We start from the raw sequence: 56,885 nt of genomic DNA on the forward strand, positions 1-56,885 counted from the left end.
GTGCTCGCGCAGGGCGATATCGTCGACGAGTTCGGCGTAGCAGGCGGCGATGTCCAGATCGCTCTTGGCCATCACCTGGGCCAGGTTGGACAGGACGGTGCGGAAGAACGGCCAGCGGCGATACAGCCGCGACAGGGTGGCGAGCCGCTCGGGGTCGCTACCGATCCACTCCTCCAACGCCGATCCGGTGCCATACCAGCCGGGCAGCATCACTCGAGCCTGGCTCCACGACATCACCCACGGGATGGCCCGCAGGTCGGAGACCGAGCTGGTCGGTTTGCGAGAGGCGGGCCTGCTGCCGATATTGAGGTCGCCGACCTCCGCGACCGGCGTGGATTGGCGGAAATACTCGACGAACCCCGGAGTTTCGTGCACCAGGCGCGAGTATGCGGCGCGAGCACGCGCGGCCAGGTCGTCCATGATTTCGTAGGACGGATCGGCGTCCACGCCGAGTCCTTCGACATCGAGCAGGGTCGATTCCAGCGTACCCGCGATCAGCGACTCCAGATTGCGGTGCGCGGCACCAGGTTCCGCGTATTTCGCGGCGATGACTTCACCCTGTTCGGTCAGCCGCAGCGAACCCCGCACCGCACCGGCGGGTTGCGCGAGGATGGCGTCGTAGCTGCGCCCGCCGCCACGACCGACAGTGCCGCCGCGACCGTGGAACAGCCGCAAGCGGATTCCGGTTTTGCGCGCTATCTCCACCAGATCCAATTCCGCTCGGTACAGCGCCCAGTTCGCGGCCAGATACCCGCCGTCCTTGTTCGAATCGGAGTAACCGAGCATCACCTCCTGCCGCATTCCCTTGGCGGCCAACAGCTCTCGATAGAACGGCACCTCCAGCGCGGCGGCTAGTGTCGCGGCACCGGCGCTGAGGTCCTCGATCGTCTCGAATAGCGGCACGATGCCCACCGAGCAGCTCGGCGGCCCGTCCGGCTCCCCCGGATCGAGTAGCCCGCCTTCCTTCAGTAGCAGCGCCGCCTCCAGCATGTCGCTCACCGACGTGCACATGCTGATGACGTAATTCGGCACCGTCTCCACGCCGAAGGTATCCACAACATCCCTTGCAGCACAGACGATTTCGAGTTCCTTGGCGGCCAGCTCACTGATCCGCGCGTGCGGACCGAGCAATGGTCGCCTGGTGCGTAGTTCGGCGGCGAGTAGCTCCACCCGCGCCGTTTCGGACAGGCTCGCATAATCCTGATGTACCCCGGCCCAGGCAAGCAGCTCGGCGACGACCTGTTCGTGCACCTCCGAGTTCTGCCGCATGTCCAGACCCTGCAGATGGAAGCCGAGAGTCTCGATCGCGTGGCGCAGTGCCGCGAGACGATCATCGGCGAGCAGCCCGTCTCCGCTGGCGCGCATGGATGCGTCGATCGCGTCCAGGTCGTCGAGCAGGGCCTGCGGAGAGGAATACGGTTGCGCGGTAGCCTCTTGCGCCACTGCGCGCTCGGGCGACTCGCTCGGCTGCGGGCCGGCGTCACCGGGCACCGTCCCCAGCGCCAGCACCGCTGTCGCCGCGAGCCGAGACCGAATTCCGTGCAACGCACGGCGATACGGCTCATCCGCGTGCGACCCCGCATCGGGGTAGCCGATTTCGGCGAGCGCGGCCACCTCCGGAGTGACCGAAACCAGCCGAGCGGACTGCGCCAGTGATTTCTCCAGCTCCACCAGCTCACGCAGATACCGGCCGAACGCGACCGCCGAAGCCTGCGACGCGGCGGTGCGCACGACATCCGCTGTCACATAGGGATTTCCGTCCCGGTCGCCACCGATCCACGACCCGGGACGCAGGATCGGACGTGGCAGCAACTCGACATCAGGCCAACGCGATCGCAGCGCCGCCCGCACCTGCGCGTTGATCGCCGGGATCACATCGAACAGCGTGATGTCGTAGTAGCGCAGGCCCACCCCGATCTCGTCCTGAATACGCAAGCGCTGCAATCGGATCAGCGCGGTCCGCCACAGCGAGAGCACCTGGCGCCGGATCCGCGACTCGAGTTCGGCGCGTTCGCGCTCGGTGTCGGCGTAGCGCTGCCGCAGCCGCATCAATTCGGTGATCCGGGTCTGACTGTCGAAAACGGTGCGGCGCCGGGTTTCGGTGGGATGCGCGGTGATCACCGGCGACACCAGCGCGTCGGTGAGCAGCTCGGCGACCCGCTCACCGTCGAGCGCGACGGCGTCCAGCTTGCGATAGGTGGCGGCCAGCGACGAATCCTGCGGCGGCTCCCCCGCCGCCTCGTGCACGGCGCGGCGTCGATCACGCTGTATGTCCTCGGCCAGATTGGCCAGCAGCACGAAATAGCTGAACGCGCGAATCAACGGCAACGCGACGGCGATATCGACACCGTCGAGCATCTCCGCGACCGCACTGCGCTCGACCTCCTCGCGGCGCACCCGGAATGCTTCGATGCGTACCCGCTCGATGAGGTCGAATACCTCGGGCCCCTCGTGATCACGGATAGTGTCCCCCAGGACGCCACCGAGAAATCGGATGTCGTCGCGCAGCGGCCGGGTCGCGTCCTGTTCAGTCTCGATCCGCGATTCGCTCATACGCCCGACATTACTGCTGCGGCGGCGCGGGTTCCTGATGACGCTCGGCTCGCGCCGGGGGTCGGACACCTCGACGCCCCCGGTAATCGGGGGCGTCGACGCCTCTTTCAGCCCAGTACCTCCGAGAACCGAAGGTGGTTGCCCCACGGGTCACGGAAGCCACAGTCGCGAACGCCGTACGGCTGGGTGATCGGCTCTTGATCGACCGCGACGCCCGCGTCACGCAGCCGTGTGAAGGTGTCGTCGACGGCATCGGTGGTGAAGATCAGGGTGCTCTGCGCACCGCTGGCCAAGCGCCCTTGGTAGGCGGCCCGCGCCGCATCGACCGGCGCCATCTCGGGAACCTCGAGGATGAACTCGATCCCCGGCTGCGACACCGGCCCAACGGTCAGCCAGCGACCACCGGGGAACGGCATATCCTGGCGCACCTCCAGACCGATCACGTCACGATAGAACGTCAGCGCCTGTTCCTGGTCACCGACCAGCAGCGCCACGTGGGTCAGCGTGAAATCCTTACCATTGCTCATTGGCTGTCTCCTTGTCCTTGAAGTTTCACCAGCAATGACGTTCGATCCGCCTCGAACTAATCGGTCGCCACCCCAATTATCCGGACATCGGTATCCGAGCCGTCATAGTCCCCGGCCAGCCGTATTCGTCGACGTGCCGCTGGTCGAGGACGCGGCGAAGAAGGGTGGAAACGGCTGGCCCGACGTGTTGGCAACTGCCAGACTCGCTCCGTGCGGGCGATCATCGAAGACATGGCCGACCGCCTGGCCGAGGTGCCAGGCGTGATCGGAGTACTGCTCGGCGGCAGCCGGGCACGTGGAGAGCACCGGCCGGAATCGGACTGGGATCTCGGCGTCTACTACCGTGGCGAGCCCGATCTCGCCGCGTTGCGCGCGCTGGCCGGACCTGGAGTGGAGGTGGCCGGGCCGGGCGGCTGGGGGCCTTGGGTGAACGGTGGCGCATGGCTGCGGGTCGACGGTGTCGCGGTGGACTGGATCCTGCGGGATCTGGACCGGGTCGAGACGGTGTGGGTCGACTGCCGCGAGGGCCGGTACGAGGTGGGCGTGCAGGCAGGGCATCCGCTCGGATTCTGGTCGCCCTGCTATGCGGGCGAGGTGGCACTCGGTCAGGTACTGGCTGATCCGACCGGAGAGCTGACGGACCTGCAGCGGCGGACCGCGACATACCCGGAGCTGCTGCGGGAGGCGTTGACGGCAGGGGCCTGGGAGGCGGAGTTCCTGGTCGGCGCCGCGGCGAAAGGTGCGGCACGGGCGGACACACTGTACGTCTCTCTGTGCCTCTCCCAGGCCGTCGGCGTGCTGGTGCAGGCACTGTTCGCCGGGAACCGGCGCTGGTGCCTCAACGAGAAAGGCGCACTGGCTGTCGCCGAGACGCTGCCGGGCGCGCCAACCGGTTTCGGCCCGCGCGTCCGCAGCTTGCTGGGGACGCCGGGCGACACTGCCGAGTTGCTGACAGCAACGGTGGCCCAGGCCCAGGTGCTGGTCGAGGAGACCCTCGCCGCGCTGAAAAGTTCCACCGAGTAACAGCGGCGCTCTGTGCCCAGGACTCTCGTGCGCCGCAGAGGTAGCTCAGGGTTTCGCGAGAGCCTACTGGCGGAGCCTCTAAGTCGGGAACCCGAACAGCTACCAGCTCGGCGTCTGATCAACAGTGCGACAAAGGAGCTACACCTTCAGAGGAACAACGGAGAAGAAGGTGGGAATACAACCGGCAATGCTGTCAATGCTCGGTGAAATGGGCCAGGGCGCCACACGAACTCCTCTGGGGCAACCGCTAGTTTCAGTTCCGGGAGGGTATCCAGGAGTTGATCGATGACGTCCTGCGCGAGCAGGAGCCCGTACGGCCGGGCGTGAGCAGGACAGGCGTGATCGCCAGTGCTGAACGCCAGATTCCATCCGTTGTCCAGGAATTCGCCTGTGTTCATCTCTGGATCCGTATTACAGGCGGCCATACTGATGATGACCGGCTGATCGGCCGGCAACCACACGTCCTCGATCAGAATTGGCTGGCGAGGATACGTAATGCAATAGTTCGCCATCGGCGGGTCAGTTGCCAGCCGCTCCTCGAGTGCGGTCTTGGTTGATAAGTGAACGCTATTGTCATCGCTGGTAAATCGGGGATCGGTCAGCATCAACAGCAGGGTGTTGGCGATGAGATTCAGTGGTGGTTCGACACCGGCCGCGAACAGCAGGACCAACTGATGAACCATCTCCTCGTCGGACAGCCCGGCGGGATGCTGGACCATCCTCGTGGTGACGTCGTCAGCCGGGTGATCGCGCTTCAGAAGGGTAAGGTCGAGCAACGCTTCGCCCATTATCCTGTTTACCGTCTCCGTATCCACGCCGTCGAACATCGCGGCACTGGCCTCCGCGACCCGCGCACCGATATCTGGTGGGCAGCCGAGTGTCTGGCAGAAGACCGAGAAGACCAGCGGGAGGATGTACTGGTTCAGCAGGTCGGCGTTTCCGTCCTCGCAGAACGTGTTGATGATCGGGATGGCGGATGTCTCCACCGTGGATCGCAGGGAGTTCAGGTCTATCCCGGCCAAGGCGTGGTTCAAAACACTGCGGTAGCGAGTGTGCTCCGCACCGCTGGTACGGATTGCGTTGGGTCGGTACTCGATCATCGGCATGATCGGGAGATCGGCAGGTACGGTCTTCTGCCAGGCACTCGGATCGGCTGGAAAGTGGTCGGAGTCGTTGAGAATGCGCACGGCGGTGCGATATTTGATAACCAGGGTTGCAGACACTCCTGGCCACATCTCGACCGGCACCAGCGGTCCGTAGTCTCTACGCATCTGGCGGTAGAACCCGTGGGGATCGGCCGCAAATTCCGCAGTGTAAATCGGGATTCGAGGACCTATGACCTTGGTCGACGACATTGAGTCGGCGGTAGCACCCTGATGCGTGTGCTGCGGATACACGTAATCTCCTTGATATCGGTTGCGGCGGCATAGTACCCAAGGCGAGGGCCGAGCGAAGACCGTCGGGTCGCGATGTTGTTCCCTGCCAACATGATTCTGTCACCGGGTTGGTTTCGGACTCACTTCGCCAGGTGTTGTGTACCGTCTGCTGGCTCGCGCTGCTGCGGCAGGGATGTTGTCAACGGCAGCACTGGTTTACGAGTTCCGCTACGACGCCCCGGATAGGGCGCCCCCGCCGGGGCGCCCTATCCGGACTTACCTCGGCAGGATCAGTGACGGCGTGGGTCGTGGCAGCGGGAGTCCCACGCGGCAGGCAGATCCTCGGACAGCACTGGTGCGGCGAGGATTTCGTCGTCGAAGTCGAAGGCCTCCAGCAGTGCGGGTAGGTTGCCAGCGAGGTTGTCGATGGCGTGGCCGAGCTGCTGCTTCGTCGTCTGGACAGCAGCGATATCGAGTAGGCCATGGGTGAGATACCATGCGGCATGTTGGTCGAGATAGTGCAGAGCGAAAACGTCACGCACAGCAGCGATCTCAGCATGATCGGCATGTTCGTCGAGGAACCGCAATGCCTCTGCGGCGCAATAGGCCTCGGCGAGGCTGAGCACCTCCGGAATGACCGCCAACCGGTCCGCGAGCGCTGGAGTCGCCAGGTGCTGCTGCGCTTCTTGCGCGATCGTCAGAGTGCGAGCGCTGAACAAGCGCGCGCGGTCGCTGGGGTCGGCGGGATCGTGCAGGACGGGTTCCGGTGGCGGCGTGCCGGCGAGTTGTTTGGCCAGTACGCGACCGGCGACGGAACCGAGGACGTCGCAGTCGCCCTCGCCGGTGATGGCAGCGTGACAGACGCCGAGGTAGTCGGCGACCCGGTTGGCGCTGAACATGCCTTGCGCGCCCATCTTGATGCGGCAGTGGGTGACCGTAGCCAATGCATGCGGCTGGATGAAGTGCTTGGCCAACATCACCGTCACGACGGTGACGCGATCAGTGAGATCACTGCCCGCGAGGAAGGTCTTGATCGCGTTGCCATAGACGGTCCGGGCGACGGTGCCGGCCAGGTCGGTGAGCAGGGTGTCGCGCACGTGTGGGATATCGATCATGAATGGTGTGTCGACAGCTGTCATCGGCACTTCCCGCTTGGCGGCGTAGTTCAGGGCGATGTAGAGCGCGGAGCGGGCGCTGGCGTTCAGGCACGATGAGAGCGCCAATCGCCCGACAGTCAGTTGGCTGATCGCCGAGGGGAACGCCCGCTTCTGGCTTTTCTCATCGCGCCAGGTCAGCACACCGTTGTCATCGATGGTGGCCAGGTCATTGCTCAGCCAGGCACTGCGCTCGACCCGAAGATTGTCGAAGCTGATGACCGAGTTGTCCATGATGACCAGCGGCTGATGGTCGAGTTGGGTGATTGTGACACCGGGTGCCGGTTCGCCGTTGGCGTCGCGCAGCCGCGCCGTGAACAGGTGCACGCCCTGATCGACGCCCGCCGCGTCGATGAACCGGGCGCCGATGACGCAGACCCGGGCAACCGGGATGCCGACGCTGGGCATGAATTTCCGGGCCCGCGGGTTCGGGGTGTTGAGCACGAACCCGTCACCGTCCCAGGTCGCGGTGGTCTGCATGAATCCGATGTTGGAGCCGCACCCGTACTCGGTCAGCAGCATGACGCCGACGCTGGAAGCGTCATCCAGGTCCTGGAGGTACGGCGCGGCGGCGGCGGAATCGGTCAGGGTGGCCAGACTGCCCGAGGCCAAGTTGTAGTGGCCGGAGATCAGTGGAATCAGGTCCGTCGCCAGCACTGCGGACCAGTCGAACACCGCGAACAGTTCGGGCAGATCGGTCGCAACAGCGCGAGTACTGCCGATCTCCTTGACCATATACCGCAACTGGTCATACGCGTTCTCCCGCCGCTGCTCCTGGCTCTGCTTCTCCGTGACGGCGAAGTCCGGGTTGCTCAGAACCTGCTGCAACTGCTGGTGGAACGCCAGGTCGCCGTGCCGAAGAAGCTCAGCCAACGATGTGCGTTCCTGATACCCCTGCGTAACCATAACCGCCTCCTACTCATTTCCGATCCCAGCGGTTACTCGTGCACCGTTGGGCATACCCGAGGCCATCGCTGCCGAACTTCGACGCACCGGAGCCGGCGGTTACCGCACGTTCATACGGAAACAGCCGGGACCAGGACAAGGAGTCGGACGATCACCCGTCAAAAGCCCAATGCACCACACACCTTCATGTGAGATTTCGTTCCGCTACCCGGCCAACCGAGTTTCGCGCACCGCGCCGCGGAGTCGGCGCGCGCCGATCCCGGCCCTCGGGGGAATCGCAGAAACACAGAAGAAGGTCCTAAAGCCGCGATCGCCCGACCCGGTCCAGCCGACGGGGCGGGGCGGCCTGTTCGTATCGGCTGGGCAGCAGCGTGTGCATGCGGCCGAGCCGATATTACGGTCGCGTCGACCTGCGACATCGCCGTTGCCGCAGAGTTGCCGTTGACCAACCGAGACACGAAATGCATTGTGCCACAAACAGTCTTGGGGTTCATGGCGAACGCTGGAAGCATTTGCTCCAGGCCGATGACCTGGTGTTCTGCCGAACCTGGCTGACCGGGCCGTACCCGCACCGATCGGGCGGCGGACCTGTCTGCCGCTTCGCCAGGGTTATCGCGGCACCGACACCGAGGCTGCCGCCCGGCGACCAGCCGAGGAGGTGGTGTGGGCCGTGCGGCCGCACCGCGAATCCGCCGTGCTTCGCGTGTTTCGCCCCCACCCATCCTCGCCGGACTACGCACCCGATTCAGTTGCGCCGAACGCTCGGTGACGCCCGGATCGACCGGCGGCCACGTTGCGGGTCAGTACATCAATCGTCAGCGTCGCCGATAATGCCGAGTACCCGATCGGAGGTGTAGAACGGCACGAGCCGTTCGCGAATCATCTTACCCAGCACACCGTTTCGCTTCACACCCTCGATCACCGCCGGTCCGTAGCGCAGGATCTCGGTCGCGATATCGGCACCGGACAGGCCCAGTTCCGGCAGCATCGCCGCCAGGGTGTAGTCACCGTACTTGGTGTAGAACACCTCGACGCACTCCTCGACGAGCAGCCCGAAGTACTCCTTCTCCCTGGTGGTCACCGCGATCTCGTAGCAGATCAGCACCAGTTCGTTGAGATCCTTCTGGGTGAGATACTCACGCAAACCACTGACCGGCTCGTCGGCGTGCAGATCCCAGAACTCCATCGCCGCCGAATGAACGGGCGCATCACGCAGCATCTCGCGGATGGCGTTGTTGGTGCGCTTGAGCGCGAACATAGCGCCCTTGCCCGCCAGATCACCGACGAAGGTGCCATCGGCCGCTTTCTTGGCGCGGTTCGCCGCGGATTGCCCCAGCGACATCAGCGAGGAGACGCCGGGGATCTTCTCGGCCCGCTCCCGATTGGCCTGCATGAAGTCATTGATCAGCCGGTCCACGAACTTCGAGGCTACAGTCGCGACCAACGGGCTCTCAGTGAGCCGATCGAGGATGCGCTCCTGGGCCTGATGCATACCGAAGATCTTCTCCAGCAGCGCCTCGACCGGTTCGCGGTCGACCACCTGACCGAGGGTGTAGTCGTTGTTCGCGGCAATATTGTCGTAGATCGAATCGGCGAAAACCCCGGCCATATCGGCAATCACCGGACTGCCGCCGATCAGATCGAAAATGGTCGCCACCGTTTGCTTCACCTGGTCGAGATCCGCCACATCCCGGAACACGAGCGTGTCGGCGGCGCCGATGACCGCGTCCACGTCTCGGGTGATCACCTCCGCGAAGCGGTCGCCGGTCACCTCCGCGAGCAGGAATTCCACCTGGGCATCGAGTAGCCGTTCGGCGATCTCACGCGGCTCGCTCATGGTTCCACCCATCACATTCGTAGTCCGGTGCGTCCGGCCCCAGATTACGGTCTCGCTATTCGGTAGCGTTGTCGTGCAACGACTTCCGTATCTGATCCAGACGCTCGCGCGCAGCCTTCGCGCGCGCTTCCCATTGTTCGTCGGCGCTATGGCCCGCCGGGGTCTGCCGGTCGAGTTCGCCCATCCCCTGTGCGGTGCCGAAGCGCTGCTCGACCTTATCGCGAACTGACTCGAAAGTAGGGACTCCGCCGGGCGAATAGCCGCCTACCTCGGCGGGTGACACGAACCCCGTGGGCGATACCGGTACCGCCGGTACCGGAGAAATGTCTCCGACCCGCTCGGATGCCGCCAGAACGTCCGGAGACTCGCGCGGTGACGCGAAATCGGCATCAGGAGTCACATCCGCGTCGATGATCGCATCACCGACCGCTACCGGGGCCGCGAGGACCGCATGCACCACTGCGAGCGCGGGGCGTCCTTCGGTCGCGCCGCGCAGCACGGCGACCAACTCGTCATCGGACAACGTCGCAAGCACGGCGACGATCTCGCTGGTATTGCTCATACCGCCAGGTTACGCAGCGGGCCCGCCGAAGAAGGCCGGTCGCGCGACCGGCCGGTGCCGCCGACATTATCGCCCGAGGATGCCCGCCGCCCAGTCACGAATGAGGCCCGTCCATTTCAAGCCCGCCGACGCGATGAGGTCGTTGTGACCCGCACCGGGAAAGACCACAAGTCGCTTCGGTTCCGGCGCCGCGGCATACAGCCTTTCGGCATGCCGCAGCGGTAGCAGTTCGTCCTGATCGCCGTGCATGATCAGCACCGGCGCATTCAGGGTCCGAATGCGGCGCTCACTGGGATACGCGTCAGGAACAAGCGGTCGCGGCAGGAACGGATACACCGATCTGGCCGCATCGCGAATACCGGTGAAAGTGGACATGAGAATCAATCCGGCGGGCGGATGCGCCGTCGCCAATTCCAGCATTACGCCACCACCCAGCGACTTCCCCAGATAGAGCACCCGTTCGGGGTCGACACCGGGCCGCTCCAACAGCGTCCGCCGCGCCGCCCGCGCGTCGAGGTAGGTACCGAGTTCGGTCGGCCGCCCCGTGCTACGCCCGAAACCGCGATAGTCGAAGGCGAGCACATCCAGCCCGATTTCGTTCAGCAGCGCGAACAGCGCCACCCGATCACCGACATTGCCCGAATTGCCGTGCGCGAACAGCACATGCCCGATCGACTGCCGCGCGGGCACCCACCACGCGTGCAGCGTCTCCCCGTCCTCGGTCGCGACCGATAGATCGGTGTAGTCCAGCCCGAGCACCGCTGGCGTCTGCGCGATATGCCGCTGCGGCATATATGTCAGTGCGTGCAGGATCGGGAGCGCCGGGTGTCGCATGCAAGTGTTTCTACACCTCGCACTACCCGCGCAGCACCGCACCCACCGCGTCCGCCGCCGCGGCTACGGCGGCGTCGCGGGCCGCGCTGGCCTCGTCCTCGGTCAGCGTGCGGTCGGTGGCACGGAAACGCAGAGCGTAGGTGAGAGACTTGCGCCCCTCGCCGGCTTGCGCGCCCTCGTAGACATCGAACAGCGCGATATCCTCGAGCAAATCGCCGCCGCCGCTGCGCAGCGCCGATTCGACCGAGGCCGCGGCGATCGCCTTCTGGACGCTCACCGACACATCCTGGAGTACGGCCGGGAACGGGGAGACCGTTGGCACCGGGCGTGATTCGCGCAACGGGATGGCGTCGAGATCGAGTTCGACAGCACAGGTGCGTGGCGGCAGGCCGGAGCGTTCGAGCACGGCCGGATGCAGTTCGCCCGCGTAGCCGATGACCTCTCCGTCGACGAGCAACTCCGCACAGCGCCCCGGGTGCCACGGCAGCTGCGCCGCCGACCGGCGCTCGACGGTCACGCCCGCCGCGTCCGCGATGGCGTCGACCAGGGCGAACGCGTCGGCGGCCTCGGCCTGACGCCCCTGCCCCCACGGCCCGCGTGCCTCGCGGCGGCCGGTGAGGACGGCGGCGACATGCACCGGCTGCGCGGGCAGCGAGTCGAGCAGTTCCGTGATCTCGTCATCGGTCGGGCGACGATCCACCGGCAGCGCCTCGACCGGATGGACGTTCGGGCCGGGCAATACGACCTGTGTGATCCCGTAGATCGCCAGGTCGCGGGCGCCGCGAGAAATGTTACGGGCGGCCACTTCCAGTAGCCCGGGCAGCAGCGTGCTTGCCAGCTCGGGGCGCTCCGCGTCCAGCGGGTTCAGCACCCGGGTGGTGTCGCGGCGCGGGTCATCGGCGTCCAGGCCCCACGTGTCGAACACACCGTTGGGCAGGAAAACCGGCGGCAGCACCTCGACACAACCAGCGAACGCGAGCGCGCGACTCACCGCGCGACGGCGGCGCTGGGTCGCGGTGAGCCCACGCCCGGCCGGAGCCGTCGGAACAACAGACGGGATCTGCTCGAGACCCTCCAGCCGCAAAATCTCTTCGACCAGGTCGGCGGGCTGGAGTAGGTCGGGACGCCAGCTCGGCGGCGTGACGATGAGCTGACCGTGTCCGCTCGCTTCGTTCACGCCGACCTCGACCGTGCAACCGATCTGCGACAGGCGCCGCGCCGAGGTACCGGTCGGATAGATCACCCCGGCGACCCGATCGGCATGACCGATATCGATCCGGATCGGTGCCGCGGCCTGCACCGGCACTCGAATGTCGGTGAGCTCGGATTCCACAGTGCCGCCGGCAATGTCGGCAAGCAGAGTGGCGGCACGGTCGAGCGCGGCGACGTTGATCTCGGGGTCGACGACCCGCTCATAACGCTTGCCCGCCTCGGACACCAGCTTGTGCCGACGCGAGGTGCGGTAAACCCGCAAGGGATTCCAGGTGGCGGCCTCGAGCACGATATCGGTCGACTCGGCGCCGACCTCGGTTGTCGCGCCACCCATTACACCGGCCAGCGAGATGACACCGGACTCGTCGGCGATAACCACGTCCTCACCGTCGAGCACCCGTTCGCTCTCGTCGAGGGTGCGCAGCGTCTCGCCCTTATTGGCACTGCGCACCACGAGGCCGCCATTGAGCTTCGCCGCGTCGAAGGCGTGCAACGGCTGGCCGAGCTCGAGCATCACATAATTGGTGACGTCAACGGCGGGCGAGATCGGACGCACACCCGACAGCAGCAGCCTGCGCTGCAACCACCATGGACTCACCGCTTTCGGGTCGATACCGGTGACCCGGCGCACCGCGAAGCGGGTGCACTGTGAGTCCGGCTCGATCCGGACCGACCAGGAATCCTTGTCCGCGTCGGGCACCGTCCGCACGGCCGGGTCGGCGTATTCGAGATCGAATCCGCAGGCCAGTTCCCGGGCCAAGCCACGCGCGGAGAAGCAGTAGCCACGGTCGGGGGTGATGTTCAGCTCGATGACAGTGTCATCGAGACCGAGCAGTTCATTGGCGTCGGTACCCGGCTCGGCCGTGCCGGGCTCGAGCACCAGGATTCCCGAATGATCCTTGCCGATACCGAGTTCGGCGACCGAGCAGATCATGCCGTTGGAGACGTGGCCGTAAGTCTTCCGTGAGGAGATGGCGAAACCGCCGGGCAGCACACCTCCGGGCAGCACCACCACAACCAGATCGCCGACGGCGAAGTTGGTCGCGCCGCAGACGATCTCCTGCAAGCCAGGGTTGCCGACGTCCACCTTGCAGAACCGGATCGGCTTCTTGAACTCGGTCAGCTCGGTGATCTCGGCAACCCGGCCGACGACCAGGGGTTTGTCGATATCACCCGTCACCCGCTGGAGTTCGTCGACCTCTTCGACTTCCAGCCCGACCCGGACGAACCCCGCGTCGAGCTCCTCCGGCGTCACCGACCACTCGGGGGTGGTCCGGCGAATGATGTCCGTCAGCCAGGACTGCGCTACTCGCACTTGACGTTTCGCTCTCTCGATCGAAGGGAGTTCTTGAACCGGCTCAGGACCGGATACCGAAGGGCAGCGTGAAGCGCACGTCACCCTCGACGATGTCCCGCATATCCGGAATACCGTTGCGGAACTGGAGTGTGCGTTCCAGCCCCATGCCGAACGCGAACCCGCTGTACTCCTCGGGGTCGATACCGCTGGCGATCAGCACCTTCGGATTCACCATGCCGCAGCCACCCCACTCGACCCAGCCCGCGCCGCCCTTCTTGTCCGGGAACCACACATCGACCTCGGCGGAGGGCTCGGTGAACGGGAAGTAGTTGGGTCGCATACGAGTGCGCGTGTCCGGGCCGAACAGCGCCCGGGCGAACGCGTCGAGCGTGCCGCGCAGGTGCGCCATGGTCAGGCCCTTGTCCACGGCGAGCCCCTCCACCTGGGAGAACACCGGCGTATGGGTGGCGTCGAGCTCATCGGTCCTGAAGGTGCGCCCTGGGCACACCACATAGATCGGCGGCTCGCGCTCCAGCAACGAGCGCACCTGCACCGGCGAGGTGTGGGTGCGCAGCACCTGACGGGAACCCTCGGGCGCGATATGGAAGGTGTCCTGCATGGTGCGGGCCGGATGGTCCGGCAGGAAGTTCAGCGCGTCGAAGTTGAAGTGCTCCGTCTCGACCTCGGGCCCTTCGGCGACCTCCCAGCCCATCGCGACGAATACGTCGGCGATTTGCTCGGAGATCACGGTAATTGGATGCCGGGCACCGGCAGGCTGTCGACGCGCTGGGAGCGTGACGTCGATCGCCTCGGCGACCAGTACCGCGGCGTCACGTTCCGCCAACAGCACCGTCCGGCGCGTCTCGAACGCCTCGGATACCCGCGCCCGCGCGATATTGACCCGCTTGCCCGCGTCAGCCTTCTCGGCCTTCGGCAGGCTGCCGAGCGCGCGCTGTGCCAGCGCCAACGGTGCCTTACCGCCGAGATGTTCGGTCTTCGCGACGGCGAGCGCGTCCAGGTCGGCGGCAGCGGCGAACGCCTTCTCGGCGGCTGCCGCCGCGGCGGCCAATGCCTCCTCGGTCAGCGCCGTACTCTGCTCTGCGTCGTTGTCGTCGGCCACGATCGTTCGACTCTCCCCTGGGATCGGTTCGAGGGCACGGCTCGATGCCGACCCACATTGCTGCTGGTCGAATCGTATTCGATCGACCAGATCCGCTTCACGCGGATTACCGCTGAGACACTCCAGCGAGGGTGCGCCGGGTACGAATCGGGCACTTTGCCCAGTTGACCCGGTGGTTCCGACGCAGATCGCCAACCTTGCCCCTCGAACGCCCACGGCACCGGCGTAATCATCGCCGAACGCGGCGTCGACTGACGGACATCGGAGTACGCCGGCCCGCCAACTCAGCAACTCGAACCCCACCTCAGCGGGCGACAACGATCGTCAACGACCTGGTCCGAATCGGATCGAGGATCTTCCCGCCGACCGCAGCGGTTATCCGTCACCTCGGCCGAGCGACACCGGTGGCCGACATGGACGACACCCCACCACGCGCAACGCCCTCCCCGGTCTGAACCAGCGCAGGGCACCACTGCGGCCGAGGGCGGTCAAGCGATGACAATCCGCCTGGGTAGCAACCACGACACCAGAGCCCCGACTGCCACGATGGCCGACCCGACCCACACCGCGGGCACCAGGCCGTCGACGAAACTCTGGGGGCTCGAATATGACCCGTGCGAGGCGAACACCGATGCCAGCACGGCGACACCCATCGCGACACCCACCTCACGGATGGTGCTGCTGGTACCCGATGCAATCGCCCGGTGTTCGGGTGCGGCACTCGCCATGACCACCGTCGCGCCCGGCGCGAAGGTCAGGCCCATGCCGATGCCGCCGAGCAGGAACGGCCCCACGAACGAACCATATCCAACGTCGACCGTGGTGATCGCCGCCATCCAGGCCAGCGCGATGGCCAGCGCCGCCTGTCCAGTCGCCAGCAGCGTGCGGGCGCCGACCTTGTCGACGATCAAACCGGCGAGCGGTGCCACCACCATCGGCGCCATCGTCCAAGGCATGGTGCGGATACCCGATTGCAACGGGCCATACCCCTGCACGACCTGAAAGTACTGCGCCAGCAGGAAGATCGAGCCGAAGACTCCGACGGAGAAGGTGAATACGGTCGTGTTGCTCACTCGGAAGGCACGGGATCGGAACAACCGCAGTGGCAGCATCGGATCTGGAGTCTTCAGCTCCCAGCCGATCAAGCACGCTAGCAACACAGCGCCACCGATCAGCGCGGACAGCACACCGGACGAGGTCCAGCCGTCGTCGGCGCCGTGGACCACACCCCACACAATCGCGAGCACGCCGCCCGCTGACAGCACCAGACCGAGCGGATCCAACCGCCGGTTGCCACCGTAGGACTCGCGCAGTACGCGAGCCGCGAAGGGCAGCACCAAGACACCGATGGGCACGTTCACCCAGAAGATCCACTGCCAGCTCGAGCCCTCGACCACCGCGCCGCCGATCAGCGGGCCGAGTGCCACGCCGAGGCCGGAGATACCGCCCCAGATACCGATCGCCGCGCTGCGCATTTTTTCGGGGACCGCGCCCGACAGCAAAGTCAGCGACAACGGCATCACACCGGCGGCACCGAATCCCTGAACAGCCCGGGCCGCGATCAACATCCACGGCTCGGTGGCCAGCGCGCAGGCCGCCGAAGCCACGGTGAACAGCGCGATACCAGCAAGAAACACTCGGCGGCGACCGAACCGGTCACCCAGCGACGCGACAGTGAGCAGCAGCGACGCGAACGACAGCGTGTAGGCGTTGACGAACCATTGCAGATCCGCCAGCGACGCGCCGAGTTCGGTGCGAATGATCGGCAGCGCGTTCGTCACCACGAGGTTGTCCAAGGTGACCATGAACATCGGTATTCCGACGGCGGCCAAGACGGCGGCCAGCGGACGAGCGCGCCCGGCACTCCCCTGCGCCGCGACGGGGGCCGACGGGTCGGCGTCTTCAAGAATCTCTGCCATGCCCAACCCTTGTTGTAATTGACTGATAACTAACGAAATCGAAGAGTATGCATCCGCTGATAACATGTCAATGGCAGGAGCCGACCGAGCGAAGTGGAGCACGATGGCGAGTTCGACACGAACCCGAATGACCGCCTCCGAACGTGGCGAGCAGGTACTCCAAGCCGCCGTAACCGCCTTCGCCGAATCCGGTTACGCGGCAACGAAAACCGATGAAATCGCGCGCATAGCGGGCGTCTCCCAGCCCTACGTGATCCGTCTCTTCGGCACTAAACAGCGGCTGTTCCTCGCCGCAACGAACCGAGTCTGTGACCGAGTGGAAGAGATATTCCGCGCGGCAGGGAAGAACATCGCACCCGACTCGACTCCCGAAGAGGCGCTGCGCGCGCTCGCGCACGGCTACAGCGTCTTCCTCACCGAACGCGAACTACTCATGGTGCTACTGCACGGCTTCTCGGCGAGCTCCGATCCGATAATCGGCGACGAGGTTCGTCACCGATTCGGCCGCATCTACCGCGTGGTCGAGGAACTCAGCGGCGCCTCGATCGAGGATATTCGGCGCTTTCTCGCCACCGGCATGCTGCTCACCGTGATGACCGCGATGCACGTCGCGGGGCCGGACGCGGTGCCAACCCCATGGGCCGCCGAAATCCTCGGCGATCTGCGAGCCGATGGCGACAGACCGGCCACCTGCTGAACGCAGACCGCCGAAGACAACCGGCCGGCTACTGCGCGTAGCGAATGCGGGAGTTCGCGTACAGGCAGATCGCGGCTGCCGTGGCCAAGTTCAGGCTTTCGGAGCGGCCACGGATCGGGATGCGGATGCGGTGATCGGCGCGGGCGGCCACGGCCGGGCCGAGGCCGTGCGCCTCGTTGCCGAACAGCCAGGCGACCGGGCCGGTGCACAACTCATCGGCGTCGTCCAGGTCGATCTCGCCGTCGGCGGCGGTCGCTAGGATCGTAATACCCGCTGCCGCAATCGAATCCAGCGTTTCGGTGATATCGCGGTGCCGCGCGATCGGCACGTGGAACAGACTGCCCGCGCTGGCACGCACACATTTGCCGTTGTGCGGGTCAACGGTGTCACCGGCCAGCACAACTGCGTCCGCGCCGACGGAATCCGACACACGGATCAGAGTTCCGGCGTTACCCGGTTCGGCGATCTCGACCGCGACGGCCAGCATCCGCGGCTGCGCGGCCAGCACATCGTCGAGGGGCACATCGATGAGGTCGCACACCGCGACCAGTCCCGGCGCGGTCACGGTGTCACCGAGATGCTGGGCCGCGCGATCGCTCACCAGCGTGGTGCGTACCCCCGATGCCGCGATACCGGCGACGAGTTCGTGTGCACGGGCCGCGCCGTCGGCCGAATAGAACAGCTCCCGCACGCGTCCGGTATCGCTCGCCGCCGCAACGGCATTCGCCCCCTCGGCGAGGAACTGCCCGGTCTTGCGGCGCTGTACGGCGCGATGCAACTTGACAGCGGAAACGACCCGCGGATTGCGCTCGGAAAGCGCATCCACGGGTCGTTCCGAAAGATCTGTCACGAAAGCCGGACTCAGGCAGCCGGTGCGTTGACGTCCTGCGGGAGGGCGGCCTTGGCCACCGCGACCAGGCCGGCGAACGCCTCGGCGTCGGAGACAGCAAGCTCGGCGAGGTTCTTGCGGTCCACCTCGACACCGGCAGCCTTCAGGCCCTGGATGAAGCGGTTGTAGGTGATGTCGTTCAGGCGCGCCGCGGCGTTGATGCGGGCGATCCACAGCTTGCGGAAGTCACCCTTGCGCGCCCGGCGGTCCCGGTAGGCGTAGGTGAGCGAGTGGAGCTGCTGCTCCTTGGCCTTGCGGTACAGCCGCGAACGCTGTCCGCGGTAGCCCTTGGATGCCTCGAGAATGGAACGACGCTTCTTCTGAGCGTTGACGGCCCTTTTGACGCGTGCCATGGGTCAGTCCTTGTCGATCTAGGGGGCGCATGCATGGCGCCCAGGATTCGGTCGGTGGTCAGCGTCCGGATTATCCGGTCGCGAATGCTGCGGGCTGGTCTCAGAGACCCAGCAGCCGCTTGACGCGAGGGACATCAACGGACGCGACGGACTCCGTGCCGTCCAGACGACGAGTCCGGCGAGTGGACTTGTGCTCGAAGTTGTGGCGACGGTTCGCCTGCTGACGCAGCAGCTTGCCGCGGCCCGAAACCTTGAATCGCTTCGAGGCGCCGCTGTGGCTCTTCATCTTCGGCATGGATTCCTCTATCTGTCTCGTGCCGGCGATCCTCACGGACCGCCGGTGCTGTCCGTTATTTCTACGAGTCGGCCGGCGCTGCCGGGGCCGCGGCGGGCGCGGGGGCAGCGGGTACGGCCTGCGTGTTGGTGGCAGGTGCAGCGGGGCGCGGGGTGGCAGGCACCTGCGACCGCGACGCCGACTCCTCCTGCGCCTTGACGCGCGTCTTCGCACCCTTGTGAGGCGAGAGGACCATGGTCATATTTCGACCGTCCTGCTTGGCGGAGGTCTCGACGAAACCCAACTCCGCGACGTCGGAGGCCAGCCGCTGCAGCAACCGGAAGCCCAACTCTGGCCTGGACTGCTCGCGACCACGGAACATGATCGTCACCTTGACCTTCGAACCCGCCTCGAGGAAGCGAACAACGTTACGCTTCTTGGTCTCGTAGTCGTGGTCGTCGATCTTGGGGCGGAGCTTCTGCTCCTTGATGACGGTCTGCACCTGGTTCTTCCGGGACTCACGCGCTTTCTGCGCGGTCTCGTACTTGAACTTGCCGTAGTCCATGATCTTGCAGACCGGCGGACGGGCGTCGGGAGCCACCTCGACCAGATCAAGATCGGCCTCGAGGGCGACGCGTAGTGCATCTTCAACACGCACGATCCCAACCTGTTCACCGCCGGGTCCGATGAGTCGAACCTCGGGAACACGGATGCGATCGTTGATGCGGGTCTCAGTGCTGATGGGGCCTCCTAGGTCAAGCGATGTCGTGTGACAACCGCATGCGGTAAGTACAACCCCTTGTTCAACACAAAGGCCCCGGTGCGGTATTTCTCCGCCACGGGGCCCGAGTCGACCGGTCACCGACCATGAGCGTGCTCGTGATCGAACTTGCGCTCGAGCTCTCTCTATCCGAGAGGACTTCCGCACAAGAAACCCGCTTTTTGGATGCGGGTGACCGGACCGTTTGACCTGTACGATTACTCGTCGGCAACGGTGGGAGTCGGGCTCCACTTATCAGCCCCAGGCAGTCCTGGGACGGTCGTCGGCGAAAGTTTAACATTCTTCCTCAGTATCTCCGAATCGACCGGTAAATCGGTTGTCCGAGGGACAGCGCCGACGGCACACTCCCTCGGTGTCAATTCTCACGCGTGATCTCCTGCGCTGGCAGTTCGACCTGACCTGGTCGCTGTCGGAACTTCATTTCACAGCCCTGCGCCCGGAAGACTTTCTGTGGCAGCCCGCAGCACACAGTTGGACGGTCCGTCCACACAGTGACGGCCATTGGCGGCCGGACTGGGCCGACGAGGAGCCCGACCCGATCCCGGTACCGACGATCGGCTGGCTCACCTGGCATATCGGTTGGTGGTGGCGGGCGGCCATCGATCATGTCGAGGGACGCACGCCGCCGGCCCGGACCGATGTGCATTGGCCCGGCGAGGGGGCGGCCGCGCTCGCGTGGTTGTACGAGGCGCGCGCCGACTGGACGCGCACGCTCGACCGGCTCACCGACAACGACCTGGAGAAACCCACGGCCTACCCCTGGCCCGCCGATGCGGGACTGACCGTCGCGCATCTGGCCGCTTGGGTGAACGCGGAGCTGATGAAGAACGCCGCCGAGGTCGGCCAGCTCCGTCTGTTGCGAACAGCCTCGCTAGCCTGATGCCATGACTGAGCAGCCCGACGCCACCGTCCGCGAACTGGCCGACATACCTGCGGTGGAGATAATCAGCCGCGCCGCGATGATGCTGATGAGTGCCGCTGCGGAGAAGCTCGGGCTCGGCGACCCGGACCCCGACACCAGCCCGCATCGCGACCTGGACGAGGCCCGCCGCCTGATCACCGCACTGGCCGGTCTCGTCACCTCCTCCGTGGAGTACTTCGGCCCGCACGCGGGCCCGTACCGCGACGGACTGCAATCCCTCCAGCGCGCGTTCCGCGAGTCCTCGGCCCACCCGGATGAGCCAGGCAAGGGCCCGGGCGAGAAATACACCGGCCCGGTGTACTGATCCGCGGCAGCAAGGGCCGCATCAGCGAACCAGTCCATCGGCCGCCCCACCGCTGAGCCCGGCCCACTGGTAAGCGGGCCGGGCGGCGATGCGCACCTGTCACCTCACCGGAGTGCGGCCGCCTCGCTAACGGCGCGCTTGGCTGCGGCGTTAGCGAGGCGGCGATAACCCCGACTCAGCGCAACGCGGCAGCCTTGCGCGACGCACGTTTGGCCGCGGCGCTCGGGGCCGCGATCTTGGTCGCCGCGGTTTTCGATGCGGCCGCTTTGGCCGGCGCGGCCTTGGCCGCGGTGGTCTTGGCCGCCGCTTTCTTGGCCGCCTTTTTGGCCGGGGTCTTCGGCGCGGCGTCGGTCAGCACATGCCGCAAGAACTGTCCGGTGTAGCTGTCCGGCACGACCGCAATGTCATCCGGGGTGCCTTCGGCGACCACGGTACCGCCGCCGGAACCACCCTCCGGGCCCATGTCGATCACCCAATCGGAGGTCTTGATGACATCCAGATTGTGTTCGATGACGATGACGGTATTGCCCTTGTCGACCAGCCCGTTGATGACGAGCAGCAGTTTGCGGATGTCCTCGAAGTGCAGGCCGGTGGTCGGCTCGTCGAGAATGTAGACGGTGCGACCGGTGGAGCGTTTCTGAAGTTCCGCCGCCAGCTTCACCCGCTGTGCCTCACCACCCGACAGGGTCGGCGCGGACTGACCGAGCCGGACATAGCCGAGGCCGACGTCCACCAGCGTCTTGAGGTAGCGGTGGATCGAGGTGACCGGCTCGAAGAATTCAGCGGCCTCGTCGATGGGCATGTCCAGCACCTCGGCGATGGTCTTGCCCTTGTAGTGCACCTCGAGTGTTTCCCGGTTGTACCGGGCGCCGTGGCAGACCTCGCAGGGCACATACACGTCGGGCAGGAAGTTCATCTCGATCTTCAAAGTGCCGTCGCCGGAGCATGCTTCGCAGCGACCGCCCTTGACGTTGAAGGAGAATCGGCCCGGCTGGTAACCACGCACCTTCGCCTCGGTGGTCGCCGCGAACAGCGTCCTGATCTTGTCGAAGACGCCGGTGTAGGTGGCGGGATTCGAGCGCGGTGTGCGACCGATCGGCGACTGGTCGACCTGCACCAGCTTGTCGAGGTGATCGAGGCCGTTGATCCGGGTATGCCTGCCGGGCACCTGGCGCGCGCCGTTGAGCTTGTTCGCGAGCACGGTCGCCAGAATGTCGTTGACCAGCGTGGATTTGCCCGACCCCGAGACACCGGTCACCGAGGTGAGTACGCCGAGCGGGAAGCTGACGTCGATCCCCCGCAGGTTGTGTTCATGCGCGCCGACCACAGTGAGCTGGCGCTTCTTGCTGACCGGGCGGCGCACCATCGGCACCTCGATCCGCTCGCGGCCCGAAAGATAGGCTCCGGTCAGCGAATTCGGGTCGGTCAACAACTCCTGGTAGGGACCGCTGTGCACGACGCGTCCACCATGCTCACCGGCCAACGGGCCGATATCCACCACCCAGTCCGAGGCGCGGATGGTGTCCTCGTCGTGCTCGACCACGATCAGCGTGTTGCCGAGATTGCGCAGCCGCGTGAGGGTGTCGATGAGTCGGCGATTGTCGCGCTGATGCAAGCCGATCGAGGGTTCATCGAGGACGTAGAGCACGCCGACCAGACCGGACCCGATCTGCGTCGCAAGCCGAATGCGCTGTGCCTCACCGCCGGACAGTGTCGCCGCGGCACGGCTCAGCGACAGATACTGCAATCCGACATCGAGCAGGAAACCGAGTCGTGCCTGTACCTCCTTGAGTACCTGCCCGGCGATCGCGGTCTCGCGCTCGCCGAGCGTCAGCGAATTCAGGAAGGCGGCGCAGTCGGCGATGGACAACTCGCTGACATCCGCGATCGACTTCCGCTCCCCGCCCGCCGCGATGGTGACGGCGAGGATCTCCGGGCGCAGCCGTGCGCCGTTGCAGACCGGGCACGGCACATCGCGCATGTACCCGTCGTAGTGCTCCTTCATCTGCTCGGACTCGGTGTTCTCCATGCGCCGCTGCAGGAACGGCATTACGCCTTCGAAATCGGCGTAATACGATCGCTTACGGCCGTAACGGTTGGTGTAGGAGACGTGCACCTGATCCGAACTGCCCTCGAGCACCGCCTTGCGCGCATTCAGCGGCAGGTCCTGCCACGGCGTATCCATCGAGAATCCGACGGCCTCAGCGAGTCCGGACAGCAACCGGTTGAAGTATTCGGCGGTCTGACCGCGCGACCACGGTGCGATCGCACCTTCGGCCAGGCTCAGCTCCGGATCCGGCACCACCAGATCCGGGTCGACCTCCTTACGGATGCCGAGACCGGTGCAGTCCGGGCAGGCGCCATAGGGCGAGTTGAACGAGAACGAGCGCGGCTCCAGATCCTCGATATCGAGCGGGTGCCCATTCGGGCAGGCCAGGCGCTCGGAGAAGCGGCGCTCGCGGTCATGCGCGTGCTCGTCACGGTCGACGAAATCCAGCACGACGATGCCGTCGGCGAGCCGCAGGGCCGTTTCTACGGAGTCGGTGAGGCGCTGCTTCGAATTGGATTTGACGGCAAGGCGATCCACCACGACCTCGACGTCGTGCTTCTCCTGCTTCTTCAGCTTCGGCGGATCGGTCAACGGGTGGACCACCCCGTCGACTCGGACCCTGGAGTAGCCCTGGGTGTTCAGCTGATCGAACAGGTCGACGAACTCACCCTTGCGGGTACGCACCACTGGCGCGAGCACCTGGAAGCGGATGCCCTCTTCCATGGCCAGCACCTGGTCGACGATCTGTTGCGGCGATTGCTTCTCGATGAGTTCGCCACAGACCGGGCAGTGCGGGGTGCCCGCCCGGGCGTAGAGCAATCGCAGATAGTCGTAGACCTCGGTGATGGTGCCGACGGTGGAACGCGGATTACGGTTGGTCGACTTCTGATCGATCGACACCGCGGGTGAGAGGCCTTCGATGAAGTCGACGTCGGGCTTGTCCATCTGGCCGAGGAACTGACGCGCGTAGGCCGACAGCGACTCCACATACCGGCGCTGGCCCTCGGCGAAGATGGTGTCGAAGGCAAGGCTGGATTTGCCGGAGCCGGACAATCCGGTGAACACGATCAGGCTGTCGCGGGGCAGATCGATGTCGACCCCCTTCAAGTTGTGCTCCCGAGCTCCGCGCACAGTGAGGCGATCGGCCACCAGGTGTCCCTTCTCAATCGTGTTCGAACGTGTACAGACGTACCCCCGTCGCCATGCTAGGCGCGCCCACCGACAAGTTTCGTCCAGCGCGATTCGGGCCGGTTATCGGGGCAGGTCAGCAAGATGATCGAGGCTGGACGGGCGACAGTCCCCGCCGCTCGCGAACGGCGTCGATCACGCATGAGCAGCAGCACATCCAGCTCCCGACACCGTCGACGCTCGGTACTGGCCGCACCTTCCGAAACTACCGCGCACGATGACACACCGGGCCCGATGCATTCAGCATCACAGTGCGACTCCCGCCGATGAATTCACCGATCTGAGGAGTCTTTACCACCCCGGCTCCGCACAGACCGGCTACCGTCACGGCGTGGGGTTGTCGGAAAACCCTGCGGCACACGGGAGGTCGGCGTGATCAAGGTGTTCCTCGTCGACGACCACGAGATCGTCCGACGCGGTCTCATCGACCTACTCGCAGACGATCCCGAGCTCACGGTCGTCGGCGAGGCGGGCAATGTCACGCAGGCGATGATCGGCATCCGCGCGCTGCGCCCCGATGTCGCGGTGCTCGACGTGCGGCTGCCCGACGGCAACGGCATCGACCTGTGCCGCGATCTGCTCACCGATATCGAGGGCCTGCACTGCCTGATCCTCACCGCCTACAGCGACGAAAACACCATGCTGGACGCCGGACTTGCCGGCGCGTCCGGCTACATCGTCAAGAACATCGACGGCACGGAACTGATCGAAGCCATCAGAGCGGTCGGCGGCGGGAATTCACTGCTGGACGCTCGCGCGACCGCCGCACTGCGAGCGCGCCTCAGCAGCTGCACCGGTGGCCCGCTTGCCGTACTCACCGAGCAGGAACGCAGGCTGCTCGCGCTGCTCGGTGAGGGGCTCACCAATCGGCAGATCGCGGCTCGAATGTTCCTTGCGGAGAAGACCGTCAAGAATTACATGTCGCGGCTATTGGCCAAACTAGGGATGCAGCGGCGCACCCAGGCAGCATTGCTGGCCACCAAGCTCCGCGACTAGGTGTAGGGCATGACGTTCGTTACGCCGATCGGAGCACGTGAAGCGGGCGGCTGATCGTCGGCGGCTCCGTGGGGTCGATGACAGTTGTAGTGCGCGTTCCACACTGCAACGGCATCTGATCGTTGCTTTTCTGAGGTCCAGGTGCGGGCGTTGAGGAACTCCTCGGGTGTGCCGTGCTGCTGCTCGAGCTTGCTCGAAGCCGCGGGCGTGGGTGCGCCACCCGCCGCCGTCGGGGATGCGCCGACCTTCTTCACATCGACGTGAACCAGGTGGCCAGGGCGTTTGGCGACTATCGGACGGGGACGGCGGTTGCTGTCGCCGTCGGGGTCGATGAATCTTCGCCGGTTCAGCCCGAGGCTGCGGATGATCCGGGGGACAGTGCGGCGGCTGATCTCAATCCCGGTGTCGTTGAGCTCGAAGGTAATCCGAGACGCCGACCACTTGAAGTGTCGGCGCATCGCTTCGATCCGGATCTATTTAGTAGTTAGTAACTGGTAACTTGTCAAAATGGCTGAACGGATGAGTGGAACCGAACGGCGCGCCCAGGTACTCGCCATTGCCGCGAAGGAGTTCGCGGAACACGGGTTGCACGGAGCGTCGACAGAGGCGATCGCGAGAGAGGCGGGGATCACGCAGGCGTATATCTTCCGGATGTTCGGGACGAAGAAAGCCCTGTTCCTGGAGCTGGTCCAGGCGGCGTTCGAGCGGGTGAGCGACGGGATGCGAGATGCGGGCGAAGGGAAGACCGGCCTGGATGCGCTCTCGGTGATGGGCGCCCAGTACTTCGACCTGCCGGCCGATCGGACCGGGTTGTTGTTGCAGCTTCAGGGCTTCGCCGCGTGTGGCGATCCGGAGGTGAGAGATTCGGTGCGGGCATGTTTCGCACGAATGTGGGGCACAGCCGGGGACGGCACCGGACTCGATCCGGTGACCGTGAAGACCTTCCTCGCATTCGGGATGCTGCTGAACGCCGGCGCCGCGATGGACATCGAGCAGGTCGACGCGGCATGGGCCGATGGTGTCCGTACCCGGATCCAGTCGGGTCTGTTCGCGCACGTCACCACCGAGACAAACCGATGAGCTGCCGCATGGACAGCCGCAGCGACGTCTCCGTCCAGCAGGACGGACGGCTGAGCGTCGCACTGGTATGCACAGCGTTGGCGGGCGCGGTGATCGGCAGTGTCGGAGCGCCCCTCATCACTCCGGTCGCCACGGGAATGCACGTGTCCCTCGATGCTGCGCAGTGGACCTTGACGGTGACGCTGTTCAGCGGCGCGATCGCGGGCCCGGTTCTCGGCAGGCTCGGCAGCGGCCCGCGCCGCCGTGCCACGATCCTGGCCACACTCGCCCTGGTCACGCTGGGTGGACTACTGACGGTACTCCCGCTGCCGTTCGCGGCGTTGTTGATCGGACGCGGATTGCAGGGGCTCGCGGTCGCGGTGTCGGCGCTGTTGATGAGCGTTGCCCGCACACACCTGCCACCCGAGCGCTCGGCGTCGACGATCGCCGCATTATCGGTCGCATCGACTGTAGGCATCGGAGTCGGCTACCCGGCGATCAGTCTTCTCGACCAACTCGCAGGCCTGCGCGCCGCATACGGACTCGGACTCCTCCTATCCGCAGCCGCGCTGACCATCGCCTGGCGGACACTGCCCGTTGACGCGCCCGGGGAGCTGCCCCGGATCGACGTCACCGGCGCGCTGCTCCTCGCTCTCGGCACCCTCGGGCTCCTCCTGGTCATCGCGGAACCCTCGATATGGGCGACCGCGTGGTTGGCCGGCGGCATCCTCGCCGGTTCCGTCGCGGTCCTGGCCATGTGGGCGTTCATCGAACTGCACACCACAGCGCCGCTGGTGAACCTGCGGCTGCTCGGTCAAGGGCCCGTCCTGCGCGCGAACCTGGCGATTCTCGTGGCCGGGACAGGTTTGTACCTGCTGTTCAGCCTGTTCACGCGCTATGCGCAGACCCCCGCTGGCGCCCACTACGGATTCGCGCTTCCCGGTGTCGCTGCCGGCGCAGCGTTGATCCCGTTCTCGCTCCTCGGGTTCGTCGCCGGGAAATCGGTGCCGCGTCTCATCGCGCGCATCACCGAACGTTGGACGTACGCGTTCTCGGTCGTGATCGCCGTCGCCAGCGCACTGCTTTTCGCCGCCGCCAACCAGTCACTCCTCGCCGTCCTCGCCGCGATCGCCCTACTCGGCTTCGCCGTCGGAGGCGTCTTCGCGGTGATGCCCAAGCTCGTCCTCGTCGGTGTGCCCCAGGAAGAAACAGCCAGCGTGCTCTCGATCAACCAGATCGCCCGCAGCATCGGAATGAGCATCGGCAGCGCACTCGCCGGATTCCTACTCGCCGCCACCACACTGGACGGCACCATACTTCCCACCCAAAACGGCTACATCACCGCAACACTGTGGGCACTGCCCCCACTCGCCGCCAGCGCACTCATCATCGCCACAAACCGATCCCCCACGTCGACCAGCTCGAGCGTCAACAACGTCCTGACCCGCAACAACTAGGGCCCATCCCCACACCGCTGCCGCCATGCCGAACGCAGACGCGCCTACTCGCAGCGGGGAGCCGGGACAGACGACGTCCGACTGCGCCGTTATGCGACTGTCGCGCCTGCACCGGACCGCGCGACGCTTCCTCCTACGCCGATCCAGCGGGCACGACGATGGTGAGGTCACCGTCGTAGCGGCGGTAGAGCAACCGGCCGCGCGCGGTATCGGCATCGGTGAAGAACAGGAAGGGCAGTCCGCCGCGGCAAAGCTGCTGTGCCGCCTCATCCTCGGTCGAGACGCGCGCGGGCTCCGAATCCACCTGTAGTGGTAGCGGATTCGTCGTCAACGAGGCATGTGCGATTACTTCCGGCGAGGTGGTGGTGCGCTGCCGGGTCAGGCGCACGCCGAGAGATTGGGCCCAGTGCACGATCGCGTCTTCGCCGGTCTCGGAATCGGTGAACAGATAGGCGTCGTAGTCCATCGCGTCCAACACGGCTGTCGCCTCGGCGGGGGTTCCGGTGAGCAGCGCGCACTGTTTTCTGCGCACGATCGGGCGCGACTCGGTGATGCGAGCCAGTGGCGGGCGGGCCGGATCCGGCCAGGAGCGCGACTGCTTGGTCGCCAGCCTGGCGATCTGCCGGTCCAGCCGCTCGACGGCAAAGGTCACCGCGAACCCTCGCGGCCCGGTCACCTGCACACGCGTCGGCGTGTTATGGAAACGGATATTCGCCTGTACAAGCGTCGGTTCCGCGGCGTCCGCGGGCTGGGTTACCCGCACCCGCGCCGCGGTGTCGACATGATGCCTGCGCAATACCCGCCCGATCGCCCGTACCGCCCTGGTTACATCCGCGGGTGGCACCTGACCGCGGGTGGTCACCGCGAGTTCCGGGTCTGCCGCGGTCGCCCACACCTCGGTCGAACGCAAGACCTCGGTCGAACCCGACAGCTCCGAACCCTGCTCCCTTTCGGACGAATTCATAGGACACTCCTGCTTTCTATTCTCTCGGCGCGCCCACCTCACCACCACGACGCCGCCCTGAACAGGGCCGAAAGTCCCCAATCGGACAACCTGGACCGGCTTGGAGCGCCGGTCACCCGCCAAACGGGTAGTCGTTCGCGCCGGTTCGGCGCGCCCGGCTTACGTCAGACCGGCCCGAGCACCACCATCGAATTGTGCCCACCCATACCCAACGACAACTTCGCCGTCACACCGCCGTCGAACTTCGCCGGACCATCGAGCAATCGGGCGTAGCCGGGCGCCACGGTCGGCGCCGCGGGCACAATGCCCCGCTCGTAGCCGAGCGCGGCCGCCGCCACCTCGACGGCCGCCGACGCACCTTGGCAGTGTCCGACCAGCGGTTTGATCGCGTAGACCTCTGGACGATCACCGAATATCCGGCCCAGTAGGTCTCGTTCGGCCGCGTCGCACTGCTTGGTGCCGGTGCCGTGTGCGTTGAAATAGCGGACCTCATGCGGGGCGACATCGGCGTTGGCCAATGCCCGCCGGGCGCATTCGAAGATCTGGTCGTGGCCGGGCTCGACCGAAATCACGTGGTGCGCGTCATTGGTCATACCACCGCCGAGCACCGCCGCGTACGGACGTTCGACCGAGCGACTCAGGACGAACGCCACCGACGCCTCCCCCATGCTGAAACCACGGCTGCCCTCCTGGAACGGCCGGGATGCCTCCAGCGGATCCGCATCGGCGACCGCAGCACCCAGCTCGACGAAGTGCTCGAGCATGTCGGGTGTGGCCGACATATCGGTGGCGACACAAATCACGTCGTCGGCGACACCGGCGTCCAGCCAAAGCTTGGCGGTGATCAGCGCGACGTTCGCCGAACTACAGGCCGCCGAGACATTCATCGCCGGACCATGAAACCCGTATTCCTGCAACAACACCGAGATCGGCGTGGATGGCAGCAGCCGCAGGTAGTCGCGGGAACGACGATGCCCGTGATCGACGGTGTAGAAATCCCGCCAGTTCACGACATCGCCGAGCACAATCGCGTGCAACAGCCCGACCGTGCGTCCGGGCCGCCAGCCGCGCTCGGTCGCGTCCGCGATCGCCTCGCGCGCGGATTCGTGCATGGCGCGCGCGTAGCGACTAGTGCTGACCGCCGGGTCGCCGCCCTCCGGAATCAGCGAAACCCATGCGTTCTGGTCGCGTCCCGGCCCGTACCCGGACTGCAGGCCCGCCGCCGATTTGCCGCTGAGCAACCCCCGCCACAAATCTTCCCGACCCCAGCCGTACGCAGTTACCGCACCGATTCCGGCGATGGTCATATGATCTTGATACTGCTGTTCGGTACGCTCGTTCGGGCCAGGCATAGCATCGCTCCTTCGCCGATCCCCGGGCTGACCAGCCGGTCGGCACGAGATGATGTTCACGGGAACCGGATTTGTAATGATCATCAGACAAGGCCCGATAGCGTGCCCGAACTGTGATCGAAGCAATAGCGTCGATAGTGTGATCTTGCACACGTCGAGACCAGAATAATCCCATGTTCCAATGACCATGAGCGGGTCGATGATCGGGGGTTCGAGTGCGTGAGGACAAAACCGACGGCGCGGTTGACGCCGATCAACTGGCCCTGCGATATCAATCCCTGCTCGAGCACACACCCGACGGCATCTGTGTGCACGAGCGCGGCACCGTCGTCTATGTGAACGCGGCGATGGTGCGGATACTGGCCGCGAGAGACGCGGACGAGGTCGTCGGGCAGCCGCTGACCCAGTTCGTCCATCCCCGTTCGGTGCTCGGCATGATCGAACGCATCAGCACCCTGGCGCATTCCGGCGATGCCTCCGAGCCCGCCGAGATGACGCTGATGCGGCTGGACGGCGACACCGTCCCCGTCGAGACGGTCTCGGTACTCACCGGCTGGCACAACCATCTCGCCTATCAGGTGATCGTGCACGATCTCACCGCACAGCGCGCAGCGGAGACCGCCGCGCGGCGTGCCGAACAACACTTCACCACCGTTGTCTCGCAGCTCGAGGAAGGCGTCGTGGTGATCGGCCGCGACGGACGCATCGAATCGGCCAATCCGGCCGCACAGCGGATATTCGGCACCGACGATCGGATCGGCGATCTGGTCGGCATGGTGATCGCCGGGCTGCCGCTGGCACTGCTCGACGCCAACGCACAGCCGCTGCCCGCGACCCGGCATCCGGTCGCGCGCACGCTGGCCACCGGCGAAACGATCACCGGCTACATCTTCGGCGTCGATCGGCCGGACGGGCAGCGACGCTGGTTGTCGGGCAGTAGCCGGCTACTCAATCCGGGAGACCCCCACTCCCCTGCCGTGTCCTCCTTCGCTGACATCACCGAATTCCGGGCCAGCAGAAGGCAATTGGAATACCAGGCCACCCACGATTCGCTGACCGGACTGGCCAACCGGTCGCTGATCCTGTCGCAGCTGTCCGGTGCGCTCGCCACCGGTGACGCGTTGCCGGTGTCGTCGGTGATGTTCATCGATCTGGACGGATTCAAGGAAATCAACGACACGCTCGGCCACGCGATCGGCGATACCGTGCTGCAGATCGTCGCGCAGCGGCTGCAACGATCGTTGCGCGGTGATGACCTCGTCGGCAGGCTCGGCGGCGACGAATTCCTGGTGCTGCTGTCCGGTCCGGTCCGGCATGTCGATGTCGAGGCGCTGGTGACGCGGCTACGTGGGGCGATGTCCGAACCGATCATCGCGCGCGGCCATCGCATCGAGGTGAACGCCTCGATCGGGGTCACCGAACTCACGCCAGGCGACAATCGAACCCCGGAAGCGGTACTGCACGACGCCGACCTGGCGATGTACCGCGCCAAACCGGCCAGGCACCGCGAAGGCACCGCCCTCGGCCGCCGTACCGACAACACCCACGCTTCCTGAAGGTCTCCTCGATGATTGCGGCATTTCGTCACGGCCGTCGGCGACACGACACCGGGCGCCGCACCTGCGATTACGGCGAGCACCCCGAACCCGCAGTAGACTCGATAACTCTGTTTTCCGAGCGTTCCCGTGTACTCCGCCCGTCGGACTGCGCGCGCTCATCGCGGTGACAAGGAGTTCAGTTTGCCCGACCGTCTACAGGCCGTCTCGAACGACCTGCAAGCAGTCGCAAGCGGTCAGGACCGCGCCGCAACCAACGGCGCGCCCGAGCGGAACCGCGACATCGACCACGAAAAGGCGTATCTGTCGGTGCTGTATGAACGGCTCGACGGCATGCGCGATTATGCCGACAACCGGTTGCGTACTGTCCTGCTCGAAACCGGCGGCACTCCGCAGGCTCGTAGCGAACGCGAATCGTTCAGCCAGCTCTACACCGAGGACCTGGCCAAATATGATGCCGCCGAACACGGCCTGTGTTTCGGGCGGATCGATCTGGATGGTGAGCACCGCTATATCGGCAGGCTCGGAATTCTCGACGAGAAAGACGACTACGAAACGCTGCTGCTGGATTGGCGTGCGCCGCTGGCCCGCCCGTTCTATCTGGCGACCACAGCGGCACCGGATGGGGTGACTCGCCGACGGCATATTCGGTCCCGTAACCGCCAGGTCACCGCGATCAACGATGAATACCTCGATCTCGACGCCGCCCAGATCGCCGGGGCTACCGACTCCGGCGGCGGCGTCGGTAGCGAGAGCGCCCTGCTCGCGGCGCTCAATGCCGCCCGCACCGGCCATATGAACGACATCGTCGAGACCATTCAGCATGAGCAGGACGCGATCATCCGCTCCGAGCACAAGAGCGTGCTGGTGGTGCAGGGCGGACCGGGCACCGGCAAGACTGCCGTCGCACTGCACCGTGCCGCGTTCCTGCTCTACACCTACCGCCAGCAGCTGGCCAAGGCCGGCGTGCTGATCATCGGCCCGAACGCGACGTTCCTGGATTACATCGGCCAGGTGCTGCCCTCACTCGGCGAAACCGGCGTGCTGCTGTCCACCGTCGGCGACCTGTATCCGGGCGTGAAGGCGACGCGCGAGGACTCATTGCGTGCCGGTGAGATCAAGGGCTCGCTGGCCATTCTCGAGGTACTCAAGCGGGCCGTACGCGATCGACAGGCGGTGCCGACCGAGCCGATCCGGCTGAGCTTCGACGGCTACCCGGTCACCCTCGACCGCAAAATCGCGACCCGGGCTCGCGGGCGAGCGCGTTCCTCGCGCCGACCGCACAACCTGGCCCGGCCGATCTTCGCGAGCTCGGTACTCGACGCACTTGCCGACCAGCTGGCCCAAACCATGGGCGCCGACCTGTCCGGTGGCCAAAGTTTGCTCAGCCGAACCGATCTCGCCGAAATCCGGGACGAGATGCGCACCGATCCCGCAATCCAGGCGGCCATCGGCAAGCTGTGGCCGATTCTCTCGCCACAGGACGTACTCGCCGACCTCCTCGCCGACCGGAAGGCCCTCGACCGCGTCGCGAACAGCCTCGCCCCGGCCGACCGGACCGAGCTGCTGCGGCCCGACAACGGTGAATTCAGCGCGGCCGACGCGCCGCTGCTCGACGAATTGGCCGAGCTGCTCGGCGTCGACGACGCCGAGGAACGCGAACGCGCGAAACGGCGTTGGCGAGCGCAGCTGGCCGAGGCACAGGACGCGCTGGACATTCTGACCGGTTCCGCGCCACAGGATTTGGAGGACGAGCTCGACCCCGAGATCTTGATGGCCTACGACCTCATCGATGCGAGCCAGCTCGCCGAACGCCAGAACGTGCGGGCCAGGCAGACCACCGCCGAACGCGCCGCGGGTGACCGCACCTGGACCTACGGCCATGTGATCGTGGACGAGGCGCAGGAACTCTCGGAAATGGCCTGGCGAATGGTGATGCGCCGCATCCCGAATCGCTGGATCACCGTCGTCGGCGACGTGGCGCAAACCGGTGACCCGGCGGGCGCGTCGTCGTGGCAGACGATGCTGGAACCCTATGTCGCCAAACGCTGGAAGCTGACCGAGTTGACGGTGAACTATCGGACACCGGCGGAGATCATGGACATCGCCGCGGACGTGCTCAACGCCATCGACCCGACGGTGACGTCGCCGCGCTCGGTCCGCGAGACCGGGCAACCACCGCGCGCCTACCCGGTCACCGCAGGCCAGTTGTATGGCGAGGTCGCACGATTGGTGGCCACCGAACACGGCCCGGGCACCACCGCGGTCATCGCGCCGCACGACCTTGTCCCGAAGCTCGCCGATCTGGCGGGCGAATCGGTGCGAGTGCTCACGGTGCACGACGTCAAGGGTTTGGAGTTCGACGCGGTGTATCTCGTCGAGCCCACAGAGATCCTCGCGGAATCGCCACGAGGTCTCAACGATCTGTATGTCGCGTTGACCCGCGCCACCCAGCGCCTCGGCGTCGTACACACCGGCGAGCTGCCCTCGGTACTGCGAGTTCTGAACCGCTAGTACTGCGCCGCAGCGAAGCAGTCGCCACCGGCGGCCGCGCATGGCTCGACCCGAACAAAAACCCCGTCGTCTCGGCGAAAGCCGGGGCGGCGGAGTTTCGATCGGTACCTACTCAGGAGGGCTGATCGGGACACGGAGAAATCTGCCGTCGATGAGGTAGTCGGCTCGAGCAGCGCGAGCGGGCCGGGTCGTGGCACGGACGATGCAGTGGCTAGCGTCACTTCGTCGTGTTGATCGGGTACTCAGGGTGCTGGTGGCGTCGACTGATCGGACCGCGAATCCACGGTTCAGACGGGCGGTCTCGGCACGGGAGCTGACCCGGGACCAACGCTGATGATCGCGGCGACCGCGAATCCTTTCCGCGCCTCAACCCTCTTATAGATGTGCGGGCAACCGGGCCCGCGGATCGAAGGAGGTCGGAATGGTTGTTGTCGTCGTCGCCGTGGTGGTCGCGGCCGGACTACTGTGCAGTTGCATGCTCATCCTGCGTCGGAGGCGTTCCCGTGGCTGATTTCACGAGAACTCCGTGGCCGGAGGAACAACTCGTCGCCGCGGCCCGCGACGGAGACCAGGTATCGATCGCCGCGTTGGTCTCGGGCTCCTATCCCCACGTCCAGCGCTTCGCGCTCTCACTGTGCGCCAACAGTCAGGACGCCGAGGACGCGGCGCAGGAAGCGATAATCGTGCTGTTCCGGAAAATCGGAACGTTGCGTGCGGCCGGCGCCCTCGCCTCGTGGATGTTCCGCATCGTGCGCAACGAATGCATGCGCCGCCTGCGCTCCCCGGTCCGCCGTGAAACAGCCGTCGAAACCCTCACCGCGTCCGCCGAGGACGATGTGCTGGCCCGCTGGGAAATCGAGCGCGTCACCACCGCTATCGCCGCGCTGCCCGATGATCAGCGACAGGTGCTGATCATGCGCGATGTGCAGGGGCTGCCCGGAAGCACCGTGGCCAGAGCCCTCGGATTGAGTACGGCGGCAATGAAATCCCGGCTCCACCGCGCCCGCACCACCCTCCGCACCCAGCTCGAAGTTCCGAATGAGAGCACACCGCAATGAAAGACAGTGCCGGACAAGAGGAATCAATATTCGCTAGCAGCTCGGTGGCCGTGCATCTGACGCGCGGAGCGATCGGATTCGGACTGATCGTGGCGTCGATCGCATCGATTCCCGCCTTCGGCCTGATCGCACTGCTCCTGCTGCCGGCCGGCGTCGTCGCCCTGCGCGGCTGCCCCACCTGCTGGGCAATCGGTCTGGCGCAGACGATCTCGCGCGGACGACTGCGACGAACCTGCACCGACGGCCAGTGCCGATTGCCGATACCAAGCCGGTCACGCTCGATCTGTTGCTGGCGGCGCACCGCCAATTGATGGCTCCGGGCTACTACGCCGCTCGCGAGTCCGGCGCACTCACCTCACGCTTCGCTGTCCTTCGGATAGGCGAAAGCTGGAACACCGTGCGGCATCGCACGAGCCAGCACGACCGGCTCGGCACCGCCGAGCCGGACCGTGAGCCGGAAACCGTTGCGATCATCAGAATTGTTCTGGGGTTCGAAAGCGACACAGGCGAATCCGGCATCCGGACGCGACGCGGCGGCCAGTCGTTCGAGCTCTGCGGTGACCGCCTGCCATTCGTCCTCGTTCACGTACTGACTCATCACCGAATGCCAGACGAGGGTCAGTGTCCCGGGCATCAGTTGGATGTCGGCGAGGAAATCCCTGGCACCGGTAACGACGATATCGGCGGGAATCTTCTCGGCGAGCCGCAAAGCCCCCTCGAGCCGGGCCGCACGCGCGAAATGATCCGGCCAGACATAGGCACGCAACGCAAACGAATCGCGCGGCGACAACGGATCCAACGGCGTCGGATCGCAACCCCGACGCTCGACGACAGTGACACGCGGATGGCGGCGCACGGCCCCGACCAGCCACTGCGGCACCGGCCCCCGCCAGGCATCGTCGATGATAACCGGCGAATCCTCGGGCCCCCATCCGATATCCCCACTGTCCCAACGGAAATGGTCGGCGCGCAGATTGAGTCCGCCGCTGGCCCCCAACTCCAGCAACCGGATCGGCAATGGGTTCGCATCCACCGCCGCCAGCAACCCGGCCATCAGCGGAACGGCCCTGCCGACCTCATTGGTCTGCGGCGGCCGGGTAAGCCAGTCACGTATCCACTCGGGCCGATCGATGACGACCTGCCGGAACGCCACCCAAGCATCGCCGGGATCACGCAGACGCAGCGCGGCTCCTGAGCTCGGATAGAACGGAGCGAGATCGTCTGCGGCGCCGGACAATACCAGCGCATGCACGCCCGCCAGCAAGCGCAGCGGCAGCGCGGATTCGAAGCGAATGTTCTCGTAGCCGTCCAGGACCGCGGCACAGGGCCCACGCTCGCCGATGTCACGGGCGATGTCACGCAGCAGCGAGCCATACAGCGGTGAGCCGAGTTTGTCACAGGCCTTCGCCTGCAGTTCGAATTGCCGTACAAGATCCATGGATGCACTGTGCGCCCCTCACCCACCACAATCAATATTGATTATGGTCAACCCATGGAGTGGATCGACGCCACCGCCGCCACCGAACGCCTCGGTGTGAAGCCCGCGACACTCTATGCCTACGGCAGCCGCGGTGTACTGACACGCCGATACGACCCGAAGCGGCGGCGCAGCCTGTTCGATCCCGCCGAGATCGAGGAGCTGGCGCGGCGTGGAAGACCGCGCCGCAAACCCGCGCCGACCGAGATAGCCATCGGCTCCCGCATCACCACATTGGGCACCGACCGGCCGTATTTCCGCGGTCGCGACGCCGTCGAACTGGCCGCATCCCACAGATTCGAAGCGGTCGCCGAGTTGCTGTGGAGCGGCGAGGACACCGACAGCGGCCCCTGGCAATATCGCGAAGACGCGGTCGCGGCGGCGCGCACGGTACAGGCCGGATTGCCCGACGGTCTGCTGCCGTTGGATCGGCTGCAGATCATCGTGACCACCTTGGCCGTCAGCGACCCCCTGCGGTTCCACCGAGATCCCGCGGCCGTCGCGACCATCGCCCGCGCGGTGATCGCCGGCATGGTCGAGGCCCTACCGCAACTGTCAGCGCCAACCGGGCTCTCCGCGTCCGAGCCAGACTTCGTAGTGGCCGTAGTCCATCGGACTGTGTACTCGCCGCACCGTAGCGGCGTACTCGCCGGGCGGCGATCCCGAGTACGTGTGAACCGTTTCAGCGCGGTGCATGAAAAGGGCGATCGCCACCACGTTCGTAACAACTACTCCCCCAAGCAAACCGGCGATCAGGCCTAGCAGCAGCGCTCGCCTTCGTTCTGTCACCCTCTCCGAAGACGACGTCGGTCTCGTCATGGCACCATCATGCACCCCCATGCCTGAGCCCTCCTGCCGCTGCCGTTGTCGACACAGAATCACGGGGCAACGACACTAGAATGCCAGCCGCCCCGCGAGTCAGTTCGTACACATCGTGTCGGGCGAACTCACGTCAACGCATCGGCTGAACATCCGGCGGAGTCGCGCGAACGAAGTCGACGACAACTGCGGCGAGTTCTTCGCCTTTGTCCTCCTGGAGGAAGTGCCCTGTGAAAGTGATAGTCACGGGTGAATATCCGGCGGCGCCAGGGATTTTCGAGTAAAACACTTTATCGCCGCCGCGCGTGATCGGATCGGAGTCCGAGAAAGCGCACAGGAACGGACGCTCGAAGGTCTCCAGGGCAGCCCACGCGGCCCGGTTGGCGGGGACAGCAGGATCCTGCGGACTGGTCGGAACCAGTAGCGGGAACTGGCGGGCGCCCTGCTTGTAGGTGTCGTCGGGGAAGGGAGCGTCGTAGGCGGCGACCACCTCGGGAGCGAGGTCGGTCTGGCAGGCACCGTTGACGATCTTCCCGGCTTGAAAGTTGGGCGTGTCCTGGCTGAAGCGCTGCCAGGCGAGGAACGCATCGCCGGGATGGCGGTCACCCGTCGGCAAGAACGTGTTCGCGGCGACCACCCTTGCGAAACGTTCGGAATGTTCACCGACCAGACGCAGCCCGATCAATCCGCCCCAGTCCTGGCACATGAGGGTGATCCTGTCGAGGCCGATCGCCTCGATCGCAGCCCAGGTCCACTCGACGTGCGCCTGGTAGCTGTAGTCGTCACGGTCCGCCGGCTTGTCACTGCGGCCGAAACCGACCAGGTCGATCGCGATCGCGCGCAGGCCAGCCGCCACCAGGACCGGAATCATCCGCCGATACAGATACGACCAGGATGGTTCGCCGTGCAACAGCAGCACGATCTCACCATCGGGTGGGCCTTCGTCCAGATAGTGCACCCGCAGCACGGTGCCGTCACCGGCCCCCACCTCGACGTAATGCGGTTCGAACGGGAAGTCGGGTAGCCCTGCGAACCGTTCGTCGGGCGTTCTCAATATCCGCATAGCCCAATCCTTTTCGTCGAAAGCACTAGCCGCCGTTGCTGTAGACCCGGCTCGGTTCGACCAGGATCGCGGCGCGACGCTCCGCCACCATCACGCGGTCGTACTCGTCCCAGTCGTCGTGCTCACCACCAGCTGCCGTGAACACATCGCGCAGCAGCCGGCGCAGACCCTCGGCATCGATTCCTGGCTGCGGATCGTCGGGACCGACGATCTGAGCGCGGCCCTCCACCGTTGCCCATGCCCAGCCCTGCCGAAAGGTGGTGCTCACCTGGGGTCGGACACGTAGATTGGCGAGTTTCACCTTGCCGTAGGTGACGAAGCCCAGGACCGGCCGGCCCGTCGAAGGATGAACCAGCAGCCCGACATTGACCAGCGTGGACTGGATGGTCTGGTCGGATCTGAGGGTCGAGACGACGGCGAGCCCGTTCTCAGCACGACCGAGTTCCACCGCCTGTTCCAGTGTGGTCATCACATCTCCCGTGATTGGGTGCCCACCAGATCCTCGCACGCCCCATTGTGCGCTCGCCGAAATAACGCCGCTGCCGTTCCGGCACCCAACCACCGCATGTGCGGGGAGGGAGGGCAGGCAGCCGTCGCGCGCGATCCACTCAGGCCCGGCCTACGTTGTCGGCGTCGCCCGGCCGGGGAAGGTTCATCCTGCACCCGGTGTCAGTCGCCGGTGCGCAGCGGCGCACCGACGTAGTGCAGGTGCCTCAGCGCCTCGCTATATGAGGAGATCAGCCCGGTCTCGTGGTACGGCACGCCGATTTCGGCGCAGTAATCGCGGACGATCACCTGGGCATGTCGCAGATTCGGGGTCGGCATGCTCGGGAACAAGTGGTGCTCGATCTGATAGTTGAGCCCGCCGAGGGCGAGGTCGGTCAACGCGCCACCGCGCACATTGCGAGAGGTCAGCACCTGCCGACGTAGGTAGTCGGGGCGGTCGTCGCCGGTCAAGGTCGGCATACCCTTGTGGTTCGGGGCGAAGACGCAGCCCATGTAGAGACCGAACAGCGCTTGGTGGACAGCGAGAAACGCGAAGGCTTTGTCGTCGGGCAGAACCGCGAACAGCGCGGCCAGATAGCCGGCGAAGTGGCCGAAGAGCAGTGCACCCTCCACACCGCGGTGTTTCACCGATCGGTTTCCGAGCGCACGCACACCGGCCACATGGAGGTTCAGGCCCTCCAACATCAGTAAGGGGAAGAACAGGAATGCCTGCGCCCTCCCGATCAGACGAGGCAGGCCGCGACTGGCCCGCGCCTGCCGTTGGGACCAGACCAGAATATCGGGCGCGACATCTGGGTCGAGTTCCTCGTGGTTCGGATTGGCGTGATGCCGGGTGTGCTTGTCCTGCCACCAGCCATACCCCAGGCCGATGCCGGCATTGCCGACGACCCGGCCCACGATCTCCGCCGGCCGCCGGAGCCGAAAGACTTGGCGGTGTGCGACATCGTGCATGACGAGTGCGACCTGAGCGCACGTCACCGCCATGACCGCCGCGACCAGCAGCGTCCACCACGAATTGCCGACGAGGAAGAATGCCACCCAGCCGGCCGCGAACGCAATCCCGACGACGGTGAGCCGGACGGCGTAGTAGACGGGACGCCGGTCCATCAGTCCCGCGTCGGAGACCCTGCGCAACAGACGGGCGTAATCACCGTTGGCGCCGCTGCGCCGCGATGACCGTGGCAATGACTCTGGGACCAAGGCCGGTGTCGTCATAGTTCTTCCTAAGAGCTGGGTCGGAGATGTCACTTCCACCCGCTTTTGATGCCGACCGGCTGATGTCGATCGGACGTCCGATCCAGCGGTCCCTGCTCGGTGGGGTGGGATGACGATTTCGATACGCCGAAGCTATCGGCCGGATTCTCGTTCCAAGTAATACCTTGGTATGGCATGGAATTGGACTGCGGCGTGATATTGGTCCGTAGCCTGCGCAAGTGAGCGGTAGAGCCGCATAGACGTGTCGGCCTCGTCACTGCCGACTACACAGCGATCATGGCATGATCGGCCCCGATCAATGCCCAGTCGAGCCAGAAGGCACCGGAATCCTTCCACCGCAGCAGAATTCAGCACGACACCGAGCAGTTCACCACCGCACTGGTCCAGGCACTCGAACAGCATCGCGAGTACTGGACCACGAACGACCGGCCCGGCGACCCGGACGGTTTCATCGCACTAGCTCCACTCGCCAACCGCAGCAAGGCGGTCGCCTTTGGTTCATTGGCTATGCGAGAAGATAATCGTTCGGTGGCAAGCAGATTCGACTATTGGAAGGTGACGCCGTGACTTCCGGCCGCGTGTCCCAGATGCCGGTCTGGGGCGGATTCCTGACGCCTGTCCTGCATGCGCTTTCCGATGGCGGGTTGTGGAAACGGCGTGACCTGGAGACAGCCGTATTCGACGACATGAACCTGACCGCCGAGCAACGCGCTGAGGTTCTGCCGTCGGGACAACGTCGCGCGAACAACCGAATCGGATGGGCGCTGAGTGGGCTCTATCGGGCTGAGCTCGTAGGGAAGCCGGCTCGTGCAACCTTCACTATCACCGAAGCTGGTCGGGCGCTGGTTGCCGCGCATCCAAATGGCATAGACGACAAGATTTTGAAAGGTCTGCCCGCATACCAGGCGTACGTTCCCAGCCGTCCCGAGGCCAGCGATGCCGACGAAACCGCTACCGCCGCAGACCCGTTGGAACAGATCGAATCCGGCATCTCCCGACTACATGCCGATGTGGCGGCCGAACTGCTCAAACGGCTTCGCGAACAGCCACCAGAGTTCCTCGAACAATCGGTCTTGGACGTTCTGGTCGCGATGGGATACGGCGGGGCCGAGCAGCAGGCAACCCGGATCGGCGGATCGGGGGACGGTGGCGTGGATGGTGTTATCGATCAGGACCCGCTCGGGCTCGACCGAATCTATGTGCAGGCCAAGCGCTATGCACCGGAGAACCCAGTCCAGCGGCCCGCCCTACAGGGTTTCGTAGGTGCCTTACACGGAATGGGCGCATCGCGTGGCGTTTTCATCACCACCAGCAGCTTTACGCAGGGGGCTCGCCAATACGCTGAGAGTGTGCCGACCCGAATCATTTTGATCGACGGCCAGCGGCTTGCGGCACTGATGATCAAGTACGGTGTCGGTGTTCAACAGCGCAAAGTCTTCACTCTCGTGGAGGTTGATGAGGACTACTTCGACTAACCCTCGAAAGCGCCTGGTGGGTATCGCCGGTCAGTGGTCCCGTTCCAATCCCCGCAGTATCTCCGCGATTTCACCGGCCAACTCGTCGTCCGGTCCCTTGATCAGGCAAACATCGTCATACAGAGGTTGCAGCACGTCCCGAGCTCCGGTGAAGTTACCGGCACCGGACAGTAGCTCTCCGTATTGGATTCGCAGTCGTAGTGCTGGCTCGGAGCCGTCGCTGGTCAACTCGGTGGCCTCGACAACCAGCCGTTCCATGGCGGCAAGCCCTTCTTCTATGTCGCCCAAGGTGGTCACCGCCCTACTTCCCAACGACGACATCCTCTACTCCCAGCACACCACCAACGGGAAAGATTTCGGCCTGACCGACCGGATCGGATTCTCGAATCAGGACGGCGGCACCCAGAACGTCCGGATCATCCGACCGAAGGAGACCTGGTAGTTGAAACGTCTCGCCCTCGTGTCCGCCGCAGTCTTTTTCGCCTGCTTCGCATTTGCCGTACCGCTACTGGTGGCGGCCGACCACAAGCTCGACCAGCGGACCGACGCCCTGCTCGCATCGCACTGTGCGCGGCAAGTACCTGTTCCCGCGGTCGCCACAGCATTCAGCTGGTCCGCGACGATCCTGTTGATCGTTGCCGCCGCAGCCGCAGTGACGTTCATCGTGTCCGCCGCGCGCTTCTCCTCGGTCGCGGTGAAAGTCCCCACGATCGTCGTCGCCGGTGTGGCCGTAATCGTCAGCGCCTGTTATGCGTTGCTAGTGGGATTCTCACTGCTGCAGCCAAGTTCCGACGAACCGATCTCGCCTCGCTACCACCCGTGTGAAGCGTTCTTCTGATAGGCCGACGATGACAGAAGTCTGCATAGATCCCGCCACCGCCCGACAGGCCGGGGTGGACATCTCACCAACAGCAACGACTCCCGCACCCGGGTCGAACAACAATGAGCCCGCGAAGCAAGCGAACGAGGGCTGGCAGAGCGGACCCGCCCTTGCCGACTTCGCCGCTGCGCGGAAGCAGGACATCCTGTCGAGCCTGGCCGAACTCGAGAGCATCGGAAAGAAGATCGTCGAAGTCGTGACCGCGCGAACAAGCGTCGACGAACGGTACGCAACCAGTCTCGACCGGATCGGCAAGGCCGTGGACTCGATGTCCCAGTAGCAGGGTGTAGTTCGTCCACACCCATCACGGGACCTATCTCGCAAACTTCTGGCCGAATAGTCGAATCTCGTTGCCGTCAAACATGATTCACACCCTATAAACGTGACCGTTCCGGTACCCTGTGTCAGAGCGTTCTTGAAGCTTGGTCAATAGGCAAGGGGGATCATGAATTCCACGCCACCGCCGAACTGGTATACCGACCCCGAGAACGACCGCCTCATCAGGTACTGGAACGGCACGGAGTGGACCGATGACCGGAAGCCCGCCCCTCCCCCCGCCCAGGGCAGCGTGCAGACCGAGCAAGGTGCCGTGCAGGCATCGAAGGTTCCACTGTTCGGCGCGCGTGCGCACGCGAAACGGCAATCCCACGAGCTGACCGAGGCACTGGCCGAGAACCGCAGGCTACGTGAACAATTGGCTGGATTGGGCGGCCTGGAGGCCGCCGAGCTGCAGCGACTCCGCGATCAGCTCGCGACGCAGATCGCCGACGAGCAAGCACTTCTGGACGACCTGCGCACACACGTCGTCCACACCCGCGACGAGCAGATACTGCAAGAGATCGGCATCTACGAATACCACCACCCGCTGTCGGATTCGGTCGTCTACCGCGACGAGCTCCAGCACCTGCAGGGCGAAATCAAGGCCAGGGCACGACGTGACGGCGGTGCAATTGAAGGGTCGAAAACTTGGACGGTGAACGGGTCGGTCACCGAGGGCCGCAAGATGATCCGCGAGTACTCGAAGCTGATGCTGCGCGCCTACAACGCCGAGGCCGACAACCTCGTCCGCGGTCTCAAACCCTACAAGTTGCGCACAGCGCTGGAACGACTCGACAAGATCGCGTTCACCATCGAACGATTGGGCAAGACGATGCAGCTGCGCGTTGCGCCCGAGTATCACCGACTCCGCTATCGCGAACTGGAGGTGACGGCAGCCCATCTCGAACAACTAGCGCAACAGAAACAGCTCGAGCGCGATGAACGGGACCGTCAACGCGAGGAGCGTAGAGCGCAGCAGGAAATGGCCCGCGAGCGAACGAAAATCGACCGCGAGGAAAAACAGTACCGCAGCACCCTCACCGAATTCGAGCTCGCAGGCAAGGGGAACACTTCCGATGCGGACGAGGTGCGCGACAAGCTGAAGGAACTCGAAGACCGTCGACAAAGGGTCGACTACCAGGCGACGAACACTGCCGCCGGCTATGTGTACGTCATCTCCAACATCGGCGCGTTCGGCGAGGACAGGCCAATGGTCCACATCGGCTTCACTCGTCGTTTTGATCCGGAGGATCGTGTCCGCGATCTGAGCAACACCGCGGTACCGTTCCCATTCGACGTCCACGTCACCCTCTACGACGACGATGCGGCCGGAATCGAATCGGAACTGCATCGCCGACTGGCGGATAGGCGCGTCAACCGGATCAACCAACGCCGCGAATTCTTCTACGCCACTCCCGCCGAGGTGCGCGAGCACCTGCGGGAAGTGGCGAAGGGCAAGCTCCTCGAATACACCGAACTGGCCGAAGCCGTGGACTTTCGCCGAAGCCGTGCGCTAGCTCAGGGCACACCCGAACAGTGATTCGTGTGTCATCGCGACGGCGTTCGCGAGACCGGACCACGCAGCCTTTCGCGCGGACGTTGTGCCTGCTTGTGCCCGGCCAGCTGCCACCACCTCGCAGCCTCATCCGGAATCCCCCGGTAGCGCAACCGAATCGCGAGGTTGTGCATAGCATCACGGTGGCCGGCATCGGCCGCTCGCCGGTACCAGGTAATGGCTTCGTCGAAGCGCTGGGTCCTGTCGAGCAGGACGGCGAGGTTGTACATCGACTCGTCGCTACCGGCCTCCGCGGCTGCGCGCCACCAGTTTTCGGCGTCGCGGACCTGTCGTGCCGTCTGTAGTAGACCTGCCAGATTTCCCATCGCTTCGACGTTTCCCCGCTCGGCTGCCTCGCGATACCAGTCGTGCGCATCGCGGAGTTTTCGCCGGATGTGCAGGAGGTTTGCGAGGTTGTTCATCGCGCCGGTGTGCCCCTGCGCGGCGGCGCGACGCCACAGACTCTCGGCCTGGGGAAGGTCGTCTTGTTCGGCGAAGAGCAAGCCGCCTTGGAATAGGGATTCGGATTCGGCGTCGGGGCGAGCATGTGGATCGACCAGCGCCGCGGAATCGGTTTCCACGCCGGTGACGCCCGCACCACGCAGTACCGAATCCTTGGGGAAGGTTGGCCAATTCGCGGTACCCGCACTACCGAGCACCGCCAGGAACCTGTTGCGCAACTCGCAACTCAGGCCGTCGATCGCCGTAATCGGGGTAAACGCAAGCGATGAATCACCCTCCGGCAGAACATGATTGCTGAGCACGCCGATAACGTGCCCGTCGTGCACGATCGCCCCACCTGATGCGCCACGCCATTGGCTTGAGAATTTCTTCTCCTCGTCGCGGGTGAGTTCCGCCAACCGCGAAGCAGATGCCGGTGGTGGTGTCATACATTTGAAGGCCAGCTGGGACGCATCGGCAGGCACGGTCGTATTCAGGCCCGGCAGTACCGCCGACTCACCGGTCGGCACATACCCGTCGAGCTGGGCTCGTCCATTCTCTTTCCATGTAGGGAAAGCCAGCACGCAGCACTCATCGAGTTTTGCCGCGTGGGAAGTACGGATCCGCGCGAACGGTGCTCGCTCGATGCGCTCATCGTCGTCGACCTTCAGTACCGCCAGATCAATGTCCCGGCGACCGGTCCGTAAATGAACCCGCGCCGACACATTTCGTCCATCTACCAGGACACGATAGTCCGTGCCCTCCGCGCAGTGATCTGCCGTGAGGACGTACCCGCCGTCGATCCGAAAACCCGACGCCGAGTGCCACTTACGGCCTTCGATGTAGCAGATCAGAACGGCTCGATCGACTGTCAGCACGCCTCAAACGCCCCGCTACCGTGGATCGGTCGAATGCAGCGGCGAACTCTCCCGCACCGCGTCGATGTACACCTCGGTGGACTGCTGCCCCGTCTCGGTGAACACGACCGGCTCGAGTGTCATTTTCACGGTCTGGGTGGCCACCGACTGCCGCGATACCTCCCCTCCCGCCTCGACCAGCCACCACTTGATCCCACCGTGCGCCTTACCGCTGGATGTCACCGCGACCTGCAGCGTCAGCTCCACCGCCGTCGGCTTGAACCGCACTGTCTCCGACTGCGCGCCTTCCCAAGTGCGGGTCAGCTCCGCACGCAGCGCATCGACGGCAGCCGACAGCGACACCCGCCCCTCCAGCGAATCACCGGACTGTTCAGACACTGCTACCCCTCACGCCGAATCGAGCAAACCCCACGCTCGCTACCGAAATCATAAGGGATGCAACAACTTCTCTGCACCATGCAAGTGGACTCGCCGTCGACTGCCGCGTCGCCAATCGTGAGACTGCCGACGGCTGATGGTCCAAGGAAACATGTTCCAGATCTGTCACGCCGACTGATCATGGCGGCGGCAGCCGAGCAGCCCGCACCGAATTGAGGATGTTGAGGTACTTGCATGCCCTGGCGACGCAACCGGCCCTGCCTATCGCACGCACTCTGAGTGTGGACGCCACCGCAGCGGTGAGCGTCGTCCTCAATGCCCCGGCGGTGCGTCGACGAAGGTGGTCCCCACCTCGGCCAGTTGCTCGACCACATGAGCCGGATCGAGCAGCGCCTCCGGGGTGTAGATGCCGGGCGCGACCACATTGCCGCGCAGCCCGAGCAGTCGTTCGATACCCAGAGCGAGGCCGAGTGAGGTCAGCGGGCGTTGGCCGCCCGGGTGGACGACATACCGGTCGACCCGCAGCGGCGCACCCGCCGGACCCACCCCTTCGAGCGCGATCCGAACCTCGACAGAGGGCCCCTCGCCACGGCGCGAACCCGCGGATTCGCCGACCGCGAAGGCGAATTCGACGTTCGGCGCGCCCGTCGCGAACGCCAGACCGGGCACATCAAGCGTCGGGATGGACTGGCCGGTGACCGCCGTGCCGTCGAGGCTGCGCAGTTGCACCTGCGCCGCGGCCGCGCCGACCCAGGCGAATACGCCGTCGCGCCGCGCGTACCCGGCCGAGGTGACCTCGGACCAGCGTTCCAGATCCGCGAGCCCGGCCGGTCCGCCCGCGTCCTTCTCGTCGAGTATCGCGCCGATCCGGATGGTGTCGACCCGGTCGAACCCCCCGGCCCAGCGCAGCGTCGCGAGCATGACGACGCCCGCCGCCCAGTGACTGGCCATCAGCACCGGCGCGACCGGTCGCTGCACACCGGCGGTGATCTCCGGCGCGATGTCGATCATGCCGCTGGACAGGCTGACGTACGGCACACCGTGGTCCTGCGCGAAGCGCAGCCCGTTCAGCCTGCTGTCCCACAGTGTCGCGACCACCGCCGAATAATCCTGCCCGGCAGGCAGTCCGAGGTCACCGCGCGTCAGATCCACGGTCACGGCGGTGGCGCCGCCCAGAGCGCCGGCCACCCGCTGCGCGCGTTCCGGATTCCGGCCCGCGAGGGTCAGCGGCAACTGCGGATGCCACCTCCGCAGGTGCGCGGCGGTATCCGAGCCCGCCTGCCCCGAACCGCCCAGGAACAGAACCGATTTCCGCTGGTCCATATGCATGTCCTCCCGATCTCCAGATAACCTACATTTTGTAGCCTACATTTTGTAGCTAGACTCACGGGAGAACACAAGAGGAGGACGATGGCCACCACACCGACCCGCCTGTCCAAGCAGGCCCGGCGCGAGCAGTTGCTCGACGCGGCGCTGGCGATCGTGCGCGCCGACGGCGCCGACGGGCTGACGCTGCCCACCCTCGCCGAGGCGGCCGAGGTGAGCAGGCCCATCGTCTACGACCACTTCGGCACCCGCCCCGGTCTGCTGCTCGAGCTCTACCGGCGGCTCGAGGAGCGCCATCGGGCCGCCACCGCGCAGGCACTGGACCAGGCCCCGCCGCACGCCGCGGAGATCGCGAAGGTCATCAGCGCCGCGTACTTCGCCTGCGCCACCGACATGCCGGAGTTCACCGCCGTCTCCGCGGCCCTGAAGGGCGATCCGGAAATGGAGGCGATCCAGCGCGAAATGTACGACGGCTATACCGATTTGATGGCCGAAGCCCTGGCCCCACACTCCGGCCGGACCCGGACGGCACTACGCCTGCACTGCGTCGGCGCACTCGGCGCGGCCGAAGCCATTGCCACAGAACTGAACCGGGGCACCACCACCACCGACACCGCCGTCGCGGCATTGACCACCATCATTCTCGCCCGATGACCTCCCGCACCGTGCGGGACCGACTACTTGACCTCAATATTTGTTTAGGTTGAATGATCGTCTTCATGAGCACACCAGAGATCGACACACAGACCCGCGCGGCCGACATCGAGGCCCTGGAGCAGATCGCCGCCACCATCGAGCATTCTCAAATGAACGAGCTCGCAGAGGAATTCATCGGTCTGTTCCGGCACGATGCGATCTGGACGACAGGCGGCGGCCGGAACCTGCTCAGCCGCGACGCGATCGCGGCGTTCTCACGCAAGGTACTACCGGGCGCGATGCAGGGCGCGAAAACAACCCTGGAGGTTGTCCACGTGGTCTTCATCCGCCCCGACGTCGCGGCCGTCAAAGTGCGCCAGCGCCGATGGTCGACGATCGACGGGGAACTTCTCGAAGACGAACTCGAGAGCACGCCGCTGCTCATCGCGGTCAAGGAGGAGGGGCGGTGGCAGTTGGTCGCCGGGCAGAACACCGCGGTGATCGACGTCGGCGAGTAACCGGATTCGACGAACGCGGCCGCGCCGACCCACCAGGCCGGACCGCCTGGCCCGCAAGGAGTCCGGCGGTCCGGTGCCGGGTTGTCCGCGCACTCGGCGGCCGCGTCCGGACGAGGTTCAGTTGCCGGTGAGTGCGGCCGGAGCCAGTTGCTCGGTGAGCAGTCGCCGCAGCCGGCGCGTCCGGTCGGGGTGATCGAGCCATGCTCGCACGTGCCGCCAGCCGTGGTAGTAACCGAAAAGGTAGGGGTTCGCCTCGACGACCAGGGGGCGGGCCGCCGCGATCTCAGTATCGCCGAGCAGCGCCCAGCGCGCCAGGTAGTCCGCGATCTCGTCGAACGGGCGCCCGGCCGCGGCCAGGAAGGCGGCATTTCCCCACACTCCCCACAGGATGTTCTGCGCCTCGTGGATGGCGGCGAAATCGCTGCCGTCCGAACGGATTTCGTGGTCGGGGAAGATATTGTCGGTGAGCCAGCGCTGGGCCAGGTCGCCGGGGAACAGCAGCTCCTGCGCACACTGGCCCAGCCCCTCGCTCAGCGCGAATTGCGGCGAGAGCAGGAATTTGATCCGCGCTTCCCCCAGCCCCTGGTCCCGGACCAGATGGCGCTCCTTCAGCACCTGTTCGGCGATATGCCCGGGGTGCCCTTCGTGGGCCACCAGCGCGAGCAGATCGGCCAGATTGAAGGGGAGGTCGCGGTTGACGAGGATGGTGGATCGCACACCGCCGTGGTGCAACCCTGCGCCGCGGAAGGAGACGCCGGAGACCAGTTGGCAGTCGACGATCTCCTCCGGTAGTGGCACGAATTCCTGTGTCCGGGCTCGCGTTTCGGCGATCGCCGACGCGACGACAGTCGGTAGCCGGTCCGGCTGTCGCAGGTGGTGGGCATGCTTCCAGGAGCCGAGCCGCTCGGCCAGGGTGCCGGGCCCGTTCGGTAGCGCGGCGTCCAGTTGCGCGTGCGCGGCATCGAATTCCGATTCCGGCAGCCAGTCGATCTCCAGCCCCAGGCATCGGGTCGCGTAGTCCCGCAGCGGAATATCGTCGCCGCGCAACCGGCTTGCGACTGCCCGCATCGAACGAACCTGTGCCGCAAGGTAAGCCGCGCGATCGGCAGCGAAAGGGTATGCGCCCGAGAGCTGCTCCGCCGCGGCTACCAGCCGGTCCGCCGACGGTGGGCGCTCCGCTTCGACCTGCGCCCGCCACTCGTGCGGCCCCCGGTAGTCCAGCAGCGGAAACGCAGAAGCCTCGCCCGCCAGCCGGTTGATGCGCAACGCCAGTAAGGCATAGTCACGCACCCATTGCATTGCCGCTTCGGCCATAGCTGTCACTCCTCATCGACTCGATCTGTACGCCCTCGCCAAGCTAGCTGTACGGTTACCAGTACGCCGTACGGAAGGAGTGCGCATGTCCGGGCCTCGCCGCGGAGTCTGGTTCGAGGAACAGCCGCCGCCCCGCAAGCCACGACTGTCGCGGGAGCGGATCGTCACCGCAGCCGTCGGACTGCTGGATGCCGAAGGCGTGGAAGGCTTTTCGATGCGCCGGCTGGCCGCTCGGCTCGACGCCGGCGTGATGTCGCTGTATGAATACGCCCGCGGCCGCGAGGATGTGCTCGACCTCGCGCTGGATGCCGTGCTGGACGAAGTGCCCCTGGACGCGTCCGGTGCGGCCAATTGGCGCGCCGCGCTCACCGTCCGGCTTCGTCACTTCCGGCGGCTGATGCGGCGCCATCCCTGGATGCCGGTCCTGATCGGGACCCGCCCGCTACTCGGGCCCAATGCACTCGCCCGCTCCGAACGCACCTACACCGACCTGGTCGGAGCCGGCCTCACCGGCCCGGCGCTGGTCGCCGCGGTCAGCGCACTCACCGACTACACCCACGGATTCGCCACCACCGAGAACAGCTGGCATTCCTGGATCCGGGATCCCGCCGACGACTCCCGGCTCCGTGATCAGGCCCAGCGCCACATCGCCGAGCACGCCGACCGCTACCCGACGCTGCACCGGCATGCCCGCCTCGACGACGCCGACTTCGACGGCGGATTCGATCTCGGGCTCAAGATCATCCTCGACGGGATCCAGGCCCAGCTGCCGACCGGCTGATCCGGGCCGGCGGCACGTCCGCAGCGGGTCGGCGCCGGGCCCGGGATCGGTATCGTGGCGTTCATGGACGAACGGCCGATCACGTTGGCGCAGCGCAACTATCGGCGAGACGCCGAGGTTCTCGAGAGGATGAATCCGCGGGAGCGGTTCACCCATATCTTCCGGTCCAACCTGTGGAGTTCGGGCTCGGTCTCCGGGCCGGGTTCCGAACTCGCACAGACCCGGCAACTCTGCGCCGGGCTTCCGGAGCTGCTGAGTCGTTTCGGTGTGCGCACACTGCTCGATCTGCCCTGCGGTGACTTCGGCTGGCTCAGCGGCGTCGATCTCGGCGTCGAACGGTACATCGGCGCGGATATCGTCGCCGAGCTGGTGGAGCAGAACACGCAGCGGTACGCGAGCGCGGGCAAGCGGGAGTTCCGCGTGCTCGATCTCACCGCGGACCCGCTACCCGAAGCGGATGCCGTACTATGCCGGGATTGCCTGGTGCACTTGAGTTTCGAAGATATCGGGCAGGCATTGCGCAATCTGCGGCGCAGCGGCTCCCGCTATCTGCTGACCACGACATTCGTCGAACTGACCGCGAATACCGATATCCCCACGGGGAATTGGCGGCCGCTGAACCTCCGCCTGGCGCCGTTCGGATTCCCCGAGCCGCTCGCGATCCTGGTCGAAGGCTGCACCGAGGAGGACGGCGCCTACGCCGACAAGGCGCTGGCGCTGTGGAGTATCAGCGAGCTCCTGTGAGCGGACCTACGGCCGGTTCGAGTAGCGACAGACTTCGCCGCTGCGCATCGAGGGCGGCGCGGATGCCGACGGGCATCGGCAGATTCGCGCCGGCGTGGCCGAACTCGACGTTGCCCAGGACCGGAATATCGCGGTCGCCGAGGATGTCGAGGACGATCTCGGGGAGGGTAGGAGACGCGCCGGTTGCCTCTAGTCCGGCGATCTCGCACGGGACGCCCACGACCATGCCTGCGATCCGGTCGAGGATACCGCTGTGCCGCAGCACCTGCAGATAACTCCACACATGCATCGCGTGGCTGCCCATCTCTTCCCAGAACAGGATCGCGCCGTCGAACCATTCGAGCGGCAGTGCGTAACGCGTCGCCTGTGCCAGCGTCATGCGGTTGAGCAACCCGCCGATCAGACGGCCTTCGGCCCGGCCGGGACGCCAGCACTCCCACGACGGGGTGGCCGCCAGCACACCGATCGGTTCCGGACTGGTGAGCAACGTCGAGTAGAGCTTCTCGAGTTCTGTTCTGCGCGCCGCGGGGGCGGCCTGCCAGGCTTCGCCGAGTCCCGGTGTGGCGAGGTCGGCGTGGAATCCGACCAGGCCCGTGCGCGCGTAGAGCACCAGATGCAGTAGTGAGATATCGCTGTAGCCGAGGATCGGTTTGGGGTCGGCGAGGATCGCCTCGACGTCGATCAGATCGAGATACCCGAGCACCGTCGTGCCACCGTCGTGGGCGATGATTGCGCGCACCTCGGGATCGCGCAACAGCGAATTGAACTCTTCGGCGATTTCCGCGGGTGCGGCCGCGTGCCACCAATGACGTTGTCCCACCTGGAGCAGCGGCGCGACACGCACACGGAATCCCATCCGCTCGAGCACGACGATCGCCCGCTCGAGGCCGGGCGCGTAGTTGACCTCGAGTGGCCCGGACAGCGCTGCGATGACGACGAGATCTCCGGGCACCAGGGCACGAGGGCGAAGCTGCCGCGGCATTGCAATCACCGCCGCAGTATCCCGACACCCCGCAACAACACACAACCCAATTGCCGATCGACCGGCAGGGTTGCGGACCTCACGCGACGGCGTCCAGCGCCGGTGCGACGACCGCGAAGGCCCGCTCGGTCAATGTGGCGGGGTCCGCGCCCGGATCGGCGCTCCACCGCTGCAGCACGGTATCGAAGGCGCTGAGGGCGATGCCCGCGGCGAGCTGCGGGTACAGATCGGCCGGATCGAGGCCCAGCCGACGAGTCAGCTCCGCGGCCAGGTCGTCACGCCAGCGGGCCCGGCGCTCCAGGAAGCGGGCGAGCAGGGCGGGGGTTCCCAGAATCAACCCCACCACGCGCCGGGCGTGTTCGGCATGGCCCGCACAGGCGTCGACGGCGGACCAGACGGTGTGCCGCAACGCCACGGAGGGCGGCTCGTTCCCGGGGCGGCCCGACAGCTCCGCGCACATACCTGCGCCCATCTCGGCCAGGAACTGGACGACCACGTCCTCCTTGGAGGCGAAGTACCGGAAGAACGTCCGCTTGGACACGCCCGCCGCGCCCGCGATGTCGTCGATTGTGACCGCGTCGAATCCCTTCTCCGCCAACAGATCCAGCGCCGCTCGGGTCAGTTCGTCGGCGACGAGCTGACGCTTGCGCTCGGCCAGGCTCGGTTCGGGTCGGTCAGCCATGCGCCCATCCTACAACCGACGCCTCCGATGACACTTAGAAGCATTGTTGACACTAAGTGCCATGTGCACCACCATGTGTCACATGAGAGATCCCGACTGGACCCCAGCGCAGATGTCCGACCAGACCGGGCGAGTATTCGTCGTCACCGGCGCGAACAGTGGCCTGGGGCTGTCGACCACCCGGGCGCTCGCACGCAAGGGCGCGCGAGTGATCCTCGGCGTCCGCGACGAGGCCAAGGGCCACCGGGCAGTCTCGGCGATCACCGCCGAACAGCCGGACGCCCGCCTGGAGGTAAGCCACCTCGACCTGGCCGACCTGGACTCGGTCCGCGCCTTCGCCGATCGCTTGCGCTCCGGCGATGCGCGCCCGGATGTGCTCATCAACAACGCCGGAATCATGGCGCCGCCGCGCACGCTCAGCGCCCAAGGCCACGAACTGCAGTTCGCGACCAACCACCTCGGGCACTTCGCAATCACCGGCCTGCTGCTCGATCTCCTCGCGGCCGGGAACGAGCCCCGCGTGGTCACGGTGACGTCGATCGATCACCGGCAGGGGCGCCTGTTCCACGACGACCTCACCGGCGAGCACAAGTACTCCCCCAAGGGCTTCTACAACCAATCGAAGTTCGCCAACGCGGTCTTCGGATGGGAACTCCACCGGCGGCTGACCGCGGCGGACAGCCCCGTGCGCAGCCTGCTCGCCCACCCCGGCTACACCGCCACCAATCTGCAGACCAGCTCGCCCGAAGGCATGGTGAAACTGCTCTTCGGCCACCTGCTCGCCCCGCTCGCGCAGGCCCCCGGCCGGGGCTCACTACCCCAGTTGTACGCGGCCACCGCGCCCGGTGTGGAAGGCGGGCAGTTCTTCGGGCCGCGCGGTATCGCCGAACTACGTGGCGCGCCGAAGCCGGTGCGACTTGCACCGGCTGCCCTCGACGCCGGCACCGGCCGCCTGCTGTGGGAACTGTCGGAACGGCTCAGCGGCGTGCGGTTCCCGTTGCCGGCCGCCTGAGCACGCGCTCACAGGCCAAACCGGGTGCGCGGCAAGGCCGTTCACCCGGTTAGGCAGCAGGCATCGCCATCAGCGTCGCCTGCATGAGCGCGATCGGCCGGGAATCGTCGCCCTCGGATACCACCTCGGCAGCGCAGACCGTGAGGGTCCGGCCCGCGCGGACCACCGTGGCGGTGGCGTGAAAGCGCTGTCCCACAGCCGGTCTCAGGAGGTTGACCTTGAATTCGACGGTGAGGATGTCGCAGTCGGGCGGCTGCAACGACATCGCCGCGTAGCCGCACGCCGAGTCGGCCAGCGTCGTGATGGCCCCGACGTGGACGAACCCGTTCTGCTGGCACAGGTCCGCGCGGAAGGGCAGCTCCAGTACGACCCGGCCGGGTTCGAGGGCAGCGACCCGGATGCCCAAGGTCGTGAGCAAGGTCTGGCGACCGATGCTTTCCCGCAGCCGCGCATCCTGTTCGGCGCTCAACCCGCCGCCGCTGTCGACCGGGCTCATCCCGCGAACCCTCCACACCGTGAGCCGATATCGGCTTTCGGGGTCCGGTGCGGCAATTGCTGAGCGCGCATGGTGTTTTCGTCCATCGCGCCATTCTCACCGCCCGCCTGCCGGAATCCCGCGGCACGCTTCGCTGCGGCGGCTCCGGCCGCGAGAACCTTCATTTCACTGCTCAACTTCTCTGCTTTCCAGGTTGTGCCGCGCGTATCCGATACGCGCTGAGCGGGACTCACGCGTTCGGTCCGGCTGATTCGGTGAGGGCGAGGGTGCTCTGTCGCCGGCCCAGTCGCCGGGTGACGAGCATCGTCGTCATTACGGCTGGGACGACCGCGATCAGGTAGGGCACCGGGGCAACGGATTGCCAGGGGTTGCCGGTTTTGACGATCGCGAACGGCAGTACCGCGACGATCGCTCCCACACAGCCGCCGATCAGGCCGACGATCAGCGCGAGGGTGACCTCGCGGGTCAGCATGCTGCGGATCTGAGTACCGGTGGCGCCGATCAGGTTCATCGTGGCGAATTCGGCCCGCCGCCGCCCGATGGAGATGATCATGTTGTTGACCAGCGCAACGGCCAGAAATGCCGCGATGAACCCGACGACGACATAGTTGATCGAAGCGATCATGGCGCCGGTTCCCGACGTGGCGCGGTGGGTGGTGTTCTCGATCGACTGCATGCTCAGGGTCCCGGCGGCGATGCCGACGAACAGGGTCACGAACATGGCGATGGGGCGGATGCGTTCGGGGTCGGTACGCACATTGATCCGGGCGAGGTGATCGCCCGCGGTCCGCGAGCGCGGGATGAGCCGGCGTGTCCAGATCTCGGCCAGATGCAGCGATTCCGTTGCCAGCAAAGCGAATCCGGTGGCGATGAGGACGCATCCGGGTCCGGTCGCGGCGGTCGCCAGCACACTGTCGGGTCCGGCGGCGAACGCGGTGACCGAGGAACCTACCCCGACGCTCAATACGGTGAGCGCCAGCAGCGGCCGGGCCCGTCCGCGGCGTGCTCGCGCCCGCCCGCCCGGAGCCGGATCGACGGGGCTGCCGCCGGCAACCCGGCGCGAACCGAGGTACCCGCCGGTGAGGCAGGCGGCGACGACCAGTGCTGTGGCGATCAGCGGCGCCGCCAAGCCCGGAGCATAGGACGTCGCCGGATCGACCAGTCCGGCTCGCCGCATCAGCACTATCAGCAACCCACCGACGGGATATCCGATGGCCAGGGCGGGAAGCGCGGCCGATACTCCGATGGTGGCCGATTCCAGCGCGACCATGCGCTGGACCTGCGCCGGTGTGGCGCCGATCAGGCGCAGGCCACGGACCTCCTCCAGGCGTGTGTCCATGCCGACGGCAACGGTGGTGACGACGGCGAAGATGACGATGCACAACACCCAGCCCCCCAGGATCGCCGCGAACTGGGTCAGCAGACCGCGATCGGCCGCCACGGTGCCGGTCGCGATCCCGGTCGCGAAGACAGCGGCCATGCTCGTCGCCAGCACGGCGCCCGCGAACGCGATGAGCGCGGTAGCGAATACGGCGGCACCACGACGGATAACCGACCGGACGGCGAGGAGGAACATCACCGCACCTCACCGGAACGACGACCGGATTCGGCGTACTCGACCAGCGTGGCCATCCGGGCGGCGACCTCCTGAGCCGACGGCCGGGTGAGGCGGTCGGCGAGCAGGCCATCGGCCAGGAAAAGAACCTGATCGGAGTAGGCGGCGGCCGAGGGATCGTGGGTGACCATGACGATCGTCTGCCCGGCATCGGCGAGTCCACGCAACAGGCCCAGCACCTCCCGGGCGCTGCGGAGATCCAGCGCGCCGGTCGGCTCGTCGGCGAACACGATCCGTGGTGCGGTGACCAGCGCCCGCGCGATCGCCACCCGCTGCTTCTGCCCGCCGGAGAGCTGGTCCGGGCGGTGCGCGGCCCGCGCGCCGAGCCCGACACGCTCGAGCAACCGCATCGTCGACTCCCGATCGGCGCGGCGGCCGTCGAGGCGCAGCGGCAGTTCGACGTTCTCGGCGGCGGTCAGCGCGGCGAGCAGGTGGAATTCCTGAAACACGAATCCCAGCTCCCGGCGCCGCAATTCGGTCAGCTCGGTCTGATTCAGGTCGGCGAGCCGGTGCTCGCCGAGTTCGACCTGGCCCTCGGTCACGGGAAGCAACCCGGCCGCGCAGTGCAGCAGCGTGGTCTTTCCCGAACCCGACGGTCCCATGATCGAGGTGAACGAGCCGCGGGCAATGTCGAGGTCGATCCCGCGCAGGGCGTGCACCGGGCCCGCGTCACCGGGATAGGTGCACGACACCGACCGGATGCGCATGGCCTGCTCGGCGTGCCCGGAAGGCGGGCGGGATACGGGCGGGTCGAAGGATGTGTGCCTGGGTCGAGACATCACCGGCCACCTTTCGCGGCCGAGCGCAGAGGGATGAGCGGGGCCGCCGATGTAAACGATCGTATTAAACGAATGACATAAACGATCGTATGAAACGTACGTACGTTTAGCAATCGGGTATGATGTGCGCAACATGAACACCGGGAAACGAACAACCAAGGACAGGCTGCTCGAGGCGGCGCGGCAGTGCCTGCTCCGCCGCGGGTACGCGCGCACCTCGGTCCGCGACCTGGTCGCGGCCAGCGGCGTCAACCAGGCCT

General features: G+C 65.8%; 57 protein-coding genes and 1 pseudogene (1 of these 58 running past the window's edge). 24 read left to right on the top strand and 34 right to left on the bottom strand.

Going from position 1 to position 56,885, the window contains the following annotated elements:
- A partial coding sequence (gene ppc / locus LKE06_RS19230; protein WP_228000693.1) for a phosphoenolpyruvate carboxylase occupies nt 1-2,553 on the bottom strand: 2,553 nt, incomplete at its 3' end.
- Nucleotides 2,554-2,660: 107 nt separating this feature from the next.
- Nucleotides 2,661-3,080, bottom strand: a complete 420-nt coding sequence (locus LKE06_RS19235) for a VOC family protein (RefSeq protein ID WP_228000694.1) — start codon at nt 3,078-3,080, stop codon at nt 2,661-2,663.
- A 210-nt stretch (nt 3,081-3,290) separates the two neighbouring features.
- Here LKE06_RS19235 and LKE06_RS19240 point away from each other — a divergent pair, with 210 nt between their 5' ends.
- Nucleotides 3,291-4,103: a nucleotidyltransferase domain-containing protein gene (locus LKE06_RS19240; protein ID WP_228000695.1), complete on the top strand. Its 813-nt coding sequence runs from the start codon at nt 3,291-3,293 to the stop codon at nt 4,101-4,103.
- A 146-nt stretch (nt 4,104-4,249) separates the two neighbouring features.
- Here LKE06_RS19240 and LKE06_RS19245 read toward each other — a convergent pair whose 3' ends face one another.
- From LKE06_RS19245 to LKE06_RS19285, 9 genes are all read right to left on the bottom strand, one after another.
- A complete protein-coding gene (locus LKE06_RS19245; protein WP_308188395.1) occupies nt 4,250-5,500 on the bottom strand; it encodes a cytochrome P450 family protein in 1,251 nt (416 codons plus the stop codon).
- Between the two features lie 269 nt (nt 5,501-5,769).
- Nucleotides 5,770-7,539, bottom strand: coding sequence for an acyl-CoA dehydrogenase family protein (locus LKE06_RS19250; RefSeq protein ID WP_228000696.1), 1,770 nt, complete (start codon nt 7,537-7,539; stop codon nt 5,770-5,772).
- 490 nt (nt 7,540-8,029) lie between these two features.
- Nucleotides 8,030-8,257, bottom strand: a complete 228-nt coding sequence (locus tag LKE06_RS19255) for a hypothetical protein (protein ID WP_228000697.1) — start codon at nt 8,255-8,257, stop codon at nt 8,030-8,032.
- Between the two features lie 90 nt (nt 8,258-8,347).
- A complete protein-coding gene (locus LKE06_RS19260; protein ID WP_228000698.1) occupies nt 8,348-9,376 on the bottom strand; it encodes a hypothetical protein in 1,029 nt (342 codons plus the stop codon).
- A gap of 55 nt (nt 9,377-9,431) precedes the next feature.
- Nucleotides 9,432-9,938, bottom strand: a complete 507-nt coding sequence (locus LKE06_RS19265) for a hypothetical protein (protein ID WP_228000699.1) — start codon at nt 9,936-9,938, stop codon at nt 9,432-9,434.
- Between the two features lie 66 nt (nt 9,939-10,004).
- Nucleotides 10,005-10,772 carry an alpha/beta hydrolase gene (locus LKE06_RS19270; RefSeq protein ID WP_228000700.1) on the bottom strand — a complete coding sequence of 256 codons (768 nt, stop codon included), beginning with the start codon at nt 10,770-10,772 and terminating at the stop codon, nt 10,005-10,007.
- A gap of 22 nt (nt 10,773-10,794) precedes the next feature.
- Nucleotides 10,795-13,299, bottom strand: coding sequence for a phenylalanine--tRNA ligase subunit beta (gene pheT / locus LKE06_RS19275; protein ID WP_228000701.1), 2,505 nt, complete (start codon nt 13,297-13,299; stop codon nt 10,795-10,797).
- Nucleotides 13,300-13,342: 43 nt separating this feature from the next.
- On the bottom strand, nt 13,343-14,401 hold the full coding sequence (gene pheS / locus LKE06_RS19280) for a phenylalanine--tRNA ligase subunit alpha (RefSeq protein WP_228000702.1): 1,059 nt from the start codon (nt 14,399-14,401) through the stop codon (nt 13,343-13,345).
- A 488-nt stretch (nt 14,402-14,889) separates the two neighbouring features.
- Complete coding sequence (locus LKE06_RS19285; protein ID WP_228000703.1) at nt 14,890-16,320, bottom strand: MFS transporter; 1,431 nt, start codon at nt 16,318-16,320, stop codon at nt 14,890-14,892.
- A gap of 127 nt (nt 16,321-16,447) precedes the next feature.
- Between LKE06_RS19285 and LKE06_RS19290 the strand changes: the two genes are divergently transcribed.
- Nucleotides 16,448-17,017: a TetR/AcrR family transcriptional regulator gene (locus LKE06_RS19290; protein ID WP_228000704.1), complete on the top strand. Its 570-nt coding sequence runs from the start codon at nt 16,448-16,450 to the stop codon at nt 17,015-17,017.
- 28 nt (nt 17,018-17,045) lie between these two features.
- Here the strand turns inward: LKE06_RS19290 and LKE06_RS19295 are convergent, their stop codons facing one another.
- From LKE06_RS19295 to infC, 4 genes are all read right to left on the bottom strand, one after another.
- A complete protein-coding gene (locus LKE06_RS19295; protein ID WP_228000705.1) occupies nt 17,046-17,843 on the bottom strand; it encodes a TrmH family RNA methyltransferase in 798 nt (265 codons plus the stop codon).
- 35 nt (nt 17,844-17,878) lie between these two features.
- The gene (rplT, locus tag LKE06_RS19300) at nt 17,879-18,259 is read right to left on the bottom strand and encodes a 50S ribosomal protein L20 (RefSeq protein WP_228000706.1); all 381 of its coding nucleotides are present in this window, start codon (nt 18,257-18,259) and stop codon (nt 17,879-17,881) included.
- Nucleotides 18,260-18,359: 100 nt separating this feature from the next.
- Nucleotides 18,360-18,554: a 50S ribosomal protein L35 gene (gene rpmI, locus LKE06_RS19305; RefSeq protein WP_228000707.1), complete on the bottom strand. Its 195-nt coding sequence runs from the start codon at nt 18,552-18,554 to the stop codon at nt 18,360-18,362.
- A 61-nt stretch (nt 18,555-18,615) separates the two neighbouring features.
- A complete protein-coding gene (gene infC, locus LKE06_RS19310; RefSeq protein ID WP_228000956.1) occupies nt 18,616-19,275 on the bottom strand; it encodes a translation initiation factor IF-3 in 660 nt (219 codons plus the stop codon).
- Nucleotides 19,276-19,666: 391 nt separating this feature from the next.
- On the opposite strand from infC, the gene LKE06_RS19315 reads away from it, so the two are divergent.
- Nucleotides 19,667-20,194: a DinB family protein gene (locus LKE06_RS19315; protein WP_228000708.1), complete on the top strand. Its 528-nt coding sequence runs from the start codon at nt 19,667-19,669 to the stop codon at nt 20,192-20,194.
- 4 nt (nt 20,195-20,198) lie between these two features.
- Nucleotides 20,199-20,540: a DUF1844 domain-containing protein gene (locus LKE06_RS19320; RefSeq protein ID WP_228000709.1), complete on the top strand. Its 342-nt coding sequence runs from the start codon at nt 20,199-20,201 to the stop codon at nt 20,538-20,540.
- 175 nt (nt 20,541-20,715) lie between these two features.
- Here LKE06_RS19320 and uvrA read toward each other — a convergent pair whose 3' ends face one another.
- The gene (gene uvrA / locus LKE06_RS19325; RefSeq protein ID WP_228000710.1) at nt 20,716-23,739 is read right to left on the bottom strand and encodes an excinuclease ABC subunit UvrA; all 3,024 of its coding nucleotides are present in this window, start codon (nt 23,737-23,739) and stop codon (nt 20,716-20,718) included.
- Between the two features lie 411 nt (nt 23,740-24,150).
- Here uvrA and LKE06_RS19330 point away from each other — a divergent pair, with 411 nt between their 5' ends.
- A complete protein-coding gene (locus LKE06_RS19330) occupies nt 24,151-24,774 on the top strand; it encodes a response regulator transcription factor (protein WP_228000711.1) in 624 nt (207 codons plus the stop codon).
- Here LKE06_RS19330 and LKE06_RS19335 read toward each other — a convergent pair.
- A pseudogene (locus LKE06_RS19335) lies at nt 24,771-25,247 on the bottom strand (transposase family protein); the annotation flags it as partial. The gene LKE06_RS19330 and the pseudogene LKE06_RS19335 overlap by 4 nt on opposite strands.
- A 46-nt stretch (nt 25,248-25,293) precedes the next feature.
- Here LKE06_RS19335 and LKE06_RS19340 point away from each other — a divergent pair.
- Complete coding sequence (locus tag LKE06_RS19340; RefSeq protein ID WP_228000712.1) at nt 25,294-25,854, top strand: TetR/AcrR family transcriptional regulator; 561 nt, start codon at nt 25,294-25,296, stop codon at nt 25,852-25,854.
- An 8-nt stretch (nt 25,855-25,862) separates the two neighbouring features.
- Entirely contained in the window at nt 25,863-27,290 is a 1,428-nt protein-coding gene (locus LKE06_RS19345; RefSeq protein ID WP_228000713.1) for an MFS transporter, read from the top strand.
- Nucleotides 27,291-27,423: 133 nt separating this feature from the next.
- Here LKE06_RS19345 and LKE06_RS19350 read toward each other — a convergent pair whose 3' ends face one another.
- A complete protein-coding gene (locus tag LKE06_RS19350; RefSeq protein ID WP_228000714.1) occupies nt 27,424-28,254 on the bottom strand; it encodes a sigma 54 modulation/S30EA ribosomal C-terminal domain-containing protein in 831 nt (276 codons plus the stop codon).
- A gap of 164 nt (nt 28,255-28,418) precedes the next feature.
- Nucleotides 28,419-29,606 (bottom strand): beta-ketoacyl synthase N-terminal-like domain-containing protein, encoded by a 1,188-nt coding sequence (locus LKE06_RS19355; protein WP_228000715.1) that lies wholly within the window; start codon nt 29,604-29,606, stop codon nt 28,419-28,421.
- A 215-nt stretch (nt 29,607-29,821) separates the two neighbouring features.
- Between LKE06_RS19355 and LKE06_RS19360 the strand changes: the two genes are divergently transcribed.
- The 4 genes from LKE06_RS19360 to LKE06_RS19375 all read left to right on the top strand — a co-directional run bounded on the left by LKE06_RS19360 (nt 29,822) and on the right by LKE06_RS19375 (nt 35,045).
- Nucleotides 29,822-31,162, top strand: a complete 1,341-nt coding sequence (locus LKE06_RS19360; RefSeq protein ID WP_228000716.1) for a diguanylate cyclase domain-containing protein — start codon at nt 29,822-29,824, stop codon at nt 31,160-31,162.
- A gap of 282 nt (nt 31,163-31,444) precedes the next feature.
- The gene (locus LKE06_RS19365) at nt 31,445-33,676 is read left to right on the top strand and encodes a HelD family protein (protein ID WP_228000957.1); all 2,232 of its coding nucleotides are present in this window, start codon (nt 31,445-31,447) and stop codon (nt 33,674-33,676) included.
- A gap of 503 nt (nt 33,677-34,179) precedes the next feature.
- Nucleotides 34,180-34,734: an RNA polymerase sigma factor gene (locus LKE06_RS19370; RefSeq protein ID WP_228000717.1), complete on the top strand. Its 555-nt coding sequence runs from the start codon at nt 34,180-34,182 to the stop codon at nt 34,732-34,734.
- 89 nt (nt 34,735-34,823) lie between these two features.
- Nucleotides 34,824-35,045 carry a hypothetical protein gene (locus LKE06_RS19375; protein ID WP_228000718.1) on the top strand — a complete coding sequence of 74 codons (222 nt, stop codon included), beginning with the start codon at nt 34,824-34,826 and terminating at the stop codon, nt 35,043-35,045.
- 44 nt (nt 35,046-35,089) lie between these two features.
- Here the strand turns inward: LKE06_RS19375 and LKE06_RS19380 are convergent, their stop codons facing one another.
- Nucleotides 35,090-36,172 (bottom strand): DUF2332 domain-containing protein, encoded by a 1,083-nt coding sequence (locus LKE06_RS19380; protein ID WP_228000719.1) that lies wholly within the window; start codon nt 36,170-36,172, stop codon nt 35,090-35,092.
- A 54-nt stretch (nt 36,173-36,226) separates the two neighbouring features.
- On the opposite strand from LKE06_RS19380, the gene LKE06_RS19385 reads away from it, so the two are divergent.
- A complete protein-coding gene (locus LKE06_RS19385; protein ID WP_228000720.1) occupies nt 36,227-36,973 on the top strand; it encodes a citrate/2-methylcitrate synthase in 747 nt (248 codons plus the stop codon).
- A 190-nt stretch (nt 36,974-37,163) separates the two neighbouring features.
- Here the strand turns inward: LKE06_RS19385 and LKE06_RS19390 are convergent, their stop codons facing one another.
- From LKE06_RS19390 to LKE06_RS19400, 3 genes are all read right to left on the bottom strand, one after another.
- Entirely contained in the window at nt 37,164-38,093 is a 930-nt protein-coding gene (locus LKE06_RS19390) for a haloalkane dehalogenase (protein WP_228000721.1), read from the bottom strand.
- Between the two features lie 25 nt (nt 38,094-38,118).
- Nucleotides 38,119-38,562, bottom strand: coding sequence for a TIGR03618 family F420-dependent PPOX class oxidoreductase (locus LKE06_RS19395; RefSeq protein WP_228000722.1), 444 nt, complete (start codon nt 38,560-38,562; stop codon nt 38,119-38,121).
- A gap of 200 nt (nt 38,563-38,762) precedes the next feature.
- The gene (locus tag LKE06_RS19400) at nt 38,763-39,815 is read right to left on the bottom strand and encodes a fatty acid desaturase family protein (RefSeq protein ID WP_228000723.1); all 1,053 of its coding nucleotides are present in this window, start codon (nt 39,813-39,815) and stop codon (nt 38,763-38,765) included.
- Between the two features lie 345 nt (nt 39,816-40,160).
- Here LKE06_RS19400 and LKE06_RS32830 point away from each other — a divergent pair, with 345 nt between their 5' ends.
- Both LKE06_RS32830 and LKE06_RS19410 read left to right on the top strand, forming a co-directional pair.
- Entirely contained in the window at nt 40,161-40,382 is a 222-nt protein-coding gene (locus LKE06_RS32830; protein WP_228000958.1) for an Imm49 family immunity protein, read from the top strand.
- Nucleotides 40,379-41,290, top strand: a complete 912-nt coding sequence (locus LKE06_RS19410) for a restriction endonuclease (RefSeq protein ID WP_308188396.1) — start codon at nt 40,379-40,381, stop codon at nt 41,288-41,290. Before LKE06_RS32830 ends, LKE06_RS19410 begins: the two co-directional genes overlap by 4 nt.
- 30 nt (nt 41,291-41,320) lie before the next feature.
- On the opposite strand, the gene LKE06_RS19415 is transcribed toward LKE06_RS19410, so the two are convergent.
- Complete coding sequence (locus LKE06_RS19415) at nt 41,321-41,578, bottom strand: hypothetical protein (RefSeq protein WP_228000724.1); 258 nt, start codon at nt 41,576-41,578, stop codon at nt 41,321-41,323.
- Here LKE06_RS19415 and LKE06_RS19420 point away from each other — a divergent pair.
- From LKE06_RS19420 to LKE06_RS19435, 4 genes are all read left to right on the top strand, one after another.
- Nucleotides 41,568-41,732: a hypothetical protein gene (locus LKE06_RS19420; RefSeq protein WP_228000725.1), complete on the top strand. Its 165-nt coding sequence runs from the start codon at nt 41,568-41,570 to the stop codon at nt 41,730-41,732. The genes LKE06_RS19415 and LKE06_RS19420 overlap by 11 nt on opposite strands.
- Nucleotides 41,733-42,128, top strand: a complete 396-nt coding sequence (locus LKE06_RS19425) for a hypothetical protein (RefSeq protein ID WP_228000726.1) — start codon at nt 41,733-41,735, stop codon at nt 42,126-42,128.
- A gap of 10 nt (nt 42,129-42,138) precedes the next feature.
- Nucleotides 42,139-42,450, top strand: coding sequence for a hypothetical protein (locus LKE06_RS19430; protein WP_228000727.1), 312 nt, complete (start codon nt 42,139-42,141; stop codon nt 42,448-42,450).
- Between the two features lie 165 nt (nt 42,451-42,615).
- Entirely contained in the window at nt 42,616-44,028 is a 1,413-nt protein-coding gene (locus tag LKE06_RS19435; protein WP_228000728.1) for an SNIPE associated domain-containing protein, read from the top strand.
- Between the two features lie 8 nt (nt 44,029-44,036).
- On the opposite strand, the gene LKE06_RS19440 is transcribed toward LKE06_RS19435, so the two are convergent.
- The 3 genes from LKE06_RS19440 to LKE06_RS19450 all read right to left on the bottom strand — a co-directional run bounded on the left by LKE06_RS19440 (nt 44,037) and on the right by LKE06_RS19450 (nt 47,063).
- Entirely contained in the window at nt 44,037-45,362 is a 1,326-nt protein-coding gene (locus LKE06_RS19440) for a bifunctional trypsin-like peptidase domain-containing/SEL1-like repeat protein (RefSeq protein WP_228000729.1), read from the bottom strand.
- A 15-nt stretch (nt 45,363-45,377) separates the two neighbouring features.
- Nucleotides 45,378-45,740, bottom strand: coding sequence for a trypco2 family protein (locus tag LKE06_RS19445; protein WP_228000730.1), 363 nt, complete (start codon nt 45,738-45,740; stop codon nt 45,378-45,380).
- A 312-nt stretch (nt 45,741-46,052) separates the two neighbouring features.
- Nucleotides 46,053-47,063, bottom strand: coding sequence for a saccharopine dehydrogenase family protein (locus tag LKE06_RS19450; protein WP_228000731.1), 1,011 nt, complete (start codon nt 47,061-47,063; stop codon nt 46,053-46,055).
- Between the two features lie 87 nt (nt 47,064-47,150).
- On the opposite strand from LKE06_RS19450, the gene LKE06_RS19455 reads away from it, so the two are divergent.
- Together LKE06_RS19455 and LKE06_RS19460 are read left to right on the top strand one after the other, a co-directional pair.
- Nucleotides 47,151-47,720, top strand: coding sequence for a TetR/AcrR family transcriptional regulator (locus tag LKE06_RS19455; protein ID WP_228000732.1), 570 nt, complete (start codon nt 47,151-47,153; stop codon nt 47,718-47,720).
- A 65-nt stretch (nt 47,721-47,785) separates the two neighbouring features.
- Nucleotides 47,786-48,220 (top strand): SgcJ/EcaC family oxidoreductase, encoded by a 435-nt coding sequence (locus LKE06_RS19460; RefSeq protein ID WP_228000733.1) that lies wholly within the window; start codon nt 47,786-47,788, stop codon nt 48,218-48,220.
- Nucleotides 48,221-48,337: 117 nt separating this feature from the next.
- Here the strand turns inward: LKE06_RS19460 and LKE06_RS19465 are convergent, their stop codons facing one another.
- Nucleotides 48,338-49,534 carry a hypothetical protein gene (locus LKE06_RS19465; protein ID WP_228000734.1) on the bottom strand — a complete coding sequence of 399 codons (1,197 nt, stop codon included), beginning with the start codon at nt 49,532-49,534 and terminating at the stop codon, nt 48,338-48,340.
- 85 nt (nt 49,535-49,619) lie between these two features.
- Between LKE06_RS19465 and LKE06_RS19470 the strand changes: the two genes are divergently transcribed.
- Nucleotides 49,620-50,315 (top strand): TetR/AcrR family transcriptional regulator, encoded by a 696-nt coding sequence (locus tag LKE06_RS19470; RefSeq protein WP_228000735.1) that lies wholly within the window; start codon nt 49,620-49,622, stop codon nt 50,313-50,315.
- Nucleotides 50,316-50,378: 63 nt separating this feature from the next.
- Nucleotides 50,379-51,059, top strand: coding sequence for a class I SAM-dependent methyltransferase (locus LKE06_RS19475; protein WP_228000736.1), 681 nt, complete (start codon nt 50,379-50,381; stop codon nt 51,057-51,059).
- On the opposite strand, the gene LKE06_RS19480 is transcribed toward LKE06_RS19475, so the two are convergent.
- The gene (locus LKE06_RS19480) at nt 51,043-52,041 is read right to left on the bottom strand and encodes a S66 peptidase family protein (RefSeq protein ID WP_228000737.1); all 999 of its coding nucleotides are present in this window, start codon (nt 52,039-52,041) and stop codon (nt 51,043-51,045) included. The genes LKE06_RS19475 and LKE06_RS19480 overlap by 17 nt on opposite strands.
- Before the next feature lie 79 nt (nt 52,042-52,120).
- Nucleotides 52,121-52,723, bottom strand: coding sequence for an acyl-CoA-like ligand-binding transcription factor (locus tag LKE06_RS19485; protein ID WP_228000738.1), 603 nt, complete (start codon nt 52,721-52,723; stop codon nt 52,121-52,123).
- Between the two features lie 82 nt (nt 52,724-52,805).
- On the opposite strand from LKE06_RS19485, the gene LKE06_RS19490 reads away from it, so the two are divergent.
- The gene (locus tag LKE06_RS19490; protein WP_228000739.1) at nt 52,806-53,735 is read left to right on the top strand and encodes an oxidoreductase; all 930 of its coding nucleotides are present in this window, start codon (nt 52,806-52,808) and stop codon (nt 53,733-53,735) included.
- A gap of 49 nt (nt 53,736-53,784) precedes the next feature.
- Here LKE06_RS19490 and LKE06_RS19495 read toward each other — a convergent pair whose 3' ends face one another.
- Genes LKE06_RS19495 through LKE06_RS19510 form a run of 4 tightly spaced genes read right to left on the bottom strand, consistent with a single transcriptional unit; the run spans nt 53,785 to nt 56,625 of the window.
- A complete protein-coding gene (locus LKE06_RS19495) occupies nt 53,785-54,231 on the bottom strand; it encodes a PaaI family thioesterase (protein ID WP_228000740.1) in 447 nt (148 codons plus the stop codon).
- A complete protein-coding gene (locus LKE06_RS19500; RefSeq protein WP_228000741.1) occupies nt 54,228-54,407 on the bottom strand; it encodes a hypothetical protein in 180 nt (59 codons plus the stop codon). Before LKE06_RS19500 ends, LKE06_RS19495 begins: the two co-directional genes overlap by 4 nt.
- Nucleotides 54,408-54,460: 53 nt before the next feature.
- Nucleotides 54,461-55,807: an FtsX-like permease family protein gene (locus LKE06_RS19505; protein WP_228000742.1), complete on the bottom strand. Its 1,347-nt coding sequence runs from the start codon at nt 55,805-55,807 to the stop codon at nt 54,461-54,463.
- Nucleotides 55,807-56,625: an ABC transporter ATP-binding protein gene (locus LKE06_RS19510; protein WP_228000743.1), complete on the bottom strand. Its 819-nt coding sequence runs from the start codon at nt 56,623-56,625 to the stop codon at nt 55,807-55,809. The genes LKE06_RS19505 and LKE06_RS19510 overlap by 1 nt, the downstream gene beginning before the upstream one ends.
- Before the next feature lie 133 nt (nt 56,626-56,758).
- On the opposite strand from LKE06_RS19510, the gene LKE06_RS19515 reads away from it, so the two are divergent.
- A protein-coding gene (locus tag LKE06_RS19515) for a TetR/AcrR family transcriptional regulator (RefSeq protein WP_228000744.1) crosses the window boundary here: on the top strand, nt 56,759-56,885 show its beginning. It continues 458 nt past the right edge of the window; only the first 127 of its 585 coding nucleotides appear in the window; its start codon is at nt 56,759-56,761; its stop codon lies off the right edge, out of view.

The organism is Nocardia australiensis (assembly GCF_020733705.1).
GTDB classification, from domain to species: Bacteria; Actinomycetota; Actinomycetes; order Mycobacteriales; family Mycobacteriaceae; genus Nocardia; species Nocardia australiensis.

What these genes read in the sequence shown, in the direction of transcription:
- LKE06_RS19235 (WP_228000694.1), bottom strand. Translation starts at nt 3,080, where the DNA reads ATGAGCAATGGTAAGGATTTCACGCTGACCCACGTGGCGCTGCTGGTC.
- LKE06_RS19250 (WP_228000696.1), bottom strand. Translation starts at nt 7,539, where the DNA reads ATGGTTACGCAGGGGTATCAGGAACGCACATCGTTGGCTGAGCTTCTT.
- LKE06_RS19260 (WP_228000698.1), bottom strand. Translation starts at nt 9,376, where the DNA reads ATGAGCGAGCCGCGTGAGATCGCCGAACGGCTACTCGATGCCCAGGTG.
- LKE06_RS19265 (WP_228000699.1), bottom strand. Translation starts at nt 9,938, where the DNA reads ATGAGCAATACCAGCGAGATCGTCGCCGTGCTTGCGACGTTGTCCGAT.
- LKE06_RS19270 (WP_228000700.1), bottom strand. Translation starts at nt 10,772, where the DNA reads ATGCGACACCCGGCGCTCCCGATCCTGCACGCACTGACATATATGCCG.
- LKE06_RS19285 (WP_228000703.1), bottom strand. Translation starts at nt 16,320, where the DNA reads ATGGCAGAGATTCTTGAAGACGCCGACCCGTCGGCCCCCGTCGCGGCG.
- LKE06_RS19290 (WP_228000704.1), top strand. Translation starts at nt 16,448, where the DNA reads ATGACCGCCTCCGAACGTGGCGAGCAGGTACTCCAAGCCGCCGTAACC.
- rplT (WP_228000706.1), bottom strand. Translation starts at nt 18,259, where the DNA reads ATGGCACGCGTCAAAAGGGCCGTCAACGCTCAGAAGAAGCGTCGTTCC.
- rpmI (WP_228000707.1), bottom strand. Translation starts at nt 18,554, where the DNA reads ATGCCGAAGATGAAGAGCCACAGCGGCGCCTCGAAGCGATTCAAGGTT.
- LKE06_RS19320 (WP_228000709.1), top strand. Translation starts at nt 20,199, where the DNA reads ATGACTGAGCAGCCCGACGCCACCGTCCGCGAACTGGCCGACATACCT.
- LKE06_RS19340 (WP_228000712.1), top strand. Translation starts at nt 25,294, where the DNA reads ATGAGTGGAACCGAACGGCGCGCCCAGGTACTCGCCATTGCCGCGAAG.
- LKE06_RS19345 (WP_228000713.1), top strand. Translation starts at nt 25,863, where the DNA reads ATGGACAGCCGCAGCGACGTCTCCGTCCAGCAGGACGGACGGCTGAGC.
- LKE06_RS19350 (WP_228000714.1), bottom strand. Translation starts at nt 28,254, where the DNA reads ATGAATTCGTCCGAAAGGGAGCAGGGTTCGGAGCTGTCGGGTTCGACC.
- LKE06_RS19355 (WP_228000715.1), bottom strand. Translation starts at nt 29,606, where the DNA reads ATGCCTGGCCCGAACGAGCGTACCGAACAGCAGTATCAAGATCATATG.
- LKE06_RS19380 (WP_228000719.1), bottom strand. Translation starts at nt 36,172, where the DNA reads ATGGATCTTGTACGGCAATTCGAACTGCAGGCGAAGGCCTGTGACAAA.
- LKE06_RS19385 (WP_228000720.1), top strand. Translation starts at nt 36,227, where the DNA reads ATGGAGTGGATCGACGCCACCGCCGCCACCGAACGCCTCGGTGTGAAG.
- LKE06_RS19390 (WP_228000721.1), bottom strand. Translation starts at nt 38,093, where the DNA reads ATGCGGATATTGAGAACGCCCGACGAACGGTTCGCAGGGCTACCCGAC.
- LKE06_RS19395 (WP_228000722.1), bottom strand. Translation starts at nt 38,562, where the DNA reads ATGACCACACTGGAACAGGCGGTGGAACTCGGTCGTGCTGAGAACGGG.
- LKE06_RS19400 (WP_228000723.1), bottom strand. Translation starts at nt 39,815, where the DNA reads ATGACGACACCGGCCTTGGTCCCAGAGTCATTGCCACGGTCATCGCGG.
- LKE06_RS19420 (WP_228000725.1), top strand. Translation starts at nt 41,568, where the DNA reads ATGTCGCCCAAGGTGGTCACCGCCCTACTTCCCAACGACGACATCCTC.
- LKE06_RS19430 (WP_228000727.1), top strand. Translation starts at nt 42,139, where the DNA reads ATGACAGAAGTCTGCATAGATCCCGCCACCGCCCGACAGGCCGGGGTG.
- LKE06_RS19435 (WP_228000728.1), top strand. Translation starts at nt 42,616, where the DNA reads ATGAATTCCACGCCACCGCCGAACTGGTATACCGACCCCGAGAACGAC.
- LKE06_RS19450 (WP_228000731.1), bottom strand. Translation starts at nt 47,063, where the DNA reads ATGGACCAGCGGAAATCGGTTCTGTTCCTGGGCGGTTCGGGGCAGGCG.
- LKE06_RS19455 (WP_228000732.1), top strand. Translation starts at nt 47,151, where the DNA reads ATGGCCACCACACCGACCCGCCTGTCCAAGCAGGCCCGGCGCGAGCAG.
- LKE06_RS19460 (WP_228000733.1), top strand. Translation starts at nt 47,786, where the DNA reads ATGAGCACACCAGAGATCGACACACAGACCCGCGCGGCCGACATCGAG.
- LKE06_RS19465 (WP_228000734.1), bottom strand. Translation starts at nt 49,534, where the DNA reads ATGGCCGAAGCGGCAATGCAATGGGTGCGTGACTATGCCTTACTGGCG.
- LKE06_RS19470 (WP_228000735.1), top strand. Translation starts at nt 49,620, where the DNA reads ATGTCCGGGCCTCGCCGCGGAGTCTGGTTCGAGGAACAGCCGCCGCCC.
- LKE06_RS19475 (WP_228000736.1), top strand. Translation starts at nt 50,379, where the DNA reads ATGGACGAACGGCCGATCACGTTGGCGCAGCGCAACTATCGGCGAGAC.
- LKE06_RS19480 (WP_228000737.1), bottom strand. Translation starts at nt 52,041, where the DNA reads ATGCCGCGGCAGCTTCGCCCTCGTGCCCTGGTGCCCGGAGATCTCGTC.
- LKE06_RS19485 (WP_228000738.1), bottom strand. Translation starts at nt 52,723, where the DNA reads ATGGCTGACCGACCCGAACCGAGCCTGGCCGAGCGCAAGCGTCAGCTC.
- LKE06_RS19490 (WP_228000739.1), top strand. Translation starts at nt 52,806, where the DNA reads ATGAGAGATCCCGACTGGACCCCAGCGCAGATGTCCGACCAGACCGGG.
- LKE06_RS19495 (WP_228000740.1), bottom strand. Translation starts at nt 54,231, where the DNA reads ATGAGCCCGGTCGACAGCGGCGGCGGGTTGAGCGCCGAACAGGATGCG.
- LKE06_RS19505 (WP_228000742.1), bottom strand. Translation starts at nt 55,807, where the DNA reads ATGTTCCTCCTCGCCGTCCGGTCGGTTATCCGTCGTGGTGCCGCCGTA.
- LKE06_RS19510 (WP_228000743.1), bottom strand. Translation starts at nt 56,625, where the DNA reads ATGTCTCGACCCAGGCACACATCCTTCGACCCGCCCGTATCCCGCCCG.